The sequence below is a fragment of the Prosthecobacter sp. genome (assembly GCF_044226605.1).
Lineage (GTDB): Bacteria > Verrucomicrobiota > Verrucomicrobiia > Verrucomicrobiales > Verrucomicrobiaceae > Prosthecobacter.
In genome coordinates this window covers 461031-518701 of the sequence record NZ_JBGAGS010000002.1, presented here as the reverse complement: position 1 = coordinate 518701, position 57671 = coordinate 461031, and the positions used below count along the sequence as shown (strand labels likewise).

The window sequence follows — 57671 nt, the reverse complement described above, 5'->3', positions numbered from 1 at the left end:
TCGATGCCATTGAGTTCGGGCATCGTGACATCGAGCACCACCACATCCGGCTGCAGGTCGATGGCTTTGTCCACGGCTTCGCGTCCGTTCGCAGCCTCGCCCACGACTTCCATGTCCCATTGGGCGGCGAGGATCATGCGAAAGCCGTTGCGGACCACGGCGTGGTCATCGGCAAGGAGGATGCGGGTGGTTTTGGCGGCCATGGGAGGAGGAGACAATAGCCTGACTGCGCCAAAGCGCAAAAACTGCGGGCATTTTGTGGGCAGCAGGCCGGCAGGTCGTCCTAACAAAGCCAGCCACCTCCCCCGCCCCATGCCGCACTGCCGTCGTCTGCCAGTCTTCCTTTGCCTTGTGCTGACTCCATGGCTGAGCCATGCCCAGAGCACCGCTCAGACGCCGCAGGCCACGGGCTCGCTGGCGGAGGCGGAGGAGTTTGAGATGCCGGAGATCGTGATTGAAGGCAAGGCGGAGAGCCTCATCGGCATCGCCACCTCCGCCTCGAAGGGCCAGACCAGTGCCAAGGAGCTGCTGGCGCGCCCCTTTTCCCGCCGTGGGGAGCTGCTGGAGAGCATCCCCGGCTTCATCGCCACGCAGCACAGCGGCGATGGCAAGGCGAATCAATACTACCTGCGCGGGACGAATCTGGACCACGGCAACGACTTCGCCATCTACGTGGACGGCATGCTCGTCAATCTGCGCAACCATGCGCATGGGCAGGGCTATGCGGACACGAACTTCCTTATTCCCGAACTGGTGGGTCAGCTGGACTACTGGAAGGGTACCTACTTTGCCCAGCATGGAGACCTGAGCTCCACGGGTGCGGCGCGTTTCAAGCTGGTCGATTCCCTGCCGCAGGGCATTCTGAGCACCACGCTGGGCCAGTTTATGTATGAGCGCACGCTGATCGCAGACACCATCAAGGCGGGCTCCGGCTTGTTGACGGTGGCCTTCGAGCACCAGTATTACAACGGCCCCTGGCAGCTCCCCGCCAGTGCGGTGCGCCTCAACGGCTTTGCCCGCTATCACTGGGCCGATGCCACGGACAACGTCAACGTCACGCTCATGGGCTACCGCGGCAAATGGGACTCCACCGACCAGGTGCCCTCCCGCGTGGTGGGCAATCTCATCGACCGCTACGGCAGTCTCGATCCCACCGACGGTGGAAACTCGCAGCGCTACAGCCTCTCGCTGGACTGGGTGCATGAAGGCGACCACAGCACGACGCGCACGAACCTCTATGGAGGCTTCTACGACCTGGACCTGTTCTCCGACTTCACCTTCTTCATGGACAACCCGGTGCAGGGGGACCAGTTCGAGCAGAAGGACCACCGCTGGTTCGTCGGCGGCCAAGTAGCGAAGGACTGGCGCTGGGATGCCCTGGGGCAGGAGCAGCGCCTCACGCTGGGCGTGCAGATGCGCACGGACTTCATCAGCGGCCTGGGCCTCTATAACACCACCCAGCGCCAGCGCTGGAACACCATCAGCGTGAACGACATCATCCAGGACACCTGGGGAGTCTTTGCCGAGGCGGAGCTGAAGCCCACGAGGTGGCTGCGCATCATCCCCGGCCTGCGTGGCGACGTGATGCAGTTTGACGTGACCAGAAGCAACATCGCGGGAAACACCGGCTCCAAGGTCAGCGGCATCATCAGCCCCAAGCTGAACGTCGTCTTCGGTCCGTGGAAGAAAACGGAGTTCTATCTCAATGCGGGCACTGGCTTCCACAGCAATGACACGCGCGGCGTGGTCGGCGGCATCGATCCTGCAACGGGCTTGGCGACCTCGCGAGCAACTCCACTGGTGCGCACCTACGGGGCCGAGTTTGGCATCCGCAACGAATCCATCCCCAAGCTCGTAAACACGCTCTCCTTCTGGACCCTGCACAGCGGTTCCGAGCTGATCTATCAAGGCGACACCGGCTCCTCCAGCCCGGGGCCGTCCTCGCAGCGTTTCGGCATCGAGCTCTCCAGCTACTGGCGGCCCAATGACTGGACCATGCTGGATGTGGAGGCGACCTGCACGCGCGCCTACCTGCTGGCGCAGGATCCGTCCCACCAGAACGTGCCCAATTCGATCCCTTACACGCTAAATGCCGGCATCACCCTCGGGAAGGCGCAGGGGCTGTTTGGCTCCCTGCGCGTGCGCTACATGGCTCCGCGCCCGCTGGATCAGGTGCTCGATGTTTATTCACGCGAGTCCATTCAAGTGAACGGCCGCATCGGCTACCGGCACAAGAACCTCGAAGTCGCGCTGGATTGCCTGAACCTGCTCAACCGCAGCGACTACGACGTGGCCTACTACTATGCCTCCCAGCTTAAAACCGACGCCGCCCCCGTGAACGACGTCCACGTGCACCCCATCGAGCCCCGCATGTTCCGCCTCTCGGTGACCTACAGGTTTTAAGCGGGCATGCCCACCCCGCGGTATTATTCCTTGAACTCCTCGCGGTCCGGGATGCGGGTGAAGGCGATCTTGGTGCCGGAAAAGGTGCGCACGGTGTCCGGCGTGAAGCCGATCACCACGGAGTCGCGCCCGAACTTTTGATTAATTTTGTCGAGCACATGGCTCAGGTTTTCGCGCTGCTCCTTGGTGGCCGATTCTCCCGATGATGGGAAGAGTTCGAGCTGCTGGGGCGTGGCCTCGGCCACCAGGCCAAAGAGGGTCACGGAAACTTTTTTCACCCGCTGCCAACGCCCTTGGCGCATTACCCGCTGCCACAGTTCCGTCAGCAGTCGCGCCATCACGATGCTGTCCGCGCCTTCCTCAAACTTCCCCTGCGCCTCGCAGCGCGGGCCGTCCTCCAGCCGCACACTGAGGTGCAGGTGGCTGGCTCGGTACTTCATGCGGCGCAGGCGGCTGGCAGCCTTCAGCATCAGCCGGCGCGCCACGATGCCTGCAGCCGGTGGCGGGCGCAGTTCTGGCGCCAGCACATGGCTGTGGCCGATGGTGCGGGTGGCCGGGGGAACGTCGTCTTCCGTCGCGCCGCCGTGGAGTTCGTGCCAGAAGCGGTCGCCGCACACCCCGCCCCAGGCGCGGTGCAGGGTCTCACGCTCGGCCTCCCACAGCTCCTCCATGGTGCGGATGCCGCAGGCGCGCAGCCGTGGCTCCATGCGGCGGCCGATGCCGCACAGGTCGCTCAATTTCAGTTCTAACAGGCGTCCCGGCAGCTCCTCTGGCAGCAGCACCACGAGGCCGTCCGGCTTCTGCATGTCGCTGGCCACCTTGGCCAGAAAGCGGTTCGGGGCTAGGCCGATGGAGCAGGTGATGCACTCGCCCACACGCTCCCGCAGGCCGCGCTTGATGCGCCGTGCCAGATCCTGCGCCACCTCCAGCCGCCGACGTGGTGGGTCGAGCTTGCAGGCCATCTCATCGATGGAGCAGATCTTGTGCACAGGATAGTGGCGCTCCACCTCCTTGATGATCTCGTGGTGAAATTCCACGTATTTGTCGTGGCTGCCCATCACGGTGATCAAGTGCGGGCAGCGACGACGCGCCTCGCCGATGTTGGTGCCCGTTTTGATGCCGTATTTCTTGGCCTCATGGCTGGCGGCGATCGCGCAGGTGGCATCAGAATCCACCGGCACGACGGCCACAGGCTTGCCACGCAGCTCCGGGTGCAACTGCTGCTCCACGCTGGCGAAGTAGCTGTTCAGATCCAGGTACAGCCAGTCCACAGCAGGCGAAGGATCAGGTGTGGAGGCGGGCGGTGGCATGAGCGGGAGGCACATTCGCCGCAACCCGAAACTGTTCAAGCGAACATTCAATCCACTTGGTTTTCACCGCACCAACATTACTTCAGGGTTCTTTTCATTTTAGCATAATTGATTGAAAAAATCATACATGATTCTCTTTGCGGAGAACATTTTTAATTATAATATGTCGGGTATTAATGGCTTAGCGTCGCTAAATCTAGCTTTAATGTTAAATTTGCTAAAATTATCAACCATGAAAACCTTATCTGATAATCGTTCGCCGGGACGCCAGCCGCTGGCCAGTCTCGTGGCTGCCCTCCTGCTTGCCGCACCCGCGCTGAGTTCTGCCTCGACCATCGAGCTGAGTCAGCCCTACACCCCAGCTGGTCAGAACTACAGCATCACTGCCCTGCAAGGCATGAACCCTCTGACGTTGCAGGGTGCCATGGCGATGGGAGCCAACCCGAACGTGAACCTGGATTTTCAGGGTGGCTTTGGCGTCCGCTACACCAACTCCTCCGGCAGTCTCGTCGATTTCGGCGTTGGCCTCTATTATGACGCGGGCTGCAACTCCGGTCTGCAGCTTTCCAGCACCGGCCTGAACGTCCAGTTTAACCAGACCATCTCCAGCCAGGGACTTTCTCTCACGATTGGTCATCTGGGCATCTCGGATCTCTCCACCGATTTCAGCACCGGCACCGTGGCACCCACCATCGGCGTCTATGGACCCGGGGGCTTTACCGAGTTTTTCTCCGCACACGACATCCTCGCCAGTCACGCGCTCACCCTTCTGACCAGCAATGACCCGATCGCCCAAACCGACCTTTGGAAGCTCGACGTGCATGCCTTGGTGGGAGATACCCTGGTCAATAACGTCACTCTGGGGGCGGACATCCACAATGGCAGCGGCGCTACCATGACCGTTCCAAGCGATCCCTACTTCCTCGTTGCCGCCAACGGTGGAAACTGCGCCATGATCCCTGAGCCAGGTTCGGCGTTCCTGATTTTGAGTGCCGGTCTGGGATGCATGATCATCACCCGCCGTCGTAATCGCAGCCTGATTTCCGCCCGCTAAGCCGCGCCAGCCCAACCCCTCTCACGAAAAGCCGGACGAGACGCGAGTCTTCTCCGGCTTTTTCGTGCCCGCGTGAGGCCGGTCCACCCGGCCCTTGGCCACAGCTCCCGATAGCCGGGTGCGAACCTCCCGTTTTGCGCACTCTTTTTGAGGGTTCGGGAGACCTTTTTACAACCCAAATGCGGGTGCACTCCCCCCGCTCTTACACGGTTCTTACCAAACCCAAATTGCCCCGTTCCATAATTTCCATAACAGTATCGGTATGCAGTCCTCCCCTGCAACTACCCCACTTTCTCCGCCCGAAAAATCCCCCCATCCCAGCGCCCTTCTTACCTCCGCCGAAGCCCTCTTTTACGCTTGTCTCGACAACCTCACCGCCCAGCGCTGCCACATCCAGTGCAAGCCACGCCTCTCTGAAATCCTTCAGGATGAGAACGTGGCGGGGTTTCTCAAGATCTGCCAGCGTCACATCGACTTCGTCATTTCCCGCAAAGAAGACTGGCTGCCGATGGTGGCCATCGAATTTGAGGACGACAGCCCCGGCAAATCCGGCCGTAAGCCGCGTGACCGGCAGTTGGTGAACGACATCTTTTTGACCGTGGGCATCCCCCTGCTGCAGGTGCATTCCAAGGAGATCAACCAGATCGAGACCCTGCTTCACAAGCTGAGCGCCGCCTGGACGCAGCGGATGGCCACACTGGAAACCCAGCCTGCCCCGGCTCCGGAGCCACCACCACCGCCGCCCCCCACCACCGCCTTGAAGGGGGGAACCCCGTCTTCGACTCGTCCGATGCTCAGCACCTCCGGCCCCCGTCAGGAACCCACAACGACACCCACCAGCCGCCTGACCACGGCCGCCTGCACGTCCATTTCCTGAAGCGAACACGACGGCCCCTACCTGCCAATCTCAAAGGGCAGCGCCCGCAGCTCCACGGGCTCCACCGGCACCTCACGATCGACCTCAAATGGGCCGAGAAGATTGTTCCCGGCGAGATCTTCGAGCAATGGATCAATGATGATGTTCCCCTTCCCCACAACCCACGCTTCGGCGGGTATGAAATACCAGGAACGCGCATCCACAGCCAAGGCCACCGTTCCCGCGACATCCGTTTCTCCGCATCGCACTTTCAGAGCGGAAGCGAGCATGGCGGGGTCGAGCGGTTCATCAAAGGTGACTTTCAGAGGATCGCGCGTGCCCGCCTGAGGCGCCCGGATCTGCCATCGGGCGGGGTTGGGAGAGTCGTGATCCACGACCGCGGCGGTGATGGCAAACACGGCTTCTTTTCCCAGTTCCACGCCTTGGACGGAGCGCCAGCCGGGCGCGATCCTGAGCGTGTACTTCTGCTTTTCCTGCAGCACCGGCCCTTCGTCAGCATTCAGATTCACTCCGGTCTTCTGCCGTCCGGGGTGCAGCCACAACGTCAGGCGACGGCCATCAGGAGACCACAGCTCCGTCTCGCGAAAAGCTCCCTGCACGACACTACCGTCCTGCTGGTGCAGGGAGATGCGGTCCAGAAACACGCCCTGCTCCATCGGCTGGCTGAACTGCAGATAAAGCTTCAGCGCATTGGCCGGCAGTTCGGTGGGAACCGGCGAGATCCCCACGGTCGGCGCAGGGGCGGCGGGAAGCGAGAATTTCAGCCGCCGCTCGCTCCAGCTCCCGTCAGGCGATTTGACCTCTACACGATAGCTCTCCCCCGGCACCAGCGGCAGCGCAGCGGTGAAGACAACGCCGTCTCCTGCCTTCGCCACGCTGCCAAACAACGGCTCCGCAGCATCGGAACGGAACACGCGTACATCGACGCCGCGGGCCTCGATATGCGAGACATCCTTCAGCCGAATCTCCGCCGCGAATGCGGCGGAGCAGACGAGGCTCAAAGCCAGAAGCCGGCGCTTCACGGCAGCGCGGCCACTTCGAGGCTGAGGGTGCCGTCGGTATCGCGCAGCACCACGGCTTCGGCATCGCTCAGCTTGTCCACCTGCACGGCGCCGAAGAGCGCATCCACGATCTCGATGCCCTGGGGTCCAGCGTGTTCCTTTTCATCGCGGCGTGCGGCGTTTTCATTGGTCTTGTCGGGAGCTTTGGCGTCCAGATAGTCCATGCTGATGCGCGCGCCCCACATCTTGCTGGGGCCGAAGGCGTTCTGCTTGAAACGCTGGGTGTGCACGACGAGCCACTCCTTGCCGCTTTTGTCGGTGTAGCTGAAGAGATCGAGCGGGCGGTTGCCGCTGCCGAGTTCCACCATGCTGACGCCTTTGACCTGCGCGCCGCTCTGGATGTCATCCACCTTGAACTTCGCCACGGGCGTGCAGGCGAATGCGCCCACGACATAGGTTCCGTCCTTCGTGTCATAAGGCACAAAGCTCTGGATCGGGGCCTTCGTCTCCCATTTGCGGTGCGCCACGTGGTAGGTCTCGGCGCTGAACACGCTGGCTGTGGCGCCGTTTTTGATCGGCACGGGAATGGTGAAGATGCGGGAGGCGAATTCTTCATTGCAGGTGCCGGTGGCAAACACGCGGTCTTTGTCGAAGGCCACATCGGTGATGTTGGTCACTTTGCTGGCGGTGCCTCCGGGCAGCGCGACACGCACCCAGGACAGCGGCTCAAGATTCAGCGGCACCACCTTGCCATCCGACCCCACGCTGACAATCAGCACCGCATTGTCCGGACGGCGCTGCACGCCGAGATAGATGCGTCCGCTGGCGGGATTCACCGCGAGGTCCTTGACGGTGATGTCCTCCTTCTTGACACCGAGTCCGGCGGCGATCTGCGCGCCGATGTCGGCCACCGGTTTGTCGAGGTGCTCTTTCTTGCCGGTGTCTCCGGTCTGGATGGCCAGCACACTGGCGGAGGCGGGCTCCGCCACCAGCAGCAGGCCTTCCGGCCCAAAGCTGAGCGAACTGAGCGACTGGATCTGCAGGCCGCCTTTCTGCGGCGAGTCAAGCAGCGCGGCGGAGGCACCGAGCGCGGAGGCGAGGAGGAGGGAGAGGCAGAGTGCTTTCATGGTCGGGGTGGGCTGAAGTTGTGCGAGATGGTACGGGACCGGGTGGCGGAATGTCACGAACAAAGATCGCTGTTTGCCAACTGTCCCGAAAAACCCTACTTTGGTCGCGGCCCCACCCCTATCCCATGACCGCCATCCTACTCAGGCCGTTGTTGTCCGCCATGCTGCTTCTCATGATGACGCAGGCAGCGGCCGCCCTTGATCTTCCCATTCAATGTTTTCCAAATGGAAGTTGCCTCCTGGGCACGAATTGCAACATGCTGAACTACAACATCCAGATGATCGTGGATGAGGTGAAGATGAAGGATGCGACTCTGGACGAGGCCGTGGCCAGCATTAGAGCGGCGGCGACAAAAGCCGAAGGACCTGATAACCGCCCTGTCAACGTGGTCGTCCTGGGAACCTCGTCGGATCCGGCCAAGAAAGTCAGTCTGGATCTGAAACAAGTGCCGCTGAAACTGGCGGTGGAGGAAGTGGCCCGGGCATTCGGATTGCAGGTGCGGCCAGAATCTCACGCCGTGGTGCTTGCGCCCCCGTCATACCCCGAACCAATCCATACCCGCACTTACGTGGTGCCGTCCGATTTCATCTCGACGGGTTCGCCGACCCGATGAAATGAAATGTGAAATCGAAGTTCACACGGAGTTCATCGTCTGAGGCTTGATCTTTGGCCGAAAAAGCCGACCCGGTACCCGCCCCATGAAAAAAAAGTCCACTGAAGAGCGCAAGCAGACAAAACCCACCTTGTCGCGCTGGCAATCGTTCAAGCGCTTCAGCCTGATTTTGTTCATGGGCGGCTCGCTGATCTGCACGCTGGGTGCGGCGGTGGTCATCGGGGTTTACAGCCATCTGGCCAAGGCCTATGACCTGACGCAGCTCGGGAACATGCCGGAGCGCACCATCGTGATGGATTACAAAGGCGAGGTGCTCGGCAAGATGCACGGGGAGAACCGCATCATCGTGCCGCTCAACGAGGTTTCGCCGTGGTTTGTCAAAGCGCTGCTGGCACGCGAAGACTCGCGTTTTTACAATCACTCCGGCGTGGACTACAAGGGCATCCTGCGCGCCACGGTGCGCAACCTCAAGGAGATGCGCGTGGTGCAGGGCGCGAGCACGCTGACGATGCAGCTGGCGCGCAACAGCTTTCCGGATCTGGATGACCGCAGCCTGCACCGCAAGCTGGTGGAGATGATGCTGGCGCGCCGCATTGAGAAGGCGTGCTCAAAGGAGCAGATCATCGAGCATTATGTGAACCGCATTTTCTACGGCCCCGGCATCTACGGCGTGCAGCGCGCCAGCCAGGTGTACTTCGGCAAGCACGCCAGCCAGCTCAGCCTGAGCGAGGCGGCAATGATCGCAGGCATCATCCGCAGCCCGGCGCGGTTCTCGCCTTTCCGCAACTATGAGGGCGCGCTCAAGGAACGCGACACGGTGCTCAAACGCATGCTGGAGCTGAAGATGATCACCCCGGAGGAGGAGATCGCGGCGAAGTATGCGGACATCGCGCTGCATGCGCAGCCGGTCTTTCAGAGCCAGGGCGGCTACGCGCTGGACAGCGTGCGGCGTGATCTGGATTTGATCCTGGAGCAGCAGGAGATCGAAGACGGTGGCCTGCAAGTCTTCACCACGCTGAACAAGGATCTGCAGGATGCTGCGGACGCAGCCGTGGAGAAGCGCCTTGCAGCGGTGGAGAAGCAGCGCGGCTACGCGCACCCGAAGAAGGCGGATTTTGACAAGGCCTGGGACGGTGTGCAGGAGATCTCCTCGACTCCCTATCTGCAGGCGGCACTCATGGTGCAGGACAATCAGACCGGCGGCATCCTCACGCTGGTGGGCGGGCGTGACTACCGCCACAGCAAGTACAACCGCGCGACGCAGGGCGAACGGCAGATCGGCTCCACAGTGAAGCCGTTTGTCTATGCCGCTGGCATTGCCTCCGGCTTCATGCCCGGCACACTGATCAATGATGCGCCGATCCAGCCCGGTGAGATCGACGGTGCGGATCCGAACTGGAGTCCGCAGAACTCGGATGGCAAGTTTCTCGGCCCCACCACGCTGACCGATGGCATCGTGAAAAGCCGCAATACCATGACCCTGCGCCTGGGAAATTATGCGGGATTGGATCGTGTGATCGAGCTGCTCACCAACGCGGGCTTCAACAAGCCGGCCGAACGCACGCCGCAGATTTTCATTGGCAATCTGGGTGGCAATCCGCGCCAGCTTACGAGTGCGATCAGCATCTTTCCGAATCAAGGCCTGCGCCGCCGCCCTTACCTCATCGACCGCATCGTGGACAAGGCGGGGAACGTCATCTACCAGACACCCGTGCTGGAGTCCGAAGTTCTCACACCGAGCGTGGCGCACCTGATGCGGCACATTCTTTCCCAGGTGCTGGAGCGCGGAACGGCGGCTTCACTTCGCAGCGAGTACGGTTTCAAAGAACCCGGTGGCGGCAAGACTGGCACCACGAATGATTACAAGGATGCGTGGTTTGCCGGATACACGGACCGTGTGAGCTGCGGCGTGTGGGTGGGGCTGGACAAACCGGCCACGATTGTCGAAGGCGGTTACGGCGGCACACTCGCGCTGCCGATCTGGGCGGATGTGATGAAGAAAGCCGTGGCGCTCGGCTACAAAACAGAAGTGCCCAAGGTCACACTGCCGCTCTCACGGGTGACCCTCTGCCGCGTGAGCAGCCAGCTGGCCACCGATGGCTGCGGCCAGGCGGGCATGGCGTATGAAGACGCCCTGCCCTATGACTTGGTGCCGAAGGAATTTTGCAAGGAACACGCGGGCTATGTGGCACCGCGGCAGGTCCAGCATGAGCGTCACAGGCCGGGATTGTTTGACCGGATTCGGAGCTGGTTCAGGTAAGGGAGCGTGTGAGAACGGATGCCGCATGCTGCGCGCAACGATTCTTTGGAGCGCGGAATTTATTCCGCAGCAGGTGTGCGCGTCGAGCTTGCGATTGTTCACAAGGCGTTGCGCAAACTGGACGGCGCTGGAGGCTGCGGCTGTACGGATGATGCGGAGGTTTGAACGTTGGCGGCGTGCTGCGGAATAAATTCCGCGCTCCTTGGCGGGCATAGGCACTCGCTTGCGCAAGTGCATTACGACTCCTTTCCCTCTTTCTCAATAGCCCAGCCAGGGGCCGAGCCATTTCTCCGCAGCTTCGATGGTCATGCCCTTGCGCTCCGCGTAGTCTTCGACCTGATCTTTGCCCAGCACACTGATGCCAAAGTAGTGGGACTCAGGATGTGCGAAGTAGAGACCACTGACAGCGCTGCCGGGATGCATGGCCATGCTCTCGGTGAGCTCCACGCCGGTCTTGGCGGCGGCATCGAGGAGATCAAACAGGATGGGCTTTTCCGTGTGGTCCGGCTGCGCGGGATAACCCGGCGCGGGGCGGATGCCACGATACTTCTCCTTGATGAGCTCTTCGCGCGAAAGCTCGCCGGGCTTTTCATAGCCCCAGGCATAGCGTGCCTGCTGGTGCATGTACTCCGCAAAAGCCTCGGCAAGACGGTCGGCCACGGCCTTGGCAATGATGGCACTGAATGGGTCATGAGCGGCTTCGAACTCTTTGGCGAATTCATCGGCACCGTGAATGCCTACCGCAAAACCGCCGATGTAGTCGGCACGACCGCTGTCCTTCGGAGCGATGTAATCGCTCAGCGCATAGTTCGGCGTGTCCTTCTTGATCACCTGCTGGCGCAGAGTGTGGAAGGTGGTCTTCACTGTGCCGCGAGTTTCATCCGCATACACTTCGATGTCATCGCCCACGGCATTGGCCGGGAAGAAGCCCATGATGCCACGCGGCGTGAAACGCTTCTCCGCGATGATGCGGTCGAGCAGGTCATTGGCATCCTTGTAGAGTTTGAGCGCCTCCACCTCCGCTTTGCCCTTCATCTCCGCATCTTCCTGAGCGGAGGAGAAACGCTGATCAGCCGCGATCCAGCGACCGCGCAGTTCCCACGAATGGAAGAAGGGGGACCAGTCAATGAACTCGCGCAGAGTGGCGACAAGCTCGGGGCCTTCATAGACCTTCGTGCCGAGGAAGGTCGGCGTGGCGATCTCCTGTGTGGCCCAGTCGCACTTGAATCCTTTTTCGCGTGACTCGGCGATGCTGAGCAGCGCGCGATCTTTTTTCTTGCCGTACTCTTCACGCAGACGCGCATGGCGTTCTTCGTTCTGCTTCACGAAACCGGCGCTCTGCTCCTGGCTGAGCAACGCGGTGGTCACCGGCACGCTGCGGGAGGCATCCAGCACATGCACAATGCTGCCGCTGTATTTCGGCGCGATCTTGATGGCGGTGTGCGCCGGGCTGGTGGTGGCGCCGCCGATGAGCAGCGGCTGCTTGAAGCCACGCCGCTCCATCTCGCTGGCCACGTGGGCCATTTCATCGAGTGATGGCGTGATGAGGCCGCTGAGGCCGATGACATCCGCGCCGACTTCGAGAGCCTTTTCCAAAATCTTGTCGCACGGCACCATGACGCCCATGTCGGTGACTTCGAAGCCGTTGCAGGACAGCACGATGCCGACAATGTTTTTGCCGATGTCGTGCACATCCCCCTTCACGGTGGCGAGCACGATCTTGCCAGCGCTGCGCTGGTTGGGATTCGCAGCTTTTTCCGCCTCCATGTAGGGCTGCAGATACGCCACGCTCTGCTTCATGACGCGGGCGCTTTTCACCACCTGCGGCAGGAACATTTTGCCAGCGCCAAAGAGATCGCCCACCACGCTCATGCCATCCATGAGCGGGCCTTCGATGACGGAGAGAGGCTTGCCCAATTGCGCGAGCGCCTCGGCGGTGTCTTCGTTGATGAAGTCGGTGATGCCCTTGAGCAGAGCGTGCTCCAGGCGCTTGTTCACCGGCGCCTCGCGCCAGCTCATGTCGATCTCGACCTTCTTCGCGCCGCCGGCCTGGCCTTTGAACTGCTCGGCATAATCCACGAGGATCTCCGTGGCATCCGCGCGGCGGTTGAGGATGACGTCCTCCACCTTTTCCAGCATCTCCTTGGGGATCTCCTCGTAAACTTCCAGCATGCCGGCGTTCACGATGCCCATGTCCATTCCCGCCTTGATGGCGTGGTAGAGGAAGACGCTGTGCATGGCCTCGCGCACCTTGTTGTTGCCGCGGAAGCTGAAGCTCACATTGCTGACGCCGCCGCTGACCTTGGCGTAGGGCAGGTTCTCCTTGATCCAGCGCGTGGCATTGATGAAGTCGAGAGCGTAGTTGTTGTGCTCCTCGATGCCCGTGGCCACCGTGAGGATGTTCGGGTCGAAGATGATGTCTTCCGGCGGGAAGCCGACTTCATCGACCAGGATGCGGTAGGCGCGCTCGCAGATGCGAATCTTGTCCGCGTACGTGGCGGCCTGGCCCTGCTCATCGAAGGCCATGACCACGGTAGCGGCGCCGTATTGCTTGATCTTGCGGGCGTATTCCTTGAATTTCTCCTCGCCTTCCTTGAGCGAGATGGAGTTCACGATGCCCTTGCCTTGCAGGCACTTGAGGCCGGCCTCGATGATCTCCCACTTGGAGGAGTCCACCATGATGGGCACCTTGTTCACTTCCGGCTCGGTTTGCAGCAAGATGAGGAATTTGGTCATCGTCGGCACGCCGTCGATGAGGCCTTCGTCCATGCAGACGTCGATCACATTGGCACCGCTTTCCACCTGCTGGCGGGCGATGGCCACGCCTTCCTCCAGTTTGCCCTCCTTGATGAGCTTGGCGAACTTAGGCGATCCGGCCACGTTGGTACGTTCGCCGATCATGAGATACGGAGGGCGTTCTTCGGGGGTGCCCCCCTTCAGCACAAAAGGCTGCGAACCGCTGAGACGCATGGTGTGGGGATCCTGCGGCACCTGACGTGGTGGCAGTCCTTCGAGCGCCTTGGCAATGGCAGCGATGTGCTCCGGCGTGTTGCCGCAACAGCCGCCCATGATGTTCACAAAGCCGCTGCCGCCGAAGTCTTTGGCGAAGTTGGCCATGTCCGGCGGGAGCAGGTCGAAACCGGTCGGAGCCAGCGGGTTTGGCATGCCGGCGTTCGGATAGGCGGAGACGAAGCAGTCGGCCTTGGTGGCCAGCTCTTCCAGGAAGGGCCGCATCTTGTCCGGGCCGAGCGAGCAGTTCAGGCCGATGGACAGCGGCTTCACATGCCGCATGGCATTGAGGTAGGCCTCCGTGACCTGGCCGGAAATCATCGTTTCACCACCAGGACCCACGGCGGCGCTGATCTGCACGGGCAGCTCCACCTGATCCTCGGCAAACACTTCACGGATGGCCACCAGGGCGGTCTTGGCATTGAGGGAGTCGAAAATCGTCTCCACCAGCAGCGTGTCCACCCCGCCGGCGATGAGGGCGCGCACCTGGTGCTTGTACGCCTCCTTCACCTGATCGAAAGTGACGTAGCGGAAGCTTAGGTCGGAGAGGTCCGGGAACTGCGAGAGCGAGACGGTGAGCGGCCCGATGGCCCCTGCCACATAGCGCTTGCGACCGGTCTTTTCGCCCACGATGTCGGCCCACTTGCGGCACTGCTGGGCGGACTCAAAATTGATCTCCCAGGCGAGGTCATTGAGGAATTTGTCCTCCAGCACGGTCTGGAAAAACGCGGGATCCTTGCGCCCACCTTCCGGCACTTCCTTGAAGAATTCCGCCTGCGCGATGCTGGTGCCGCTGAAGGTGTTCGTCTCAATGATGTCCGCCCCGGCTTCCAGGAAGCGGCGGTGGATGTCCTCAATGATGTCTGGGCGGGTCAGGGAAAGAATGTCCCCGTTGTTGAGCAGGTCCTTCTCATTGGCCAGGAAGCGCTGACCCCGGGCATCGGCCTCTTTCAGCCCATATCCACGGATGGTCGTGCCCATGGCCCCGTCGATGACCAGGATTCGCTGGCGCATGGCGGCTTCGAGTTCAGGGCGGACGTTGGGGCGGGCAGGCATAGGGTGAAATTAGCGTTGTAGCTAGGGAGGTCAACAATCATATCAACGCATCATGATTTGAATATGTGACAATTTTTCTAATTTACAAGACGGTTATCCGTTATACCGGCACTCATGCCCCCCAAATCGAAAGACACCCCCATCCTTGAATCCAGCCCCGAGGCCATCAATGAGAATCTGGGCAAACGGGTGAAAAAACTGCGCGGCGACCGGGGGTGGTCTCTCGAAGAACTGGCCACCGCCAGCGGGGTGAGCCGTTCGATGCTGAGCGAAATCGAGCGCGAGAAGGCGAATCCCACCCTGACCGTGACCTTCCGCATCGCCCGCGCCTTTGGCCTGACTTTGCAGGAGCTGATCGAAAGTGCCGAGGCCAGCGCCTCCAAAATCCAGGTGATCCGCGCCAATGACCGCGCCCAGGTCTATCGCAGCGACAAGCAATGCGAGATCCGCACCCTCTCCCCCATCAATCTGGAAAAGGACGTGGAGTTTTACGAGCTGACCCTGCGCCCCGGCGGCACCCTGCGGAGCCAGCCGCATTTTGAAGGCACCCGCGAGTTCCTGACCGTGGAGGAGGGCACCGTGCGCATCGAGTCCGACCAGAACACCGAAGAACTCGCCAAAGGCGACTCCGGCACCTACCGCGCCGACGTGCCGCACGCCATCGTCAACACCGGCAAGGGTGATGCGCTGGTGTTTTTGGTGGTGATTTATCGCTGAACCAAAATCATGCATACCGGCTTTACCATCGCGGGCATCATCGTGGGGGCCTTCATAGGCTACATAGCACCCATGCGCAGCCGGCTGATCCCCGAAGGTGTCGGCATTTCCATCGAAGTTACGGCCGGTGTTTCCCTTCTCCTCACCTTGGCAGAAAATCCATCCCCATGGGTCGCTAGCATCGGCGGCGTGATCGTCGGCCATTCGCTGGGAGCGTTTGTTTGCATGTTCACGAAGCACTGAGTTTTTCTCTTTTTCCACCCCAACCATGAAATCAGCCACCCTCCTCGCTCTCCTTTGTCTGGGCAATGTCCTGCACGCTCAGATGCCCCCAGCGCTCGTCACGGCGGAGCGCGCCAAAATTCTCGAAGGCGTCAAATCGGTGCCCAAGGCAGGCTCACCGGGGCCGATCGGCATCTGGGGCAATATCGCGTTTCCGATTCTGTCCGCGCCGGACAAGGACGGCGTGGAGATCGCCGTGGCAGCGGCGGCGGGTTATGGCAAAGGGCGCATCATTCTTTTTGGCCACAACAGTTATCTCGCGGGCAATGAAGGCGGGGACCACGCCAAACTGATCGAGAACTGCGTGAAGTGGGCGGGCAACAAGGAGAAGCCGCGTGTGGGCGTCAAAGGAGTGAACAAGCTGAACGGCATCAAGGCGGAGAGCTTCGACACCGTCGATAAGAAGAGCCTCAAAGACTACGACGTGGTCATTGTGAACATGCAGGGCATCATCAGCGATGAAGAGGGCGCGGCGGTGGCGGAGTATGTCAAAGGTGGCGGAGGCTTCATCGGTGGCATGACGGGCTGGGCCTTCGGTCAAACGAGCGGCGGCAAGGACCTGGCCGTAGCGCACGGTTTGAATCAGGCGCTGATGCCCGCCGGAGTCGCCATCACGGACATGAGCGCCTTTGACCAGTTGCGCAGCTTTGAGGCGCGCAACGAACTGCCGCAGATGATGAATGCCTCCGAAGCGGTGGCTGCCATCAAAAAGCAGCGCGAAGGCGGACCGGCGCTCACGGCGGATCAGATGAAGCAGGGCACGAACGCCATCCAGATTGCCATGGCTGCGCAGCCACCGGATCGCAGCAACCTGAAAGCTGCGGTGCTCGCCGCGCTGGGCAGCGCGGGTGCCGATGCAGCAGTGCCCACTCCGCAAGCACCGCTCACCGCCGAGAAAAATGCCGCGCAGCGTCTGCGCCTCGGCATGGAAACGCGCGTGCTGCGCCTGGCCGCAGGTGAAGGCGTGGCCGCGCATCCTGCGCATGAGGCCTTCCCCGGCAAAGTGCCGGCGAGCGCACCGCGAGTCACCGGAGAGGTCAAAGTGACGCCGAGCATCCCCGGCTGGACCAGCACCGGGCTCTACGCCGCCGCAGGAGACACAATCACCGTCATCCTTCCGGAAAAACTCGCCGACAAAGGCTATGCCGTACGCATCGGCTGCCACAGCGACACCTTATACCATCTCGACAAATGGGAGCGCGCGCCGGATATCACACGCAGCGTGGGACTGGCCACCGCCACCACCAAGACCGCCAGCGCCTTTGGCGGCCTCATTTACATCGAAGTCCCCGGCCGCGCCAAGGATGACGAACCTTTCACCGCCACTGTCCAAAACGCGGTGCCCGCACCGCTGTTTGTCCTCGGTCAGGATGATGATGCCAAGTGGAGCGAAATCAAAAAACGCCCCGCTCCCTGGGCCGAGCTGGCCTGCGACAAGATGATCGTGAGCTGCCCGACCGAAGTCGCACGTGCGATCAACAATCCCACGCAGCTCATGGAGTTCTGGAAGAAGGTGGTCGAGGCGCAGGATGACATCACCAACCAGGCCACGGAGCGCAAACGTCCCGAGCGCATCGTGGCGGACGTGCAGATCAGCGCCGGCTACATGCACAGCGGCTACCCCATCATGATCCCCACCAGCGCCGCACCGGAGATGACCATCTTCGGCAAACTCAAATTTCCCGGCTGGGGCTTCTACCATGAGATCGGCCACAACCACCAGCGCGGAGACTTCACGTTTGATGGAACGGGAGAGGTGACCAACAACGTCATCGGTATGTACTGCTATGAGGCCGTGTTAAAAAAGGACTGGCTCATCGGCCACAGCGGCATCAGCGAGGAGGCACGCAAAGAGCACATCCAAAAGATCAAGAAGGCCTCCAACAAATGGCAGGTGTGGAAGAGCGAACCTTTCACCGCGCTGACGACCTACATCCAGCTCATCCAGGAGTTCGGCTGGGAGAGCTGGCGCAAGTATCTCTACAGCTTTGACGACTCCAAATTCGGCCCCGCCCCGAAGGGCGATGACGAGCGCCGCGATCAGTTTCTCATCCGCTACTCGAAGATCGCGAACAAGAATCTCGGGCCATTCTTTGATGCGTGGGGCATTCCTGTGAGTTCAGCCGCGAAGGCGGAGGTGAGCAAGCTGGAGACGTGGATGCCGAAGGGGATGTAAAATAATGACGAATGTCGAATGCGGAATGACGAATGGTCGGAATCACTTGGCCAGCGATGCACACACGATCTCCTCGTCATTGCGCATGAAGACGCATCTGTCGGCAAAGGCCGGATGGGACCACACCACTGCGCGGCGTGGGTCGGTGGTGGTGGGTTTGAGCAGCTTGGCGCGGCTGATCTCTTCGTAGCCTTTCGGTGAGAGTTTGGCGATGATGAGATCGCCAAGCTCATTCGCGAGGAAGAAGCGGTCGCCGTTTTTGACAATGAACGCTGTGGCCCAGCGCACGAGGGGGCCGCCGGTGGTTGCGGCCATGGTTTCCCATACGCGTTCGCCGGAGTCGAGCTTCAGACAGCGGAGCTGGCCGTAGCTGCACACGCCGTAGATGTGGCCGTTCTCAATGAAGGGCGTGCTGATGAGGCTGTGCAGCGTGTCGGTGTTCTTTTCACTAAAGCTTTTGCCCTCCCACAGCAGTGTCGCCTCGGGCTTGGAGGCGTCCAGTTGGAAGCATTTGGAACTCGTGTAGAAAGAGCTGAGCAAGAGCTTGTCCCCCGCCAGCCTCGGCGTGGCCACGGTGAGTCCGGCGCGCACTTCCCATGGATAGGACCAGAACACTTTGCCCGTGGCTGGATCGAGCGAATTCACGGACTGCGGATGCCAGAGGATGAGGTGCTTCGTGCCGCCTGCCTCGATCATTGTCGGCGGGCAGTAGCCGGGTTCGCGAGCATCCAGCGCGCGCCAAATTTCCTTGCCGCTGTCCTTGTCAAAGGCGACCGCCACGCTGCCCTGGCCGCCGCAGAGACAGATGAGACGTTGGCCATCAAGCAAGGGATGCCCCGCAAAGCCCCACATGGGCGTCTGCACACCGTACTCCTTTTTGAAATCGTGCGACCATAGCACCGTGCCCTTTGAGGCATCGAGGCAGAACAGATTTCCCTCCGCGCCAAGCGTCCACAGCTTGCCCTCGCTGACGACGGGCGTGCAGCGCGGACCGGTGGAGTAGCTCATGGTGTAGGTGCAGTCGTAGCGGTGCTCCCAGATGAGAACGCCTGTCTTTTCATCCAGACACAGCACGCGTTCGCTGCCGGGGATGACGCCGCGAGCGAAGGCATTTCCGGGCACGCTGCTCTTCTCCGCCACCTGCCGGTCCATCAGATACACGCGACCGTTTGCCACCGCCGGTCCGGTGTACCCACCGCCGATCTTCATGCGCCAGAGCACCTTCGGTCCGCCTGGTGGAAAAGCATCCACGATGCCGGTTTCACGCCAGACGCCATCACGCTGAGGCCCCAGCCATTGCGGCCAGTCGTCAGCATGCAGGAGGGAGGAAAGCAGGCCAAAGCATAAAAACAGAGTGCGCATGGACAAACAAACTCACCATCAGGAATCATGTTGCAGGGAATCTCGCCTCCCGCACGTTGCCCCATCATGCTGAACCTGCCCGACTCCCAACGTCTCCACAGCCTCGTCACCGCCACACACACACCTTTTCATGCGGATGGCTCGCTCAACCTGAAGATGGTGGACAAGCAGACTGAGTTCCTCCTTTCCAAAGGCGTGAACACGGTGTTCATCGGCGGCAGCACCGGTGAGAGCCACTCCCTGACCTATGACGAACGCCACCTGCTGGCCAAAGGCTGGACGGCGGTGACCAAGGGCACCGCAATGCGCGTGGTGGTGCATGTGGGGGCCAACTGCGTGGCCGATGCCAAGGCGCTGGCGGAGCAGGCCGAGGACCTGGGCGCTTCAGCCATCGCCGCGCTCTCCCCCATGTATTTCAAGCCGAAGAATGTGGAGGTGCTGGTGGAAACGATGGCTCAAATCGCGGCCGCGGCACCGGAAACGCCTTTCTATTACTACGACATTCCGTCGATGACTGGCGTGAACCTTTCCGTGCCGGATTTCCTGCGGCAGGCGGGCAAGCGCATTCCGAACCTTGCCGGTGTGAAATTTACCAATCCCGATCTCATGGCCTACCAGTACTGCCTGCGCGCCGACGACGGCGCGTGGGACCTGCCCTTTGGCTGCGATGAGCACATGCTGGGTGCTCTGGCGATGGGTGCCAAAGGCGCTGTGGGCAGCGGCTTCAACTTTGCCGCCCCCATTTACACACGTCTGCTGGCAGCCTTTGCCCGGAATGATCTGGAGGCCGCACGCGAAGAGCAGTTTCGTGGAGTGCAGATCATCAGCACCTTTGTCCGCTACGGCTACATGGGGGCGGCGAAGGCGGCGATGAGCATGCTTGGAGTCGATGTCGGCCCCGCCCGCCTGCCAAACACCACGCTCTCTGCGGAGCAAAAAGACAGGCTGCGGGGAGAACTCGAAGCCATGGGCTTCTTTGAGTGGGTGAAGTGAGCGCCGGTTATCGGGTCACTTTCAGCAAAGGAGTCGGCAGGTGCTCGCTGGTCATCCAGAGAGTGCGGCTGTCGCTGTCATAGCAGACGCCTTCCATCTGCCGCAGCAGGTCGGGCTCGATGCGCACCGGCGGCTGCTTGAGGGCATCCTCCAGCGTTTTCCCTTTTGGCAGGGCCCACTCATAGAGGCTGCTGTAAGTGGCCACGACCATGCGGGAGCCGTCCGGGGCAAAGCAGGCGCCGGTGGTCATGCAGTTGTCATGCGGGCGTTTGCCAGCACGAATCAACTGGGGGAAGACCAGATCGGCCACTTTTTCCAGCACCATGCTCACCTTGGGCTGCAGCGGCTGGGGGAAGGCATAGAGCGCGCTTTTGCCGTCATCGCTCTTGGTCAGGATGTACAGGCGGCGGGTCTGCGGATGCACCATGAGGCATTCGGCGTTGTGCTTGCCATCCGGATAATTTGCGCGCCAGATCTGCGGCGCAGCGGTTTCGACTTCCTCGACGGGCTTGCCCGGAGCATTGATTTCCGGCTCGGGGATCTGATACACCTGGATGGTGACACGGATGAAAAGATTGTCCCCGATGTCGCCGATGAACAGCGACGGCACGCCCTGCTCATCCTTGCCCGCAGCCATGTCCTCCCAGTCGAAGTTCGCCGCATCGCGCACACGCACCTTGGCCCGCGTTTTGCCCGTGCGGTCGATGGCAAACACGCAGGGCTCGCCGCCGGAGTCATTCATCGTCCAGAAGATGGAGGGATCGCGCACGCCCTGCGCTAGGCCGGAGCTTTCTGCGATGCGTTTGTCCTCAAGAACCGCGACCTGCTTGCTGGTGCTGGGCACCGGCTTTTCCGGCCAGGCCACGGCATTCTGCCCGCAGCAGGCCGAGACGGCGGCGAAAGCCAAAGCAAGCTGAAGCAGGGACGCATTCATGGATCACCCCAATGGTGTGGCCGGCCCCTGCAGCATGCGGTTGTAGTGGAACTGCACGCGCCCCTGAAACCAGCGCCAGGTCTGGCCCGGGCGGCCATGCTCCAGCAGGAAATGCGGGCAGTCCTTGTGCAGCGGGCTGACGCCCACACGCGACCAGTGGTAATGCGGCACCACGTGATCCAGCGGGATATTGTAGGCACGCATGAGGTATGCGGCCAGACGGGCGGTGCGGTCAATGGTCTGGCCGATGTCATTGCCATTGTGCTCGCACATCTCGATGCCGATGCTGTAGTTGTTGCCGGGGCCGTCAAAGTCGGCGTGCTCCCCCTGCTCGCGGCAGGGAAGATGCTGGATGGCCACGTCGTCCTGAACGGTGAAGTGCCAGGTGAGGAAGCCGATGCGGTTCCCTCCGCGGCGCTTGGTGGCCCTCAATGCCCCGCGCTTCAGCGCCAGCGCATGCTGGTAGGCATTGCCGGTGTAGTTCTGAGTGCTGTGAATGGTGATGTAGCGCGGAGTCATCGGCCGGTAGTAGCGCCGGCCCACCGTGCCGGCGGGGATGATGTCCAGCTTGACGTGAGTCTCCGCGAGCAGCTGGTCTGGCGTCATGGCTCCGGCCGGCACAGGCGCAAAGCGCGACTCCCAGCGCGCCACACGAGAGCCGTCATAGGTGGTGCATGCCACGACGATGCAGGCGATCGCCAGAGGCAGGAGAAGAGCGACGTTTCTACGCATACAATTGTTTAAAGGCCAACGGTCAAAATTCAACGGCTTGTTCAAGCATCTTCATGCACAACGTACCTGCCGCGCGGACCGGCCTCATCAAACTTCTCACGCCAAAGCCGACATAGGTGAAAGAACCGGCCCCGATGCTGCGGCATGATTCGTGTGAATTCGGGATTGTCATCCCCCCGCAAGTCATTCAACATCCGCGCCTCATGAGCACCGCCTCCACCTACAACCCGGACCTCCCTTGGTACAAGCAACTTTCCAGCTACCATTGGTTTGTATTCTTCGTGGCCTCTGCGGCCTGGTGCTTTGACTGTCTGGATCAGCAGCTCTTCATCCTGGCCCGCGACAATGCCGTGAAGGCGCTCTCTCCGGGGATGGACGCCCTCAACCAGGGCAAGATGAGCGGCTGGGCCATGAGTGTGTTCGTCGCAGGCTGGGCTACGGGAGGCTTGTTCTTCGGAGCCATTGGGGACCGCATCGGCCGTGCGAAGACACTGGCGCTGACGGTTCTCATTTACTCGCTCTTCACCGGCCTCTCCTCCTTTGCTGCCGACATGACTCAGTTCATGATTTATCGCGCGCTTACCGGCCTGGGTGTTGGCGGTGTGTTTGGCCTGGCTGTCGCACTTGTGGCGGATGCTCTGCCGGAATTTGCCCGTCCCAAAGCCCTTGGCCTCCTGCAGGCGCTTTCCGCCGTGGGCAATGTGACCGCCGGCCTTTGCGCCATGGCACTGTCCGGCACTGACCCGATGGTGTCCTGGAAATACCTTTTCTGGATCGGCTCCGTGCCCGCCTTTCTCTGCATCTTCATCATGCTGCGCCTGAAGGAGCCTGAAAAGTGGGTGGCTGCCAAAGCTGCCAGCAAGGAAGCAGGCGGCAAGGCCATGGGCTCTTACATGAGCCTGTTTGGCGAGAAGCGCTGGCGGGCCTCGGCGCTGCTGGGAATGCTGCTGTGCGTGGCAGCCGTGGTGGGCCTGTGGGGCGTCGGATTCTTCAGCAACAAGCTTGTGGCACCGGCCATCGCGAATGCACTGACAGCGGAAAACCTCAGCCCGGAGGAAATCGCCAAGGGCAAGCAGTGGTGGGCGGCGGCCAACCTGATTGTGATGAATCTCGGAGCCTTCTGCGGCATGACCGCCTTCAGCAAAGGAGCACACCGTTTCGGCCGCAAACCCGTCTTTGCCACGGCGTTCGTCGCCGCCTTTGTCTCCACCATCTTTTTCTACCAGAACTTCAGCACCCGCAGCGACATCTGGATGAGCTTTGTCATGGGCTTCTGCCAGCTCGCGCTGTTCGCAGGCTTTGCCATTTACCTCCCAGAGCTCTTCCCCACCCGCCTGCGCAGCACCGGGGTGAGCTTCTGCTACAATGTCGGCCGGTTCATTGCCGCCAGCGGTCCGCTGACGCTTGGACAATTGCAGGCGAATCTGGGTGCCAAGGCAGTGGCAGCGTTGCCCGCCACAGCGGACGCCGCAGCGAAGGCCGCCGCAGAACTCATCGCCTTCCGCAATGCCGCATGCTACCTCAGCGGTGTGTTTCTCCTGGGGCTGATTGCGCTGATGTTCCTTCCCGAAACCAAGGGCCGTCCAATGCCGGAAGATTGACCGTGCCATGACCCCCGCTGAACTCAAAACCGCCACGCAGGCCGCGGCGGAAGCCATTTCTCCCGAAGCGCTTGCCCTCTGGCATGCCAAGCAGGGCCACTGGGATGCTGCTCATAACATCGCGCAGGACATTCACACGAAGTTGGGTTCGTGGATTCACGCCCTGCTGCATGTGATCGAAGGCGACCAGTGGAATGCGGACTACTGGTTTTCCAAAGCCGGCAGGCCCTCGCACGGCCCGAAGGAGATCGACAAACTTTGGGACGAAATCGCCGGGGTTGTGCTATCTTGATGGCCCCAACTGTGAACAACGATTCCTCCAAACCCCAGCAACGCTTTGAAGATCTGCGCGGCATCCTGCGCTACGTGCCGCAGTTCCGGCAGCGCGTCTTCGTGATCGCCTTTGACGGCGCGCTGATGACGCAGCCGGGTTTTGCCAGCCTGCTGCAGGATGTGGCGGTGCTGCAGTCCCTGAACATCGAGGTGGTGCTCGTCTTTGGCGCGCGCGCGCAGGTGCGGGCGCTGGCGGAGAAGCGCGGCGTCTCCCTCTACAATGACGACGGCATGGGCCGTACGGATGCCGCGGGCATCGAGATCGCCGCAGATGCGATCATGCGCCAGTGCAGCGACCTGATGGCCGACCTGACGGCGCTGGAAATGCCGGTGGCCATTTCCAATGCCCTGGCGGTGCATCCCGCCGGGGTGATCGATGGCGTGGATCTCGAATTCACCGGCCGCATCGAGCGTGTGGATGAAGAATCGCTCCGTGCGCTGCTCAAGGCTGACATCATTCCGATCCTGCCGCCGCTGGGTTACGACGGAAAAGGGGCTACTCTGCGGCTGAACTCGGATGCCGTGGCCGTGGAAGTGGCGATCGCGCTGCAGGCGGCCAAGGTCATTTTTGTGGCTGAGTCCGGCATCACTGCGGCAGACGGTTCGCGCCTGGAGCAGATGTCCGTGGCGGAGGCCAAGGAAATGCACAAGCGCAAGGACCCCAAGCACGACGTGAGCATGCTCTCGAAGCTGCGCTACGCGGCGCTGGCCTGCCAGGAAGGTGTGCCACGCGTGCACATCGTCGATGGCACGCAGGATGAAGCTCTGCTGGCGGAGCTGTTTTCCAATGAAGGCGTGGGCACCATGATCCATGCCGATGACTACCAGCAGATCCGCAAGGCCCGCTCTTCTGACGTCCCTGCCCTGCTTTCCATGATGCAGCAAAGCGTGGACGATGCCGCGCTGGTGCCGCGTACACGCGACCAGATTCAATCCAGGATCAAAGACTTCTTCGTGCTCGAACTCGACGGCAATCCGATCGGCTCCGTGGCCGTGCACACCTACGAGGAGGATGGCAGGAAGATCGCCGAGCTCGCCTGCCTGTTTGTACGGCGTTCGCACAAAAACAAGAACCATGGGCGCAAGCTGGTGGCCTTTGCCGAAGAGCAGGCGCGCCAGAGAAACTGCGAAGTCCTCTTTGCGCTCAGCACGCAGGCGTTTCGTTTTTTCGAGGAAAAAATGGGCTACACTGTGTCCGGCCCGGACTCGCTGCCGCTGAGCCGCCGTGAAAAATATGACAAAAGCGGACGGAACTCCAAGGTGCTGGTGAAGGCGCTGAAATAACGCAGCGCCGCTATTTCATGCGCTCGATTTTGGAATAGGCCAGCGCCTCGTCAGTAATGGCGATCGCCTTGTCCTGCAGCTTTTCGCCGATGTAGCGCTGCTGGAAATCCACGCGGCATTTTCGACCGCCCTTGGCAAACTCCACCCAGAACTCCGTGGATTTGATGCGCTCTGAGGCGCTTGTGGCATCGGCCCATGCGTAGAGGTAGGAATCGCCGCGAGTGACTTCGTGCAAGCCCTCACGGGTGAGCGTCACCGAATAGCCCAGTCCCTGCCAGCCCAGCCAGGTGGCAGCAAGCCCGAGCAGAAAAAGGAGGCCGCCCGCAAGAACAGACGGCGCGATGGCTCCGACCCGGCCAAAGAAGCTCCCATTGCCATATTCCAAGGCGAAAAACTTTACCCGTGAATACATGATCCGGACGAGCACCAGAGCTCCCAGGATCATCAGCGGACCGCTGCCGAGCAGAAGGTAGACGTACTGGCTGCCGACCTGGAGCGTCACTCCATTGCCAGCGTCCACTCCTTTGACCAGGTAGGGAGAAACATCCGGAAGGGCCGGAAGGCTGAAGGAGAGGAGCGGGGAGTTCATGAGATGTCTGGTGGAGATTAAACCCGCCCGCCGGCGCAGCCGTCAAGCCTTCGTTCCGTGACTTGTTTGTTGCCGGATGAAATCCTTCACCACCTGCACATCAGCCATCATCGGCCAGGTTTGCAGCGGCTTGGATTTCAAAGCTTCGAGGGTGGGATGGGTCGGCTCGGTGCCGGTCGCGTGCTTCACCACGTCGGGAAACTTCGCTGGACTGGCGGTGGCCAGCACGACGCTCACGCGGTCGGGCGCCATGTCGGTAAACGCGCAGGCGGTGTGCGGATCCAGCACATACTGCCAGTCCTTCCACATCTGAGCGATTACCTTTACGATGGTCTCGTCATCCATGCGGGTGGAGCGCATGGAGGTCTCTGGCAGCTCGATCTGGAACGCAGCGCCGGATTTGATCTGCGCCATCACCTCGCGCACGCGATCGGAGCTTTGTCCGAGGATGTAGTAAAGGAAGCGCTCGAAGTTCGAAGCAGCCTGAATGTCCATGCTGGGCGCATGGCTGGGGTGCACCTCGGCCTGGCTGTATTCACCGCTGGTGAAGAAGCGATGCAGGATGTCATTTTGGTTGGTCGCCACGCGGAAACCACCCGCCGGCATGCCCATCTGCTGCGCCATCCAGCCAGCCATCACATTGCCAAAATTTCCGGTGGGCACCACGTATTCCGCCGTGGCACGCGCGCTCTCCGGCAGCCGCAGGCAGGCCCAGATGTAGTACACGCACTGTGCCAGCACGCGGGCGATGTTGATCGAATTCACGGCGGAGAGATTCACCGAACTGGCAAATGCGGTGTCGCCAAAGGTGTCCTTCACCACCCGCTGTGCGTCGTCAAACGTGCCGGGCACGGGAATGGCAAAGACATTGTCCGCACCGGTGCAGGCCATCTGGCGCTCCTGCAAAGGGGCCACGCGGCCGTTGGGGTAAAGGATGAAGATGGTGATGCCGTCGCGGCCCAGGCAGCCGTGGATGGCGGCCGAGCCGGTGTCTCCCGAAGTCGCGCCGAGCACGGAAAGGCGCTTGCCCGTTTTTTCGACCTGGCGTTTGTAAAGCAGGCCCAAAAGTTGCAGCGCGAAGTCCTTGAAGGCGAGAGTGGGGCCGTGAAACAACTCCAGAATGTAGGTCTTCTCAGTGATCTTTTTCAGCGGGGCCACGTCCGGTGAATCGAAGCGCCGGTAGGCCTCGGCCGTGAGCTGATGCCACTCGGCATTCGGAATCTCCGGTGCGAACAGTGTGAAGAACTCGGCCGCGAGCTGAGGATACGTGAGCTTTGACCACTCCGGGAGCTTGTCGGAAATGTTCGGAAGCTTTTCCGGCAAAAACAAACCGCCATCCGGCGCCAGCCCGGCTTCAACGGCTTCAGAAAAGGAGTGAGGCCTGGTCTGGCCACGGGTGGAAAGGTATTGCATGCGAATCGTGGAGGGGAGATGCAATCTTGCGTGGGATTTCGGGAGACTCAACGAGTCTCTGCGGGTATGAGCGCTCACTTCTTCCGCGCAATGAACACATCCACCTGCTGCCCCACGTAGAGGGGCTGGTCCTTGGGCTTTTCCAGCTTGTAAATCACCTGCAGCACGCGGGTGTCCACGCGTTCGCTGCTGGCGCCCGTGAGGGAAACCTTGGGTATGACATAGGGCTCAATGCGGACGAACTGCGCCTTGAACTTTTTCGAAGAGTCGCTCTTCAGGGAAAACGTGGCGTCGAGGCCGGAGGCCACATCCATGGCGTTTTGCTCGTCCACGTCCGCGCGCACATGAAGGGTGGAAACATCCCCCAGCACAAGGGCAGGCTGCTTGTTGGAGGGGGAGGCGTATTCTCCTGCGCGGATGTTTACCTGAAGGATTGTGCCCGGCTTTGGTGCCTTGACGGTGAAGCGGTCAATGAGCAGTTCCGTCTGCTGCACGTCTGCCTTGGCTGAAATGAGCTGGGCGTCCGCCGCCTGCATCTGCGCCTTGGCCACCAGCACGTCGTTGGTACGGTTCCGCAGATCGTCCTGGCTGATGGCGCGCTGATCTGGAATGGCCTTCAAACGGTCCAGCATGTCCTGCATCTTCGCAAGCTGGGCACGGGTGACGGTCAGATTGGCCTCCGCGACGCCGATGGCGGCCTGCTGCTTGAGCAGGGATGCTCGCAGCTCGCGATCATCCAGAATGAGGAGCGGATCGCCCTCCTTGACCACCTGATTGACGGTGACTTTGACGCTCTCGACAAGGCCCGGCACGGGCACGCCGATGGCGACGTTTTCGTCTTTCGCTTCGAGAATGCCGGTGGCGGCGATGTCATCGGGGGCGTTTTTCCGTGGCGGCGAGACGGGCGGCGGTGGCATGGCCCTTTCCTGACTGCGAATCGTCTGCAGCACGACGCCCATGGCGATCACGCCTGCAATGGCAAACAGGTAGGTGGAATAGCGGATGGCGTTGGAGACGAGGTTCATGGGCAGCGCAGAGTTAAAGACGAATGCCGAATTTGGAAAGGTCGAAAGTGATTCTACGCTCGACAGAATGCACCGGGCCGTTTCAAATCGTGAGCATGAGCAAGCAGCCCGGCATCGCAGCGCAGATCATCCGTCAAGGAGGAGAGGTGGTTGTCATCGCCCTGATGGCGTTTGGTTTGCAGTCGCTGTGGAAAACCCACTGGCTGGATGCCCGAGCCTTCTGCCTGGTGGTGGTGGCGGCGGCGTTAGCGAAGACGGTGTTCTTTTTTGTGGAGAACCTCCAGCACATCCTCATGGCCACGCAGGACGACATGCCCTACCACCGCGTGCTGGGCCTCATGGGAGTGAACATGGCGCAGATCACCCTGGCATTTGCACTGGACTTCTGGTGCCTGGAACTGGCGGAGCCGGCCAGCTTCAGCGAGATCGATGCGGCCTGGAGCCAGGGGGAGCAGCTGTTTGAATTCTTCTTTTACAGCGTGCTGAATTTCTCGTTTTTCGGCTTCGGCGATGTGACGCCGCGGACGATCCCGGCCAAGTTGATCACGATGATGGAGGTGCTGCTGGCGTTTTTCACCGTCATATTCCTGCTTTCTGACTTCGTCAGCCTCAAGGACTCGCTGCGGGTGCGGAAACCGGAGGGGAAATGATCCGCGTCTTGCGCAGGCGTGCGTGCGCTCTACGCTGGCTCCATGGAACGCCCTGCCGCCATCGCCCAAATCCGCGAAGCCTGCAAAAACATCGCGCTGCAATTCATGAAGATCCACCCTGCCGTTCCCGGACTGGCGGACGAGGAAACGCAGAAGGAATGCCTGCGCAGCGTGCATGAAATGACGGTGCTGCTGGAGACGATTAAAAAGAAGATCGGTCGCCTGGAGCGGTCCGATGACAGCACTCTGCTCTGACATTTGGCTTACTTGCCCCACTACGCCCTCCGCACGAAAATCCGCCATGAAACATTCCGCCTTCCTCCTTCTCCTGCTCGCCTCCAGCCTGCATGCCGAGGTCAAACTGCCCGCCCTCTTTTCCGAAGGCATGGTGCTGCAGCAGACGCAGCTGGTGCGCGTCTGGGGAACCGCGGATGCGGGAGAGCCGGTGAAGGTGACCTTCGGCGAGCAAACGCACAGCACCGTCACCGACCCGGACGGCAAGTGGTCGCTCACCCTGAACCCGATGAATGCGAACGCTGAGCCGGCTGATTTCGTGGTGGCAGGAAAAAACACGATCACGCTTAAAAACGTCCTCGTCGGCGAGGTCTGGATCTGCTCCGGACAGTCCAACATGCAATGGACGGTGAAGCAGGCCGGCAAAGCCCCGGAGGAAATCGCTGCCGCGAATCATCCCCAGATCCGCATGTTCAATGTGGAGCGCATTCCGAATATGACACCGCAAGCCGACTGCAAAGGCGCCTGGAAAGAGGCCACCAGCGCCAGCGTGGGAGACTTTTCCGCCGTGGGCTATTTCTTCGGCCGCCACCTGCACCGCGTGCTGAAAGTGCCGGTAGGACTGATCAACACCTCCTGGGGCGGCACACGTGTCGAGGCATGGACAAGCCGTGAATCCTTGGAAGAACGCCCCTGCGCAAAGGAGATGCTGGCAGACTGGAAAGACTATGTCTCCAAGTATGACGGCCCCAAGGCCCAGGCTGACTATGACAAGCAGAAAGCGGACTGGCAGGCCCAGGTCAAAAAGGTTGAGGAAGAGAACGCCAGGCTGCCTGCAGACCAGAAGAAACCCAAGCCCCCTGCCCCGCGCCCTGCAGAAGATCCGGCGAAGACCCCGCACCACCCCAGCGTGCTGTACAACGGCATGGTGGCCCCGCTGGTGCCCTACGCAGTGAAGGGTGCCATCTGGTACCAGGGTGAATCCAACCAGCGTCGTGCCTTTCAGTACCAGGAGCTGCTGCCCACCATGATCAATGACTGGCGCAAGCAGTGGGCTGACCCCTTCTCGTTTTACATCGTGCAGCTGGCAAATTTTGGCAACAACCACCCCGTGGCCACCGAGCCCGGAGTACCTGACACCTGGGCCGAGCTGCAGGAGGCGCAGACGCTGACAGCGCAGACACTCGACAAGTGCGGCATCGCCATCATCAACGACATCGGCGAGCAAAATGACATCCATCCAAAGAATAAGCAGGAGGTCGGGCGCCGCCTCGCGCTGTGGGCGCTGGCAAATGATTACGGCAAGTCCGGCACCGAATACTGCGGCCCGCTTTACCTTTCTTCCGTGGTGCAGAAGGACAAGATTCGAGTTCAGTTCACGCACACGGGCTCCGGTTTGAAGACACGCGATGGCGGCGAGCCGAAGTGCTTCCAAATCACCGGCGCTGATCAGAAGTGGGTGTGGGCCAAGGCAAAAATCGAAGGCAGCGAAGTCATTGTGTGGAGCGAAGCCGTGCCGGAACCGGTGGGCGTGCGCTATGCATGGGCCAGCTGGCCGGTCGATGCAAACCTGATCAACGCCGAAGGCCTGCCAGCCTCCTGCTTCCGCACGGATGATTTTGTGCCCTCCACACTGGGTGTGGTGTCGCCGTTCAAGGAAAACGTTCCGGCCAAGCCGGCGCAGGTCAAACCGTGATCGCCCGAGCCACGCGTGCATCTCTTCCTTGCTGATTCTGAAACGACGCCGTTCCTCGCAGATGAACTCGGGCGTGCCGCGCCGGGGACAGAGCAGCGGGTGCTCGAAGGTCTTGGCATCGCAGCGGATGTCCCCATAGGCGGGCTGCTGCTCGCCTTCGCACGGCAGACTCTGCCCGGTGCAATGGAGGTCCATGCGGCATCCATCAATGCCTGGGCCGACCGCATCATCGATGCCATCGCCGGAGTTTTTCCGGATGACCAGCCCTGGCGTCTGCATCTCTGGCCGCAGTATGGAGAAGGAAAAGCCGGGCAGTACCGCTGCGAGCTGATCCGTTCCAGCCTCCTTGAGCGCCTGAAGAAACGCCGCAGAAAATTGCTGCGCTCCCTGGTGGATTCGGACGCTGTTTTTGATGCTCAGACCTCCCTGGTTCAGTGCCTGCTGACCTCCCTCGAAACGGGCTGGCTCTCGGCCAGCGCCGCCCCGCAGCCCTATGCACAGCGTACTTTGATTTCGTCCTTCCCACGTGGCGAAGTGCCGCTGGCGGATGACAAAAGCGCTCCCTCCCGCGCTTTCACCAAGCTGGTCGAGTCCGAGCAGCGCCTCGGCCGCCGGATCGAGCGCGGCCAGACTTGCGTGGACCTTGGCGCATCCCCGGGAAGCTGGAGCTATGTGCCCATCCAGCGCGGCGCAAGCGTCATTGCCATCGACCGCTCAGAGCTGCGCGAAGACCTGATGCGCAATCCGCGCCTGCATTTTGAAGTGGCTGATGCCTTCAAATACAAGCCCCCGCACACCGTGGACTGGCTGGTGTGTGATGTCATCGCCGCTCCCCAGCGCAGCATTGATCTTCTGCTCGAATGGCTGCGGGAAAAACGGATGTGCAACTTCATCGTGACCATCAAATTCAAAGGCCACGAAGAATACCCGCTGCTGGACATCCTCAAACGCGAAGCCCCGCCGCTGTGCGCCGAATTTCACCTCGTACGTCTTTGTGCGAACAAGAATGAAGTGTGCGCGTTTGGAGTGGTGTGAATAATTCGAATAGCCAGATCTAGGTCTGCGTCTGACTCCCGCCTGCTGTTTTTTGCCTGCCACAAAATCCATCACTCCCCCCTCTTATCACCGGTAACATGAAGAACATCATCATCTTCGTCCTTGGCGCAATCACCGGCGCTTTCCTGCTGTGGTTTGGATTCAGCAAGCAAGTCGTGACACTCAACAACAGGCTGGTGGAGGTGGATCGATTCTCCGGCAAGGCGAACCGGATTTTTGTCTCCGATTTTGAAGCGGACCAGCTGGAGCGGGCCGAGGCCGGACGGATCGATGCCACGAATGTAAATGTGACCACGAGCACGCGGGTGGAAGCGGCACCGGCAGCACAGGCGCAGGAATGGCGTGAGCTGAGCGAGGCGGAAATGAAGCAGCTGGAGTTCGAATGGAACATCAACCCTCACGTCAATCCCAGCTCCATCCAGTTCAGCTGTCACAATCCATTCGAGCGCCAGGTCAGACTCGAGAAGGTGCGAGTCCACATTCCTGCCAAGGAGGGAAGTGAGGCGGTGACCCGTGACTATTCCATGCAGAGCATGTGCCCGGCTTTGACGGATCTGGAAGGAAGGATTTCATCGATCAACATGCCTTCAGAGCAGTTCTATCAAGTGGTGTCAGGTCCTGCGCCGCAGAGTACATCGTCGGAGGATCCGTTCGGCACGGGAGGCAGCCCGGCGCAGGCGAAAACGCGGAAGCTGACAGGCACGATCACCCTGGTTCGCGCCATGATTCAGAATTGATCCCGCACAGTCGGCTGCAACAAACAGCCTGCACCTACTACAGCAACGCCTCGTGCGCGCGGCCATCCTTGGCCTCGCAATACAGAATGAACGACTGGTTCACCACGGAAAAACCGCCCGGCGTCGGGTAGTCGCCACTGAAATACCAGTCTCCATATTCGGCGCCGAGGGCGGTGTGCAGGTCCGGAATGGTCTGGTAGATGACTTCCACTGTGCCATGCCATGGCGTGTCCTCAGGACTGATCATCTGAGCGACGCGCTCGGAGATTTCCTCGTCAGTAAAGGGGGCGTAGATGGCCTTCACCGCATTGCGCATCTCCTCCTTGGGCTTCTTCATCTCCGCTTTGCAGGCGTGGTACGTCTCCTCCACCACATGCGACATGCCACGGGAGCGCAGCAGGGATATGGCGGCCTGGAAGGCGATAAACTTGCCCAGTTCAGCCATGTCGATGCCGTAGCAGTCCGGGTAGCGGATCTGCGGCGCGGTGGAGCAGACGATGATGCGCTTCGGATTGGTGCGAGCTAGAATCTTCAGCAGGCTCTTCTTCAGCGTGGTGCCACGGACGATGGAGTCGTCGATGACCACGAGGTTGTCCTTCGAGGTCACCACCCCGTAGGTGATGTCATAGCTGCCGGACACCAGTGCATCGCGACCGTTTTCCTGGGCGATGAAGGTGCGCATCTTGATGTCCTTGAGCGCGATTTTCTCCGCGCGCGGCCAGTTGCGCAGCACGAGGTCGTCGAGCTTGGATTCATCAAACTCTCCGCGCTCGAACATGTCCTTGAGGGCATCCTTGACCACGACACGGCGGCTTTTGCGCAGACCGTCCAGGAAGCCGAAGTAGGCGGTCTCGGCTGTATTCGGGATGAAGCTGAGAACGGTGTGCTCGAAGTCGTTGTTGATGGCCTTCACCACCTGCGGCACGAGCTGCTCCCCCAGGGCCTTGCGCTGGTGGTAGATGTGGGCGTCGTTTCCGCGCGAGAAATAGATGCACTCAAAGGAGCAGGGCTTGAATTCACGCGGCTCGGTGAATGGCTTGATCGTCATGCCACCGTCCGCCTTGATCACGGCCACATGCGCCGGCGGAAGTTCGTGAATTTCCTCTTCGGAAACTCCAAAGACGGACATCAAGGCAACACGTTCGGAGGCGATGGTGAAGATCTCATCGTTCTCGTAGTAGTGGCAGGGGCGGATGCCGCTGGGATCGCGCATGGCGAAGAGATCGCCGTTGCCGATGACGCCGACGATGCTGTACCCGCCGTCCCAGCGTTTGGCGGATTCTTTGATCACGGTGGTCACATCCAGCTGCTCGCTGATGTGCTGTGGAATGGCCTCGCCGGACATGCCGGAGTCACGCAGCACGTGGTAAAGCTTGGTGTGTGCTTCATCGAGCTGAAAGCCGATTTCTTCGAGCACGCTCTGGGTGTCTGTGCCGAAAACGGGATGCTGCCCGCGCTTCATCATGACCTCGTTGAGCTCGCGGGTGTTGGTGAGGTTGAAATTCCCCATCACCATCAGGGTGCGCGTGGGCCAGGTGGTGCGGCGCATGTAGGGATGCAGGCAGCCTTTGCCGAAGTCTCCGCTGGTGCCGTAGCGAAGGTGGCCGATGTAAATCTCCCCTGCCATCTCGAACTCCCGCTTGATGGCGTCCGGATCGTCCTCAAAGGAGACGAATTCCTTGCCTTCCTGGTCACGCTCGTCCTTGCGCTGCTTGTCGATGCGGCGGGCGATGCGTTTGAACTCCTTGCGCTCGTCATCGAAGACCTGGGCGATGCGCTCCACGCTCTCCGTGCTGCGCATGCGGAACATGTAGGGCAGGCCGGCGGGCATGCCGAGCTTGCTGCAGCCGATGCCCATGCCATCCTGCCCGCGGTTGCGCTGCTTGGTCATGATGGCCTGCAAAGCATCAAATCCGTAGAGGGCGTTGCCGTATTTTTGATAAAAATATCCCAGCGGCTTTTTCAGCCGCACCACCGCTATGCCGCACTCGTGACTGATTGGGTCGCTCATCGTGAAGAGCACCCATCTTTGCCATGCCGTGGGAGGAGTGCAAGACGTGGAAAAAGTTTCTCATAGGGGTGTCCGCTGGCACCCGCCAAGCGTAAGCCCTACCCCTGCCCCAAAACCAAGCTGTGGAAGAATCCCCAGCAAAGCTTGGCTGCAGGCCTTCCTTCCTCAATGGTCCTGCACTCAACACATTGAGCGCCAGGCTTGTATCAAAGAAGGCAGTCTCGCGTCCTATCGGGCGTGGACCTCACGCAGCCATGCGCCGACACGCATTCAACACTTCTGTTTCGAATGAAACAGGAATCCACGCTGCTCCTCTGGCATGCTCCCTGCAGTCTTCCTTTCATATCCCCATGAATCCTCTTTCTTTTTCCCGTTCCTGCCTGCAAACCATGACCCTGGCGGTCTTGATAGCCGGAAGCGCCGCACACCCCGCCATCCCCGAGATTGGTACGGCACTGCCCACCCCCGCGCCGACGGAGATCCCTCCGCCAACGATTCCCGAGGAACCGATGCCGGGCCTTGTGCTGCGCAAACTGGCCTTTGACCGCGAGTTTGACTCACCCGTCATGCTGGCCTCCCTGCCCGATGCCAGTGGCGAGCAGGTGATCGCCATGCAGCGCGGTGAATTCTGCGCGATACGGCTGGATGGCAGCGGCCAGTGGCGACCATTTCTAGACTTTCGCGCCAAGATGAAAGGTCTTGTGCTTTTCGAAGAGGGCGTGCACGGCATCGCCTTTCATCCGCGCTTTGCGGAGAACCGGCTGTTCTACCTCAGCTACTCGCAGAATGATCCGCGCCGAACCGTGATCAGCGAGATGCGCGCCACCAGTGCCAAAGACTCCACACCCGATGCGCTGCCAGAAACGGAGCGTGTACTCCTGGAGATCCTGCAGCCGCTGGCGGACCACTGGGGCGGCCACATGGCCTTTGGCCCCGATGGCTGCCTCTACATTGCATTGGGTGATGGAGGGCTGCGTGACGACCCCTACCGTCTGGCGCAGAATCCGTGGGTGCTGCATGGCAAAATCCTGCGCATCGATGTGAACGGCCGCAGCGGCTCGCTGCCCTACGCCATCCCGGCGGACAATCCCTTTGCCAAGCAGCAGATGGTACGGCCTGAAATTTTCGCCCTGGGTTTCCGCAATCCATGGGGGCTTTCCTTTGACTCACGTTCCGGCCAGCTCTGGTGCGCGGACGTGGGGCAGGACCTGTGGGAGGAGATCAACCGAGTAGAGAGCGGTGCCAACTACGGATGGAGCGACCGGGACGGCCCGGTCAAAAGCGCCTTTCATGCGCAGTCCTTTTTGCCAAACATGGCCACCACCGATCCTGTGCATGCCTACACCCGCATGCGTGGCGAGGGCATCTGCATTGTCGGCGGCCTGCTCTACCGCGGTCAAAAACTTCCACATCTAGACGGTGCCTTTGTTTTTGCCGACTGGGGCTACGGCACCGTTTGGGCGCTGGGCATCGATCCCGCCAGCGGTCAGCCGGTTCGGCGCAGTGTGCTGTATCGGAAAGATCCGGAGCACAAATTCAACCCCACGCTGGTGACGGCGGACGTGGATGGCGAACCGGTGCTGCTATCACAAGATGGGGCGTTGTATCGTCTGGAGAAGGACGCGGATTAAGCGCAAGACGATGATCATAGCCGCGTTCAAGGCGCACCATGATTCGTCTCCTTGCCCTGCTCCTGCTGCTCGCTCCTGCTGTGCTCGCCCAACAAAAGCCAGATGTGCTTTTCATCGCGGTCGATGATCTGAACGACTGGACGAGCTATCTTGGCGGTCATCCGCAGGCGAAGACGCCCAACATCGACCGCCTGGTGGCCAGGGGCACGGCATTTACCAATTCCCATTGTGCTGCGCCGGCCTGCAATCCTTCGCGCGCGGCGCTGATGAGCGGCCTGCGCCCATGGCAGACGGGGATTTATACCAACAACGATCCGGCCCAGGGTGTGATGAAAGACACGCTGACGCTCAACCGCCACTTCCTCGCCAATGGCTACAATACCCAGGGCGGCGGCAAAATCTACCACGGCTACGGCAGCGAGGGACGCACCGACTCGTGGACGAAATGGGAGGGGCTGTTTCCATCCATCCCAGAGCATGAGGAAAACATGACCGGCCTCAACCGCGGTCACTTTGACTGGGGCCCGGTGAATGCCAAGCCTTCCGACATGGGTGACTATAAAGCCACCGACTGGGCCATTCATCAGCTCAAGACGGCACCAGCGGACAAGCCTCTCTTCCTCGCGCTAGGTTACATCAAGCCTCACCTGCCCTGGTATGTACCGCAGGAATACTACGACCGTTTTCCTCTGGCCGAAATCAAGCTGCCTGTGACGAAGGAGCATGACCTCGACGACATTCCCAAAGCAGGTGTGCGAATGGCCGGCCCTGAAGGCGATCACGCAGCGGTGGTGAAAGCAGATCAGTGGAAAAAGGCGGTTCAGGCCTACCTTGCCACGATTTCATTTCTCGACGACCAGGTCGGCCGCCTGCTTGATGGACTCGATCAAAGCCCGCGCAAGGACAAGACCATCATCGTGTGGTGGACTGACCACGGCTGGAACCTGGGAGAGAAGGAGCACTGGCGGAAATTTGCCCTGTGGGAGGAAACCACGCGTACCTCGATGGCGATCATCGCACCCGGTGTGACGAAGCCAGGAACCACCTGCGCAGCGCCAGTCGATTATGTGAACATGTACCCCACAGTCTGCGAACTCACCGGCCTGCCCGTGCCGGAACATGTGAAAGGAGCGAGCCTCATGCCCCTGCTCAAAGACCCGGCCGCGAAGTGGGATGGCGTGGCCGTCTGCACCCATGGGAAAGGCAACCACGCAGTGCGAGATTCCGACTGGCGCTACATCCGCTACGCCGACGGCAGCGAGGAACTCTACGACCACAGCAAAGATCCCTATGAGTGGACCAATCTCGCCAAAGAGGTGGGCATGAGCGAGATCAAAGCAAGACTCGGCGCGGTCCTGCCCAAAGAAGAAGCCAAGGCCACCAGCGCAGAGAAAAAGAAAGGCGAGGGCAAAGGGAAGAAGAAAAAATCGGAATGATTTTTTAACGCCCCTCTTCCGCCATTTTGAACTGCACACCGTGCTTCCGCGCGGCAGCCGTCCATTGAGCGAGGCTCCAGCCCTGCGGGCCCTGCCTCTTTTGATCCACCTCCAGTGGCAAAAAATGCACGACGAGAACGCCCTTGGCCTTGTCCACGACCTCCAGGTTCAGGTGTTGCTTCCACTCAGAAAAGAGCCCCTCCACCTTGGCCGCGTTTTCGGCGTAATTCATCACCGTTAGCTTTAGCGTCGCGAGGTAGGGCATGCCATGCAGCGGGTAGGCCTCACGCACGGCCTGGGCAATCTGCTGTTCGCTCAGCGCCGAGGGATCAAAGGTCACGTTGGCGTAGTTGTCGAGGACCTGGACCACCGTGGCATCCACCACTCCTTTTGTCTCCGTGATGGAATGCTGCACCATGTACACACAGCTTCCGCACTCGACACCAGAAATGTAAAAGGTCCGTGTGACCGGCTCCGCAGCCGCCAAAGAAGAAAGAAAAGAAAACAGGGCTAAGAACCGGATACGCATGGATATTTTCAAACGAGGCCGCGGATCGGCTCGCCACGTGTCAGGACGTTGAGCAATCCCGGTGGAAGACCATCGGTGATGCGGGCTTCTCCCACATCCACCAGCGTGTGCATGATGGTTGAGATCAAATCAGGAATGGTTATGGGTTCGGAGGCAGGCTCACCACCATTGCGAGCCGACTGCCCGATCACCTGGCCCATCTTCAAACCGCCGCCGTAAATCATGAGCGGCGCCAGACCACCCCAGTGATCCCGGCCGCCTTTCACGTTAACCTTGGGGGAACGGCCCATCTCTCCACAGCAGACGAGCAAAATTTTATCCCGCAGTCCCCGTGACTCGATGTCTTCAATCAAGGCGGAAACCGCATGGTCAAATGGACGCCCCACATACTCCATGCCGGTGCGGCAGGGGGCGTTGTTGTTGTCTGCATGCATGTCCCACACGAAGCTCGTTGTGACGGTGACAAAGCCGCACCCGCGCTCGCATAGACGCCGCGCCATGAGGAGCAGTTTGCCAAGGGTTGCGGCATTGTCGGCGTAATGCTCGTGGTTGTTCCACTGCTTGCTGATGCGGTCTTTCGGCAGCAGTGGAGCGGTATCGTACCGGGCAATGAGGCGAGGGTCTTCCTTGGAAAGATCAAAGGCGTCCGACACACCGCGCCGCAGCACGTCAAAGGCAAGCGTTTGAAATTCCGAGGTTCCGGCGATGGACAGGCTGCTGTCCATGGTCCGCTGCCAATGATCCAGTGAAGAGAGCAGGGACCGACGATCATCCAGCCGCGCCTGTGGCATGCTCAGGGTCATGTCCGCCTGCGCGCCGTTGCCTGCTCCAGGGACAAACGGCTTGTAGGTTGCTCCAAATTCCCCGCTGGAAGTGAAGTCGCCGAATTGCTTGATCACAGGGCCTGCCGTGGCAGCCACCGCCTGCGGAAAGAGCGCCACGTTCGTCGGCATGGCGCTGCTTTTGCGCAGAGGACCGGCGATGCGTGAATACAGCGAGCCAAGATTCGCCTTCATCGTGTCCTTGCCGACGATGGTCTTGATGTCGTGCACCGCGTCTCCCGTCACAAAGGAGCGTACGATGCTGAACTTGTCCGCCAGCCCCGCCAGCCTCTCGAAGGTGCTGCCAAAGGTGACGCCGGGCAGTTTGGTTTTGATCTCACCTGTGACACTGCGGATCTCCGACGGCGCGTCCATCTTCGGGTCGAAGGTTTCGAACTGCGACGGCCCGCCATGCATGAAGAGGAAGATAACCGACTTGTCTTTGAGCAGCGACTTTTTCGACGCCCCGAGAGCCTTGAGCGCCATCAAATCGCTCAGCCCCAGCCCCCCCAGACCCAGTCCGCCAATGCGCAGGAAATCACGCCGCTGCAGGCGGGAGGATCCGTGGCTCTGGTCGGAAAATGTGAGCATGGTGCTGCTAAATACGTCAGCCGGGCGAATCTCCTTCCTGATTGTGCTTGCCACCCCGCACGGGGTTCGGGATGCTCGCGGCCATCATGCGCCTCTCCCCTTTCCTTCTTGCCGCCGCATTGCTGACGCTCAACGCCGCAGCCGACTCCACGGAGTGCCTGCACTGCAACAAGCACTTGCTGCCACAGCCGCTGAAGCTCATTCCCGGACGGAAATATGCGCGCGACAGGCGCGCCGACATCCTGCATGTGAAGCTGAATGTAACGCCGGATTTTGCCAGGCGCACCGTCTCCGGCACGGCGGCGCTGCGTTTCAAGCCCATCGCACTGCCTTTGGAAAAACTCGAGCTGGACGCGGTGGATTTGAAAATAGCGTCCATCACGGCTGAAGGCGCCACCGTGGCGGAACACCAGGTCACGGACGACAAGCTCATCATCACCTTTGCCAAAGCCATCGCAGCCGATACGGAAGCGGCGGTGACGATCACGTATTCCGCGCAGCCCGAGCACGGGCTGTATTTCCGCACGCCGGAAATGGGTTACAAAGCCGGCGACACCCAGGTGTGGAGCCAGGGCGAGGCGGAAGAGCACCGCTTCTGGTTTCCCAGCTACGACTACCCCAATGAGCGCTTCACCAGCGAGGTCATCTGCCATGTGCCCAAGGGCATGCAGGTCGTTTCCAATGGCACGCTGCAAAGCGAAAAGCCCGAGGGGGAAAAGGCCACGGCTTTTCACTGGCTGCAGGACAAGCCGCATGTGAACTACCTCATCGCCATGGCGGCAGGCTATTTTCACAAGCTGGAGGACAAGGCGGGCAGTCTGCCACTCGCCATGCTGGTCCCACCCTCGCATGCCGAACGGGCCGCGAATGCTTTTGCCGACACCCGCAAGATCATCGAGTTTTACCAGAAGGAAATCGGAGTGCCCTTTGCCTGGGACAAGTACTACCAGGTCTACTGCCTCGACTTCATCGCAGGTGGCATGGAGAACACGAGCTGCACGTTTGAAGCAGTGGACATGCTATACAACTCCGACACGGAGCAGCTCCGCTCGCTGCACGAACTCGATGCTCATGAAACCGCGCATCAGTGGTTTGGCGATCTCGTCACCTGCCGTGACTGGTCGCACCTCTGGCTGAACGAGGGTTTCGCCAGCTACTACACGGTTCTCTATGAAGGGGAAAAGCTCGGTGCCGATGCAATGAAGTATGCGATGTGGAAAGAGGCGCAGCAGGTCTTCATGGCAAACGACACCCGCCCCATCGTCTGGAAAGACTACGGCGACCCCATGCAGCAGTTTGACTCACGTGCCTACCCAAAAGGCGCCTGGGTGCTGCACATGCTGCGCAGCCAGCTGGGCGCGGACCTCTATCGCAAGTGCATCAAAACCTATCTGGAGCGGCACCGCAGCAGCATCGTGCGCACGGAAGATCTGCAGGACATCATTGAAGAAGTCAGCGGTCTGTCGTTTGACCAGTTTTTTGACCAGTGGCTCTTTCATGGCGGCGTGCCGGAACTGAAAATCGATTATGCCTGGGACGCCGCTTCGAAGCAGGCCAGGATCAGCGTAAGGCAGACACAAAAACTCAGCGAGCAAGTGCGCCTCTTCCGCCTGCCTCTGCCACTAGGCTTTACCGTCCCGGGACAAAAGGAGCCGCTGCGCTTCACCGCAGACGTCCGCAAGGAAGCCGAGGACTTTTACTTTCACCTGCCCGCACAGCCAGAGCTGGTGCGCGTTGATCCTGATTACACTGTATTGGCAAAGATCGCGTTCAATCCACCGGGTCCGATGCTCGAAAAGCAGCTGCAGTCCGATGTGATTGGACGCCTGCTGGCCATCAGCACACTCGATGACAAGCACATCGACCAGCTGGGCAAAGCCCTGCGTGAAGACAACTTTTATGCCGTGCGTGCCGAAGCGGCAAAAGCACTCGCAAAGATCCCCGAACCCAAGGCACGTGCGGCGCTGATCGCCGGCAGCAGCAACCAGCCAGATGCCCGCACGCGCAGAACGATCGTGCAGTCTCTCGCCGCGCTGAACACGCCTGAATCAAAGGAAACCTTGTGGAAAATGGCCCAGAGCGAGAAAAACCCCGACATCCTGGCCAGCATCATCGAAACCTGGGGCGCACGGCCCGGCGAGCCTGAAGTCTCCAAAGCGCTGCGCAACTATCTGGCGGGCACCAGTTTCAACCACAGCATCCAGCTTGCCGCCATCCGGGCGCTGCGCGCGCAGGATGACGAGTCCGCCATTCCCGAAGTGCTTGCCCGTTTGCCAGCCCTTAACGATCTGCGTGGTCGGGACGCCGGTGCCGCCTTTGATGCCGTGGCTTTCCTCGCCCGTCGTCCCACAAATGGGCAACGCGATGGAGTGCGTGAATTTCTCAGCTCCAAGCTCAGCGATCCGCGCCATGACTGGCGCCTCGCCAGCACCAAGGCGCTCGGTACACTGCGAGATCCCAAGGCGCTCGCCGTGCTGGAGCCGATGCTCCGCAGCAGCAATGACCGCATTGATCCCGTCCGCGAGGCAGCCGCAAAGTCTGTGCAGGACATCCGTGCGGACCTGGAAAGCCCCGCTGATTTGAAGAAACTCTGGGACCGCGTGCAGCAGCTGCAAAAGCAGTCTGAGGATCAGCAACGGGAGCTGGACACGCTCAAGAAGAAGTCACAGGCGGCGGCCGCCCCAGAGAAGAAGGCAGGCAAGTAACCGATCCAACATGCGTTTTCCCCGCCTTCAAACCATCGCCACCAGCGTCGTCAAAGACACGATGCTGGCCCTGCCAGCCGACATTCGCAATGAAGCCGCCGACTGCCGCATCGAGTTCGCCGAAATGGACGCTCTGATCGACATCGATGAAGACCTCGATCCCGACCTGCTGGGACTGTTTGAGGGCAATGCGCGCTGCGATCCGCTGCCGGAAACCCCCGACGAAATGCCGCGAATCCGCCTGTTTCTGGACAACTTGTGGGATGACTGCGCCGGCGATCTGGCCACCTATCGGCACGAGGTCCGCATCACGTTTCTCCATGAACTAGGCCACTACCTCGGACTGGATGAGGACGAAGTCGCGGCGCTAGGACTGGCGTAGGCTCAATCAGGCAGGGGGGTTGCCTTCGATGACGTGCGTTCCAGCGATCAAATCATGGATGCAGCGGCGATCGGCTTGGAAGATGAAGCAGATGTCCACCAGCCCATAAATGGGACCCAGGCAAGGAACGGCGCCGATAAGGGCATTGACCAGCCCCCGCAGCAGGAAAGCCTTCACGAAGCCCGGCTTTTCAGCGCCTGGAAAGGTGGCGATGCGAATGCCGAGCGCTCGTTTGCCAGGAGTCTGGCCTCGGGTGGTGAGCATGATGATGTTGATGACAAGCAGAGCGAGAAGGCCGAGCAGCATGCAGCCCCCGGCGATCATGGCGGTGGTGTTTAGTTCGGGCTGCCGTCCGTTATCAGGCGACACCGACATCAAGAAAACCACATAGGGAACACCGAAAAGGACGGCGCCAAGAAGGCCGTCCAACAACGCTGCACCGAGTCGTTTTCCCAAGTCGGCAACCTGCACGTTTGCCGCGAGAGCGGGATTTTGCAGATTCGCGCTGGGGGCCGCATAGGGATTGAACACGCCGGAGTTGTAGGCTGACGTGGTGGCAACCGCCGAAACTGCGAAACGAGTATTGAGCGCCTGCCAGTCTCCCATGCCCTCCGTCCAAAATAAATCATCGGGCATGAACTGTCCGGTGGTGAGACCCGATTGAATGGCTTGCTCGGAGAAAACGCCGAGCTGCTGACCGTTGCGTGCGATATGATAGGAGGACATAAATCGTTTAAAAGCTAAACCTTGATGACATGCGTACCGCCAATTTTGTCATGGATGCAACGCCGGTCTTGATTGAAGATAAACAAAGCATCTACAAGGCCATAAAACGGAACAATACCGAGCAGCCCCCGGCCAATCAGACTCCGCAGAAATACGATCCGCATAAATCCCGCCTTCACGGAGTCGTCCATTTCAGCAATGCGAATGCCCAGGATCTTTTTACCGATCGTCTGCCCTTCGGTGGCGATCAGTATCAAATTGGCGATGCAGAGAATGACGAACAGGCCACCTGAGACAATAACCTGGAGGTCGTCACCGCCCATTTTCATTTCGTCCATCACAACGGCAGGCACGAAGCACACTACCAACGCCACGTAATCCAAAATCATCGCAACAAACCGTGTCCCAGGAGAAGCTAATTCCACCAAAGGACGGAGAGCAGCCTGACGCGGGCCGCCAGCAAGACTGCTGGGCGGTGCGGCATAGGGATTGAACACTGGTTCCGCCGAGGGCTGGGGCAGTGGCTGCATGGCAGTCTTGACCGGTTGTTGAAACAGGGACGCCAGCCCCTGCCACTCGCCCATTCCTTCCCGCCAGCACCAGTCACCAGCCTGGAAGTAGCCAGTTTGCAACCCCTCGTGAATTTGAGATTCAGTGAATTCTCCCAATGTCTGGCCGTCGCGTGCAACTTGATAAAGATTCATAGAGACATTCACATCCTTCTCACGATTTTCCCTCAAATTGTCTAGCAAAGAATAAAACCCGTCCATTCTTTTTTACTAACCCATCTTCCGCCGCCCGTGCAGGGCTTGGTAGAGCGTCAGCTCGTCCACGTGGTCGAGTCCACCGCCCGCCGGCATGCCTTGGGCCAGTCTGGTCACCGCCACTCCGGCCGGACGCAGCAGATCAGCAATGTAACTGGCAGTGGCCTCCCCTTCGACATCCGAGCCAAGAGCGATGATGACTTCTTCAGTGCGCAGATCGCGCACACGCTCGACCAGCGACTCCATGCGCAGGTCTTCCGGGGTCACATTATCGAGGGGTGAGAGGCGGCCGCCGAGGACGTGGTACAATCCCTGAAACGCACCGGAGCGCTCCATGCGGAGCACATCCGCAGCCTGCTCCACCACGCACAGCAGCTGCTGCTGGCGGCGCGGGTCATGGCAGAGCAGACAGTCACTGCCGCTTTCAATGAAGAAGCCGCAATCGGCACAGGGCAGGATGCGTTCTTTGGCCTCAAGAAGCGTGTTGGACAGCGCCGAGATCCGCTCGTCCCGCATCTGCAGCAGCCAGATCATGAGACGCTCCGCGCTGCGCGGCCCCAGGCCGGGCAGCGATTTAAGCTGCGCGATGAGGCGCTGGATGGCAGGTGGGTAGTCGATGCGCACAGTAAAGAGAACTCAGGTGGCGGCGAGTTTGCGCGAATGCTTGGGTGTGTCTTTGCCAGCGGCTGACGGTCCTTTAAGCGCCTGCTCGACTCGTCCGATGAAATATTTCAGGGGGGCATCCTCACGCTCCACGATGACCGCGTTCCTAAAGCTTTCCAGCGCCTGCTTGAGCTCCCCCTTGCGATACTGGACGACGCCCTGCCAGAAGGCATCACGTGCACGGATCTCCGCTTCAGGAAGAGAGCCTTTTTCAGCAAGGAGTTCGTAAACCTCACTCATCTGGCTGGAACCGGCGGCGCTGACCATCTCCATTGGCCGCACCTCGGCATTGTCTTTCACCAGCGAATAGGTCCTGGCGCCCAGCAGCACCTTGCTGCCATATTCGGAGTTCAAAACACATAGCTGAGAAGCAAAATCGATCACGTCTCCCACGGCGCTGAAGCTTTCGAAGTGGCTGATGCCGAACAATCCGCAGACTGCGGAGCCCGTGCTGAGCGCCACTCCCATCTGCGGCTTTTTGCCAAAGCGCTGCTCGATCTCACGTGCCAGAGTGGCAAGGTGGGTGCGCAGAACGGCGGCCACCTGAACCGCGTGCAAGGCGTGATTCTCGTCTGTGAGCGGGAACCCGAAAAACACACGCACCTGGCGGGCATTGCAGTCATCGAGATACGCGCCGCGGCTGATGAGAAACTCCGTCATGCTGCGCTGAAAATGCGTGGCAAGCTCTTCGAACTGGCGCGCCTCAATGCCACTGGAAACTTCCACATGGTTGAGGAGCCGGCAGGTCAGCACCGTGATCTCGCGGCGTTCGGTCATCTTTGCCGGATCGTTTTGATCGGCGAGATCTTCAAACTGGCGGGAGGAGAGCCTGCCGACAAAGTAGTCGCGCATGACATGACAGCGATAGGAATTGACCGAGCCGCCCACCGCCATGCCGGCGATGCCGGCAAACCACATCGCCAGCACGCCGGAGATCGGCTCAAACAAAATGCCGTTCATGGCCATGATGCAGGCAAAGGAAGTGGTGAGGAAGGTGCCGCCGAGCAGGAAGGCGATACGCCGCCACTGGGAGGTCATCTCGATGCATATCCAGGCGCTGATGAATGCCATGACTGTGTAATAGGCATACTGCAGAAGGATGACCTGCTTCAGGCCTCCCGCAGGCAGAATGAATCCGCGCGAAAACAGCACCGCGAACCATTCAGCGGTGCTTTTAAACCAGCCAAAATGGTACATGGCCAGCATGGGTATGCAGACGAGCACGCCAATAAACATGGCGGCGGCGTGATTACGATTCATGGGAAGGAGTATCGGGTGTGAGGTCGATGATTGGGGAGGCAGGCGCCGCCGGGTGGCTGCGGCACGCATTCACCACGAGTTCGCTGACGAACCTGTCGGGATGGGCGACTGCGTCGGCGGTGATGGTAAAGCGCGTCTCTCCGGTGCTCCGGGTCACGAGCTTGAGACCAAAGGGATAGTCTTTGAAGAGCTTTGCGCAGAGGGCTTCCACATGCATGCCCTCCCGCTGCGCCCTGGCGGCCACTGCTGCTATGGCATCGCTGTCGAACTCCAGCGTAAAGCCGTTCTCCCGCTGAAAACGCTCAGCAAAGGCACGCACTTCGCCTGCATGGGCGGCACCGCGTTCTCTAAACTGGCTGGCCGCTTCGGCACGGCAGCGGACGAGCGTCAGCTCGGGATTTGTGACGAGTGCGGCGTCGATCAGCAGTTCGGGAAGCTCCAGGCTGGGCATTTCAAATTTGAAATCGCGCAACACCCGTTCCCAGGCCGTGACCAGGCCGCGTGCGCCAGTCTTTTCTTCTTCCGCACGATGGGCGATCTCACGCAGGGCATCGTCTTGAAAGACGGCCTTGACCCCATAGGCGGCGAACTCGCGCTCATACTGGCGGATGAGGCTGCCCTCGGAGTTTTTCATGATCTGAAACATGTCATCCGCACTCAGCGGATCACACACCACACGCACCGGCAGGCGGCCGATAAACTCCGCTTCGAAACCGTAGTCGATGAAATCCTTGGTGCGCGCCTCGCGGAAGAGGTATTCGGCAGGGCTTTCTTTCGTGTCTGCGGAAACAAAGCCGATGGATTTCCGATTGGTGCGCTTTTCGATGATCTTTTCCAATCCGCCAAAGGCGCCGCTGACAATGAAGAGGATGTTGCGCGTGTTCACCACCTCGCGGCCGGTGCGTCCCTTGCGGGTGTCAAACATCATCTGCATCTGGCTGCGGATGTCATTCGGCGCATAAAGGGCCACTTCGGTTTCCTCCATCAGCTTGAGCAGGGTGGTCTGCACCCCGCGACCGCTGACATCACGCCCAATTCGCTCAGGTCCGCTGCTGAGCTTGTCGATTTCATCCAGATAGATGATGCCATGCTCGGCCAGCTCGATGTCGCCGTTGGCCTTCGCCACGAGATCGCGCACCAGATCATCCACATCCGCGCCGACATACCCGGTTTCGCTGAACTTGGTCGCGTCGGCCTTCACAAACGGCACGCCAATCAAATCGGCGATGTGTTTGACGAGGTAGGTTTTTCCGACGCCGGTGGGGCCGATGATGATGACATTCTGCTTGGAAAATTCGAGCCGGGGACCGCCGGAGTCGGAGGCACGGTCATCACGCAGCATCCTGGCGTGGTGGTAGTGATCGCACACAGCGGTGGCGAGCACTTTTTTGGCCTCGTCCTGGCGGATCACGAAACGGTCCAGGTGAGCCTTGATGTCCGCAGGGCGGTAGTTGAACTCAAAGACGCGGCCGTTGTCAGGCCTCGCGTCCTGAACGGGTTTTTCCTCCCCGTCTGGAATGGGTCGGCCGCCCGGGCCTTCGACTCGGGTGAAGAGAACCTGGCCACCCAGGGTGTTTTTGATGAAGTCCTCCAGTTTGCGCGTGATTTCTTCCGGACTTCCGGGCGCTTTGGTTTTCTCGTGCTCTGGGGATTCAGGCGTGGGGTCGCTCATGGGGGAGCACCGAATGTGCGCCAGCCGAAGCCCGCTGACAAGCGGCACGATGGATGCTGTGATGCGACAAGAAATGCTTTTTTTCCGGGTTGCACGCCCCCCATGACATCCCATACTCCGCCCCCCGCAATTATGTCAGCACCCGTCAAAGTCGCCGTCGTTGGAGCCAGTGGATATTCTGGAGCTGAACTGCTGCGCCTGCTGCTCAGGCACCCCAATGTGGAACTGGTGGCGGTGACCTCGCGGTCGCTGGCGGGCAAGGCCCTGTCTAAAGAATTCCCGCGGTTCCGCGGAGTGGGCGTGGCGGACCAGCTGAGCTTCACCGTGCCTGACGCCGCCGCCTTGAAAGCCGCCGGCGCCGAGATCGCCTTTCTGGCCGTGCCGCATGGAGTCGCTGCTGAATATGCCAGGCCGCTGCTGGAACTAGGCCTCAAGGTAATCGACCTCAGCGCCGACTTCCGCCTGCGCAGCCCTGCACTTTATGAGGAGTTTTACGGCCATGCGCACCCGGCGCCTGAGCTGCTGGATGAAGCCGTCTACGCCCTGCCGGAAATACGCGCAGAGCAGATCAAGGGCGCACGCCTCATCGCCTGCCCTGGCTGCTACCCCACGAGCATTTTGCTTCCCCTCATCCCCTTGCTGAAGGCAGGGCTGCTGGCGGAGGCGCCTCTCGCCGTGGCCAGCATGAGCGGCGCCAGCGGTGCCGGCCGGAAAGAGAGCATTCCCCTGCTCTTCTGCGAGGTGCAGAACAGCGTGCGCAGCTACAGCGTTCCCCTGCACCGGCACCTCAGCGAGATCGGCCAGGAACTCGCCCTTGCCGCTGGCCGCGAGGTGAAGCTTTCGTTCGTCCCGCACCTGATGCCGACCCATTCGGGCATCTGCACCACGACTTTCGCGCAGCTTCAGCCGGGGGTGAAGATCGAACAAATCACCGCCGCTTTGCATTCGGCCTACGATTTCGCCCCCTTCGTTCGTTTGCTGGGGGTGAACCAGTCTCCCGACACCAAAAACGTCACCGGCACCAATTTCGTGGACATCGGCTGGTCCTATGATGCCCGGGCCGGACAGCTCATCCTGATGAGCACCGAAGACAATATCGGCAAAGGCGCCTCTGGCCAGGCGGTGCAAAACATGAACCTCATCTGCGGTTTCGAGGCCACCGCAGGCCTGCTGTACGTCTAATTTTATGGCGACCAAAGCACACGACGAACGCGAATGCCGCGTCTCTTTCAAAGTCATCGACGGCGGCGTGACTGCCGCAAAGGGGTTCCGCGCCAGCGCCGTGACCTGCGGCATCAAGAATCCTGAAGCCACCCGCCTCGACCTCGCGCTCATCGTTTCAGACGGCCCGACCACCACGGATGCGGTCTTCACGACCAACAAGGTCCGCGCCGCCTGCGTGCGCGTGAGCCAGCAGCATATCAAGGAGAGCGACACCCGCGCCATCATCGCCAACAGCGGCAATGCCAACGCCTGCACTGGCGTGCAGGGCATTCAAGATGCGAAGGCGATGACAAAAGCCGTGGCTGAACAACTTGGCGTAAAAATGCGCCAGGTGCTCGTCTGCTCCACCGGCATTATCGGCATGCCGATGCCCATTGAGCGCGTGATCGTGAAAGTGCCTGATGCCGTGGCCAAGCTGAAATCCGACGGCTCCGAGGATGCCATGCGTGCGATCATGACGAGCGACACGCAGCCCAAGTCGTTCGCAGTCGATGTGCCTTGTGGCAAAGGCAGCTTCCGCATCGGCGGCATCGCCAAAGGCGCGGGCATGATCTGCCCGAACATGGCCACCATGCTCTGCTTCATCACGACTGATGCAAAGATCGGCAAAGACGAACTGCACCGCTCCATGCGCTACGCCGTGGAGAAGAGCTTCAACTGCATCACCATCGACGGTGACACCAGCACGAACGACACCGTCATCGTGATGAGCAACGGCCAGTCGGACGCGCCGACCATCAAGAAAGGATCCCCCGAAGCTGAGCTTTTCCGCTGTGCCTTGCACAAGGTGATGCTGGAACTGGCCAAGATGATCGTCTGCGACGGAGAGCGCGTGACCAAATTTGTCGAAATCCGAGTGCGCAACGCCCGCACTCTGGGAGATGCCCGCAAGGTGGCCGAAACCGTGGCAAAATCGCTTCTGGTGAAGTGTTCCTTCCACGGCTGCGACCCAAACTGGGGCCGCATCATCCACGCGGTGGGTTATTCCGGCGCACGCATTCGTGAGGAGCTTATCGACATCTACTTCGGCGGTCTGCAGGCCTGCAAAGGTGGTCTGGCCACCAAGACCCCCGTGGGTGAGATGGAGAAAGTCGTCAAAGAGCCGAAATTCACCGTCACGATCGACCTCAATCTCGGCACCAGCGGCTACACAGTTTACACCAGCGACCTGTCCGAAGAATACGTGGACTTTAACAGCGCGGAATATTCCGCCGCCGTGCATGCGAAACGCCAGAAGGGCTTTGCCTGAGCCACGGGCGTATTCTCATTTTTCCTGCGATGAATCCCCTCGACGCTCAAATCACCAAATCCGCCGTACTCCTTGAAGCCCTGCCTTACATGCAGAGCTTCCGCGGCTGCACGTTTTTGATCAAGGTCGGCGGCAGCGCCATGGAGGACCCTGTGCAGGTGGACAGCTTCCTGCGCGATGTGGTGTTCCTCGAAGCCGTGGGCATCAATCCCGTCATTGTGCATGGTGGCGGCAAAGCGATCTCCAAGGCCATGACCGAGTCAGGTCTGCAGGCCAAGTTCATCAATGGCATGCGCGTCACGGACGACGAGACCATCAAGATCGTTGAAGAGACTCTGGCCCGCGTGATCAACCCTGAGATCGTCAACAAGATCAACGCCTTTGGTGGCAAGGCTGTGGGCATTCCCGGCACAGAGGTCTTTCTCGGCGAAAAGATGAAAGGCGACCTGGGCTGGGTCGGCGAAGTGAATGACTGCAAGCTGGGCCTCATTCAGGCCGCCGTCGCGGGCGAATTTGTCCCCGTGGTCTCCCCCGTTGCACGCGAGCTTGCCTCCGGCAAAACGCTCAACGTAAACGCCGATCTCGCCGCCTGCGGCCTGGCCAAACGCCTCAAGGCCACCAAGCTCATTTTCCTCAGCGACGTGCGCGGGGTCATGCGCGATCCCAAAGATGACAACACACTGATCCCAAGCCTCGACGAGGCTTCGATCACGAAGTTAAAAGCGGAAGGCATCATCAGTGGGGGCATGATTCCGAAGGTGGACTCATCGCTCGACTCTCTGCGCGGCGGCGTGGGCAAGGTGCATCTCATCGACGGCCGCCTGCCGCATGCCCTCATTCTCGAAATCTTCACCGACGGCGGGATCGGTACTGAAATCCATTTGTAATCCTGAGATGAGAACCAGTGATCAACTGATGCAGGAGTATCTCCTGCCAAACTACGGTCGTTACAACGTCTGGCCCGTGCGTGGCGAAGGCCCGTATGTATGGGACCGCGATGAGAAAAAGTATCTCGACTTCGCCGGTGGCGTGGCCGTGTGTCCGCTGGGTCATTGCCCGCCCCCGGTTGTGAAAGCGCTCACGGAGCAGGCAAACACGCTGATCCACGTTTCAAACTGGTACTGCATCGACAAGCAGGCGGAACTGGCGCGTATCCTTGTGGAGGAATGCGTCGGCATTCCCGGCAAGTGCTTCTTCTGCAACAGCGGCGCAGAGGCCAATGAAGGCCTCCTCAAACTGGCGCGGAAATACGGACAGCAGACCGGCGGACGCTACGAGATCATCACCTTCACCGGTTCCTTCCATGGCCGCACCTTCGGCGCCATGACGGCCACGGCGCAGGAGAAAATCCACGGCGGCTTTGGACCGCTGCCACCGGGCTTCGTCTATGCGCCCTTCAATGACATCGCCGCACTGGAAGCTGCGATCACCGACAGGACGGTGGCCATTTTGCTTGAGCCGATTCAGGGCGAGAGCGGTGTGAACGCCGTGACCCCCGAGTTTCTGCGTGCTGCGCAGCGCCTCTGCCGCGAGAACAATCTGCTTCTGCTGCTGGATGAAGTGCAGTGCGGCTTTGGCCGTGCAGGAGAGATGTCCGGGTGGCGCAGCATCATTCCGGGCGACGAGATCCAGCCTGATGGCATCAGCTGGGCCAAGGCCATTGGCAGCGGTTTCCCCCTGGGTTCCTTCTGGGTCAATGATCGCCGCGATCTGAGCAAGACACTCGGTCCCGGCACGCATGGCACCACCTACGGCGGCTCACCCCTGGCCTGCGCCGTGGGCATCGCCACGCTGCGCACCATTCTGGATGAAAAGCTCTGCGACAATGCCAAAGCACGGGGTGCGGCCATCGCAGCCGCAGCTTGCGGCTGGAATCATTCGCTGATCAAAGAGGTGCGTCAGCTCGGTCTGTTCATCGGCTTTGAACTCAATGCCGACGCCATCTCTTCAAAATCCGGCGGCAAGCTGCCTTCCATCTTCCTCGCGCAGCAACTGCTCGATGCCGGCATGATGGTCACTCCTGCCGGTCCCAATGTGGTGCGCTGGCTATCGCCGCTGAACATCACCGCAGCCCACGCCGAGGAAGGGCTGTCCATCTTCAAGAGCGTGCTCGATCAGCTCGCGTAACCCAGCCAAGACATGAACCATCTGCTTTCCATCGAAGAACTGACCAAGGGACAGATCGAAAAGATCGTCGATCTGGCCTGTGTGCTGAAAAAAGACCGCAAGGCCTCCCCGCAGGTGCTCACCGGCCAGCAGTGGGCCCTCATTTTCAGCAAATCCTCCACCCGCACCCGGGTGAGCTTTGAAGTGGGCATTCGTGAGCTGGGCGGCGCGGTGATGTTCCTCTCCAGCGCCGACATCCAGCTGGGCCGTGGCGAGCCGATCAAGGACACCGCCCGCGTGATGGGCCGCATGATTCATGGCGCGGTCATCCGCACCTTTGCGCAGCAGGATGTGGTGGACTTCGCCCAGTACAGCGGCATTCCCACCATCAATGCGCTGACCGACGACGAGCACCCCTGCCAGGTGCTGGCCGATCTGCAGACCATCCAGGAACGCCTTGGCGGCTGGCAGGGCAAACGCATCTGCTTCCTCGGCGATGGCGACTGCAACATGGCCCGCTCCTGGATCTGGGCCTCCGTGCATCTGGGCTTTGAACTCGTCATCGGCGCACCCAAGGCCTTTCAGCCGCAGGAAAGCTTCATGCAGCGCGTCCCTGCCAAAACGATCCGCGTCGTGGATGATCCCGCCGAAGCCGTGAAGGGCTGTGACGTGGTTTACACCGATGTATGGGTGAGCATGGGCAAAGAAGCCGAAAGCGCCGACCGCATCGAAACTCTCAAGCCCTGGCAGATCAACAGCGACCTCCTGAAGCACGCCAATCCGGGTGCCCTCGTCATGCACTGCCTGCCCGCCTACCGCGGCAAGGAGATCACCGACGAAGTCATGGAAGCCCATGCGGACGTCATCTTCGAACAGGCTGAAAACCGCCTGCATGCGCAAAAGGCGATCATTGTGGAGATCACGCGAAAGAGTTGATTTGCCATGAGCACCCCCGTCACAGCCAGCAGCCCTCTCGGCGTTTTCGACTCCGGCGTTGGCGGGCTGACCGTAGTGCGGGCGCTGCGGGATCTGCTGCCGAATGAGTCCATCGTTTACCTTGGCGATACGGCGCGTGTGCCCTACGGCTCCAAGTCTCCCGATACCATCCGGCGCTTCTCGGTGGAGGACACTCAGTTCCTCGTCTCCCATGGGGTGAAGGCGGTCGTGGTGGCGTGCAACACGGCCACGGCCCATGCGCTGCCGGTGCTGCAGGCCACGTTTCGTGTGCCGGTCATCGGTGTGCTCGGCCCGGGCGTGGAGGCAACGCTGGCCGACCCCGCGTGTGAACGCGTGGGCATCATCGGCACTGCAGGGACGATTCGCAGCCATGCCTACCAGCATGAGATCGCCATGCGGCGGCCGGACGTCATGATCGAGGCCAGGGCCACGCCGTTGCTGGTGCCGTTCGTAGAGGAGGGCTGGACCGACCACCCGGCGCTCAAGTCCGTATTGCGGGAGTATCTGAAACCGATGCTGGACAAGGGTATCGACACCTTGGTGCTGGGCTGCACCCACTACCCGCTGCTGGTGCCTGTGCTGAAGCGCATGCTGGGCCAGAAGGTGCGGCTGGTGGACTCTGCCCTCACCTGTGCCGCGCACGTCAAGGCCAGCCTGGAGCAGGGCGGCCTGCTGCGAGCAACGAAAACCAAGCCCACGCTGGACATCTACCTCACGGACCATTCTGAGCAGGCTGAAAACCTGGCCAGACGCTTCCTGGGCACGGATTTTGGCAAGGTGAAGAAGGCCGTGGTTTGAAGCAGGCTATGGCAATCTCAAATTGCCCGATGGGGAAGACTCGCTAGCCTGAAGCTCCCACATGTTTCCACGCATCTTTGACCGCTACCTTGGCCGCCAGGTCGCATCCGCCACGCTGATCGGCGTGGCGCTGCTCAGCGGCGTGATGGTGCTGGGCAATGTGTACAAGAAACTGGACCAGCTGCTGGGCAACACCGAGCTGCCTATCTCGGTGATTGCGGAGTTTGTGATGCTGGTCATCCCCTTTTCTCTCATTTTCACCATCCCTTGGGCCTTCCTGACGGGCATCTTGCTCGTGTTTGGCCGGCTTTCTGCCGACAATGAGCTGGTATCCCTCCGGATGACGGGCATGTCCATGCCGCGCATCTGCGCCCCAGTCTTTGTTTTGGCCTTCATCCTGAGCGGCGTCTGCCTGTGGGTGAATGTGAGTCTGGCCCCTGCGGCGAAGGACCGCATGAAGCGTCTCTTTTACCAGGTGGCGGTAAAAAACCCTGAAACCCTCTTCCAGGAAGGCCAGGTGCTGGAGCGTGTGCCGGGCTACCGCATTTACACCAGCAAGCGCACCGACAAGACGCTGACTGACATGCACATCATCATGGTGAAGGACACCCAGGCCAGCACCTACATCCATGCCGATAAAGCCACTCTGCACACCACTCCCGGCTCGATCGACTTGCAGATGGAGCTGGATGGCTACACCGAAGAGACCATCCCCACTGAGGGTCAGCGCCAGGTGGCTCCCTATTCGATGAAAAAGCAGTGGCTGACGCTCCCGCTCTCTGAGATGCAAAAGGATGCTGTGCGTGTGAATGCGAGCATGAAAACCACCAGCGCGCTGGCCGAAGAAGTGCGCACATGGAAGGACACCGTCACCGGAGATGCCTTGACTCCAGTCACCCGCTCCCTTTCCCTCACCGAGTTGAGCAAGCGTTATAGCTTCTCTTTGGCCTGCATCACCTTTGCCCTGGTGGGCATTCCGCTGGGCGTCACGGCACAAAGGCGTGAGACCTCCTCCGGCTTTGCCCTGAGCCTCATCACGGCCACGGTGTACATCGTCTTCATCATTCTGGCGGACACCCTCAATGACAAGCCTGCGGCCATGCCTCACATCATCATGTGGCTGCCCAATGTGATCTTTCTCGGCATGGGTGGCTGGCTCTTCTTCAAGCTCAGCCGGAAGTAAGGCCGCCTTACTTTTTCAGCAGGCCAAGGACTGCCGAAGTCATCGCCGTCACGCCGGTTTCAATGGTGGGCTCCGGCACAGGTTTGAACAGCGGCGAATGCAGGGACGGCAGCGAGGTGCCCTTGGCCTTGGCAGCCGCCACGACTGCCGGAGGCTGCGTGCCGAGCCAGAACATGCACAGCGGCACCTTGTCCTTCGTCATGCCGTATTCGGAAAAGTCCTCAGCTCCCATCACAGGCTCACGCGTGATGACATTGTCCGCGCCAATGGCTGCGCCGATGAACTTGCGTACTTCCTGGCAGAGTTCGGGCTGATTGTAGAGCGCGGTGGCGCTGTCATCGGAAATGAGCACCTCGGGCATCTTGTCAGCGGGCATGCTGGCGGACTCGGCCTGGGCTTTGACGATGCGTTTGATGGAGTCGATGAGGTGCTGCCGGGTTTCCTTCTTGTAGCTGCGCAGCGTTAGCTGCAGGCGCACTTCCTCGGAGATGATGTTGCTCTTGGTGCCGCCATGGATGCTGCCCACGGTGACCACCGCCGGGTCACCCGGCCGCACCTCGCGGCTGACGATGGTCTGCAAAGCCAGCACGATCTGCGAGGCCAGCACGATGGGGTCTTTGCACAAATGCGGCATGGAGCCATGCCCGCCCACGCCTTTCACCACGATCTCCATGGAGTCCACATTCGCCAGCGCGAAGCCTTCGACGAGGCCGATCGTGCCATGCGCCATGTCAGATGAGCAATGCAGAGCGACGGCCTTGTCCGGCTTGGGAAACTTCGAGAAAAGACCATCGCGCAGCATGAACCGCGCCCCGAGCACCCGTTCCTCCGCAGGCTGACCAATCATGACCACCGTGCCCTTCCACTGATCTTTGAGTTTTGCCAGGGCCCTCGCTGTACCGATGAAGCTGGTCATGTGCATGTCGTGACCGCAGGCATGCATCACGCCTACCTCGCGCCCGAGTTCATCCTTCACCATCTTGGTGCTCGCATACGGCAGTCCGGTGATCTCTTTGACCGGGAGGGCATCGAGATCGGTGCGGACGAGGATCACAGGGCCTTCACCATTTTTCAAAACACCGACAACCCCGTTCCCACCCACCTTCTCCGTGACCTCCAGCCCAATCTCGCGCAGTTCTTTGGCGACGCGCGCTGCCGTTTCAGTCTCGTGCAGGGAGAGCTCCGGATTCGCATGCAGCTCTTTGTATAAAGAGACGAGCGACGGCAGCTCCTGTTTCACCACCGAAGAAAGATCAGCAGCCGCGAGGGATGATCCGACCAGCAAAGAGAGCAAAAACGGTTTCATGCCCACCACTAAGCCGACAATCCCGCCGTCTTGCAAGACTCAAGGTGATTTAGGCAGCCACCCCACAGACCCCATCCATTCCGCACACCGCTGCGGCCAGGCATTGATTGGCTGCTTGTTGTCGCGCATGCCAAAGCCGTGGCCGCCCTTGGTGAAAAGATGAATTTCGCAGGGAATGCCGAGCTTTTTGTACTCGAGGTAGAGCACCGTGGCGGCGGTCGGATTTTGGCCGTCATCGTGCGCGCAGGCGAGAAACATGGGCGGTGCATCCTTCGGCACTGTAAAGCCTTCCTTTAACTTTGTGGGATCTTTGAAGTCCACGAAGCCACCGCCGTAGATCATGATGCCAAAGTTCGGAAGCTCGGTCTGGGTGACACGATCACAGGCGATGTGAGCGAGGAGGTTTCCGCCGGCGCTGAACCCAAGCAGACCGACACGTTTCGGATCCAGATTCCACTCCTTGGCATGCTCACGCACCAGCGTGATCGCTCTCGCAGCATCGGCCACCGGCTTTTCATGCGGCGCGGCTTCATCACGGGTGGGCGTGCGGTATTTGAGCAGAACACCGGTAACTCCGAGGCTGTTGAGCCATTCACACACCTGCGAGCCCTCGTGAACAGCCGAGAGGAAAACGTAGCCGCCGCCGGGAGCCACGATGACGCTGGCGCCGTTGGGCTTTTCGGGACGATACACGGTGATCGTGGGTTCGTGAATGTCGGTGATCGTGCTTTTGCCAGCCTTGGTGCGAATAAAGTCCTCGGTAGCCTTGGAATGTGGCAGCATCTGGCCGGGGGCGCCGTCGGGCCAGAGTTTGAGTTCAACGGGCTCAGCAGCGCCGAGAGTGAGGGCGCTGAGAAGAAGGGCAGGCAGTGCTTTCATGGCAGGAAGTGTGAATGATGGAGGAAAGGCGCGACTTTGTCACTCGTAGAGATAAGCGTTCATGCATCCTCTTGAAGCCAACCGCCTTCACCTGACCCGCCGCTCCCTGTTTGGGAAGACGGCGCTGGGCATCGGTGGCGCTGCGCTGGGAGGATTGCTGACGCGTGATGGCTTTGCCGCACAGGCACCGGATGCGACGGCCCCGGCGCTGCCTCATTTCGCGCCAAAGGCCAAACGCGTGATCTACCTGCTG

The 57671-nt window shown here is 60.5% G+C and carries 50 protein-coding genes (2 of these 50 cut by a window edge); 29 read left to right on the top strand and 21 right to left on the bottom strand.

What is annotated here, in order from left to right; all coding sequences use genetic code 11:
* Positions 1–203, bottom strand: the 5' portion of a protein-coding gene (locus ACILSO_RS04160; protein ID WP_395736107.1) for a response regulator. 439 nt of this gene lie to the left of the window's left edge; the window shows 203 of its 642 coding nt (coding positions 1–203); its start codon is at positions 201–203; its stop codon lies beyond the left edge, outside the window.
* A 109-nt stretch (positions 204–312) separates the two neighbouring features.
* Here ACILSO_RS04160 and ACILSO_RS04155 point away from each other — a divergent pair, with 109 nt between their 5' ends.
* Complete coding sequence (locus tag ACILSO_RS04155; RefSeq protein ID WP_395736106.1) at positions 313–2403, top strand: TonB-dependent receptor; 2091 nt, start codon at positions 313–315, stop codon at positions 2401–2403.
* A 23-nt stretch (positions 2404–2426) separates the two neighbouring features.
* Here the strand turns inward: ACILSO_RS04155 and ACILSO_RS04150 are convergent, their stop codons facing one another.
* Positions 2427–3713 carry a Y-family DNA polymerase gene (locus ACILSO_RS04150; RefSeq protein WP_395736105.1) on the bottom strand — a complete coding sequence of 429 codons (1287 nt, stop codon included), beginning with the start codon at positions 3711–3713 and terminating at the stop codon, positions 2427–2429.
* Positions 3714–3945: 232 nt separating this feature from the next.
* Here ACILSO_RS04150 and ACILSO_RS04145 point away from each other — a divergent pair, with 232 nt between their 5' ends.
* Positions 3946–4767: a PEP-CTERM sorting domain-containing protein gene (locus ACILSO_RS04145; protein ID WP_395736104.1), complete on the top strand. Its 822-nt coding sequence runs from the start codon at positions 3946–3948 to the stop codon at positions 4765–4767.
* A 262-nt stretch (positions 4768–5029) separates the two neighbouring features.
* Positions 5030–5644 (top strand): DUF2726 domain-containing protein, encoded by a 615-nt coding sequence (locus ACILSO_RS04140; RefSeq protein ID WP_395736103.1) that lies wholly within the window; start codon positions 5030–5032, stop codon positions 5642–5644.
* Positions 5645–5661: 17 nt separating this feature from the next.
* Here ACILSO_RS04140 and ACILSO_RS04135 read toward each other — a convergent pair whose 3' ends face one another.
* Positions 5662–6666, bottom strand: a complete 1005-nt coding sequence (locus ACILSO_RS04135) for an Ig-like domain-containing protein (protein WP_395736102.1) — start codon at positions 6664–6666, stop codon at positions 5662–5664.
* Positions 6663–7772, bottom strand: a complete 1110-nt coding sequence (locus ACILSO_RS04130; RefSeq protein ID WP_395736101.1) for a hypothetical protein — start codon at positions 7770–7772, stop codon at positions 6663–6665. The genes ACILSO_RS04135 and ACILSO_RS04130 overlap by 4 nt, the downstream gene beginning before the upstream one ends.
* Before the next feature lie 125 nt (positions 7773–7897).
* On the opposite strand from ACILSO_RS04130, the gene ACILSO_RS04125 reads away from it, so the two are divergent.
* Together ACILSO_RS04125 and ACILSO_RS04120 are read left to right on the top strand one after the other, a co-directional pair.
* A complete protein-coding gene (locus tag ACILSO_RS04125; protein ID WP_395736100.1) occupies positions 7898–8386 on the top strand; it encodes a hypothetical protein in 489 nt (162 codons plus the stop codon).
* Positions 8387–8471: 85 nt separating this feature from the next.
* Positions 8472–10646 (top strand): transglycosylase domain-containing protein, encoded by a 2175-nt coding sequence (locus ACILSO_RS04120; protein WP_395736099.1) that lies wholly within the window; start codon positions 8472–8474, stop codon positions 10644–10646.
* A 258-nt stretch (positions 10647–10904) separates the two neighbouring features.
* Here ACILSO_RS04120 and metH read toward each other — a convergent pair whose 3' ends face one another.
* Positions 10905–14711: a methionine synthase gene (metH, locus tag ACILSO_RS04115; RefSeq protein WP_395736098.1), complete on the bottom strand. Its 3807-nt coding sequence runs from the start codon at positions 14709–14711 to the stop codon at positions 10905–10907.
* 114 nt (positions 14712–14825) lie between these two features.
* On the opposite strand from metH, the gene ACILSO_RS04110 reads away from it, so the two are divergent.
* From ACILSO_RS04110 to ACILSO_RS04100, 3 genes are read left to right on the top strand one after another with little or no spacing between them, the layout of a single operon-like run.
* The gene (locus ACILSO_RS04110) at positions 14826–15428 is read left to right on the top strand and encodes a helix-turn-helix domain-containing protein (RefSeq protein ID WP_395736097.1); all 603 of its coding nucleotides are present in this window, start codon (positions 14826–14828) and stop codon (positions 15426–15428) included.
* Between the two features lie 9 nt (positions 15429–15437).
* Positions 15438–15671: a hypothetical protein gene (locus ACILSO_RS04105; RefSeq protein ID WP_395736096.1), complete on the top strand. Its 234-nt coding sequence runs from the start codon at positions 15438–15440 to the stop codon at positions 15669–15671.
* Between the two features lie 25 nt (positions 15672–15696).
* Positions 15697–17886: a M60 family metallopeptidase gene (locus ACILSO_RS04100; protein WP_395736095.1), complete on the top strand. Its 2190-nt coding sequence runs from the start codon at positions 15697–15699 to the stop codon at positions 17884–17886.
* A gap of 42 nt (positions 17887–17928) precedes the next feature.
* Here ACILSO_RS04100 and ACILSO_RS04095 read toward each other — a convergent pair whose 3' ends face one another.
* Positions 17929–19248, bottom strand: coding sequence for a PQQ-binding-like beta-propeller repeat protein (locus ACILSO_RS04095; protein ID WP_395736094.1), 1320 nt, complete (start codon positions 19246–19248; stop codon positions 17929–17931).
* 66 nt (positions 19249–19314) lie between these two features.
* Here ACILSO_RS04095 and ACILSO_RS04090 point away from each other — a divergent pair, with 66 nt between their 5' ends.
* Positions 19315–20241, top strand: coding sequence for a dihydrodipicolinate synthase family protein (locus tag ACILSO_RS04090; protein ID WP_395736093.1), 927 nt, complete (start codon positions 19315–19317; stop codon positions 20239–20241).
* A gap of 7 nt (positions 20242–20248) precedes the next feature.
* On the opposite strand, the gene ACILSO_RS04085 is transcribed toward ACILSO_RS04090, so the two are convergent.
* Positions 20249–21175 (bottom strand): hypothetical protein, encoded by a 927-nt coding sequence (locus ACILSO_RS04085; RefSeq protein WP_395736092.1) that lies wholly within the window; start codon positions 21173–21175, stop codon positions 20249–20251.
* A 3-nt stretch (positions 21176–21178) separates the two neighbouring features.
* Positions 21179–21907: an N-acetylmuramoyl-L-alanine amidase family protein gene (locus tag ACILSO_RS04080; RefSeq protein ID WP_395736091.1), complete on the bottom strand. Its 729-nt coding sequence runs from the start codon at positions 21905–21907 to the stop codon at positions 21179–21181.
* Positions 21908–22110: 203 nt separating this feature from the next.
* On the opposite strand from ACILSO_RS04080, the gene ACILSO_RS04075 reads away from it, so the two are divergent.
* From ACILSO_RS04075 to argA, 3 genes are read left to right on the top strand one after another with little or no spacing between them, the layout of a single operon-like run.
* Positions 22111–23508, top strand: a complete 1398-nt coding sequence (locus ACILSO_RS04075) for an MFS transporter (RefSeq protein ID WP_395736090.1) — start codon at positions 22111–22113, stop codon at positions 23506–23508.
* A 7-nt stretch (positions 23509–23515) separates the two neighbouring features.
* On the top strand, positions 23516–23800 hold the full coding sequence (locus ACILSO_RS04070; protein WP_395736089.1) for a hypothetical protein: 285 nt from the start codon (positions 23516–23518) through the stop codon (positions 23798–23800).
* 11 nt (positions 23801–23811) lie between these two features.
* Positions 23812–25125: an amino-acid N-acetyltransferase gene (gene argA / locus ACILSO_RS04065; RefSeq protein WP_395736088.1), complete on the top strand. Its 1314-nt coding sequence runs from the start codon at positions 23812–23814 to the stop codon at positions 25123–25125.
* A gap of 10 nt (positions 25126–25135) precedes the next feature.
* Here the strand turns inward: argA and ACILSO_RS04060 are convergent, their stop codons facing one another.
* The 3 genes from ACILSO_RS04060 to ACILSO_RS04050 all read right to left on the bottom strand — a co-directional run bounded on the left by ACILSO_RS04060 (position 25136) and on the right by ACILSO_RS04050 (position 28152).
* Positions 25136–25714: a hypothetical protein gene (locus tag ACILSO_RS04060; RefSeq protein WP_395736087.1), complete on the bottom strand. Its 579-nt coding sequence runs from the start codon at positions 25712–25714 to the stop codon at positions 25136–25138.
* A gap of 42 nt (positions 25715–25756) precedes the next feature.
* Positions 25757–27127 (bottom strand): threonine synthase, encoded by a 1371-nt coding sequence (thrC, locus tag ACILSO_RS04055; RefSeq protein WP_395736086.1) that lies wholly within the window; start codon positions 27125–27127, stop codon positions 25757–25759.
* A 74-nt stretch (positions 27128–27201) separates the two neighbouring features.
* Positions 27202–28152 carry an efflux RND transporter periplasmic adaptor subunit gene (locus tag ACILSO_RS04050; protein WP_395736085.1) on the bottom strand — a complete coding sequence of 317 codons (951 nt, stop codon included), beginning with the start codon at positions 28150–28152 and terminating at the stop codon, positions 27202–27204.
* Between the two features lie 95 nt (positions 28153–28247).
* Here ACILSO_RS04050 and ACILSO_RS04045 point away from each other — a divergent pair, with 95 nt between their 5' ends.
* The 5 genes from ACILSO_RS04045 (at position 28248) to ACILSO_RS04025 (ending at position 32525) form a co-directional block, all read left to right on the top strand.
* Positions 28248–28802, top strand: coding sequence for an ion channel (locus tag ACILSO_RS04045; RefSeq protein ID WP_395736084.1), 555 nt, complete (start codon positions 28248–28250; stop codon positions 28800–28802).
* A 42-nt stretch (positions 28803–28844) separates the two neighbouring features.
* Positions 28845–29057 (top strand): hypothetical protein, encoded by a 213-nt coding sequence (locus tag ACILSO_RS04040; protein WP_395736083.1) that lies wholly within the window; start codon positions 28845–28847, stop codon positions 29055–29057.
* 46 nt (positions 29058–29103) lie between these two features.
* On the top strand, positions 29104–30732 hold the full coding sequence (locus tag ACILSO_RS04035; protein ID WP_395736082.1) for a sialate O-acetylesterase: 1629 nt from the start codon (positions 29104–29106) through the stop codon (positions 30730–30732).
* 15 nt (positions 30733–30747) lie between these two features.
* Positions 30748–31767, top strand: coding sequence for an SAM-dependent methyltransferase (locus ACILSO_RS04030; RefSeq protein ID WP_395736081.1), 1020 nt, complete (start codon positions 30748–30750; stop codon positions 31765–31767).
* Positions 31768–31865: 98 nt separating this feature from the next.
* Entirely contained in the window at positions 31866–32525 is a 660-nt protein-coding gene (locus ACILSO_RS04025; protein WP_395736080.1) for a hypothetical protein, read from the top strand.
* 37 nt (positions 32526–32562) lie between these two features.
* Here ACILSO_RS04025 and ACILSO_RS04020 read toward each other — a convergent pair whose 3' ends face one another.
* A complete protein-coding gene (locus tag ACILSO_RS04020) occupies positions 32563–34536 on the bottom strand; it encodes an amidophosphoribosyltransferase (protein ID WP_395736079.1) in 1974 nt (657 codons plus the stop codon).
* A gap of 350 nt (positions 34537–34886) precedes the next feature.
* On the opposite strand from ACILSO_RS04020, the gene ACILSO_RS04015 reads away from it, so the two are divergent.
* Together ACILSO_RS04015 and ACILSO_RS04010 are read left to right on the top strand one after the other, a co-directional pair.
* Positions 34887–36167: a PQQ-dependent sugar dehydrogenase gene (locus ACILSO_RS04015; protein WP_395736078.1), complete on the top strand. Its 1281-nt coding sequence runs from the start codon at positions 34887–34889 to the stop codon at positions 36165–36167.
* A gap of 38 nt (positions 36168–36205) precedes the next feature.
* The gene (locus ACILSO_RS04010) at positions 36206–37603 is read left to right on the top strand and encodes a sulfatase (RefSeq protein ID WP_395736077.1); all 1398 of its coding nucleotides are present in this window, start codon (positions 36206–36208) and stop codon (positions 37601–37603) included.
* A gap of 4 nt (positions 37604–37607) precedes the next feature.
* Here ACILSO_RS04010 and ACILSO_RS04005 read toward each other — a convergent pair whose 3' ends face one another.
* Both ACILSO_RS04005 and ACILSO_RS04000 read right to left on the bottom strand, forming a co-directional pair.
* Positions 37608–38132, bottom strand: coding sequence for a heavy-metal-associated domain-containing protein (locus tag ACILSO_RS04005; protein WP_395736076.1), 525 nt, complete (start codon positions 38130–38132; stop codon positions 37608–37610).
* 8 nt (positions 38133–38140) lie between these two features.
* A complete protein-coding gene (locus tag ACILSO_RS04000) occupies positions 38141–39544 on the bottom strand; it encodes a DUF1501 domain-containing protein (RefSeq protein WP_395736075.1) in 1404 nt (467 codons plus the stop codon).
* 86 nt (positions 39545–39630) lie between these two features.
* On the opposite strand from ACILSO_RS04000, the gene ACILSO_RS03995 reads away from it, so the two are divergent.
* Positions 39631–42249 (top strand): M1 family aminopeptidase, encoded by a 2619-nt coding sequence (locus tag ACILSO_RS03995; RefSeq protein WP_395736074.1) that lies wholly within the window; start codon positions 39631–39633, stop codon positions 42247–42249.
* Between the two features lie 10 nt (positions 42250–42259).
* Positions 42260–42631 carry a metallopeptidase family protein gene (locus tag ACILSO_RS03990; protein ID WP_395736073.1) on the top strand — a complete coding sequence of 124 codons (372 nt, stop codon included), beginning with the start codon at positions 42260–42262 and terminating at the stop codon, positions 42629–42631.
* Between the two features lie 6 nt (positions 42632–42637).
* Here the strand turns inward: ACILSO_RS03990 and ACILSO_RS03985 are convergent, their stop codons facing one another.
* The 5 genes from ACILSO_RS03985 to ACILSO_RS03965 form a co-directional block, all read right to left on the bottom strand.
* Entirely contained in the window at positions 42638–43357 is a 720-nt protein-coding gene (locus ACILSO_RS03985) for an RDD family protein (protein WP_395736072.1), read from the bottom strand.
* Between the two features lie 14 nt (positions 43358–43371).
* Complete coding sequence (locus ACILSO_RS03980; RefSeq protein WP_395736071.1) at positions 43372–44061, bottom strand: RDD family protein; 690 nt, start codon at positions 44059–44061, stop codon at positions 43372–43374.
* Positions 44062–44136: 75 nt separating this feature from the next.
* Positions 44137–44745: a recombination mediator RecR gene (recR, locus tag ACILSO_RS03975; RefSeq protein WP_395736070.1), complete on the bottom strand. Its 609-nt coding sequence runs from the start codon at positions 44743–44745 to the stop codon at positions 44137–44139.
* A 12-nt stretch (positions 44746–44757) separates the two neighbouring features.
* Positions 44758–46044 carry an adenylate/guanylate cyclase domain-containing protein gene (locus ACILSO_RS03970; protein ID WP_395736069.1) on the bottom strand — a complete coding sequence of 429 codons (1287 nt, stop codon included), beginning with the start codon at positions 46042–46044 and terminating at the stop codon, positions 44758–44760.
* The gene (locus ACILSO_RS03965; protein ID WP_395736068.1) at positions 46034–47716 is read right to left on the bottom strand and encodes an AAA family ATPase; all 1683 of its coding nucleotides are present in this window, start codon (positions 47714–47716) and stop codon (positions 46034–46036) included. Before ACILSO_RS03965 ends, ACILSO_RS03970 begins: the two co-directional genes overlap by 11 nt.
* A 132-nt stretch (positions 47717–47848) precedes the next feature.
* Here ACILSO_RS03965 and argC point away from each other — a divergent pair, with 132 nt between their 5' ends.
* The 7 genes from argC (at position 47849) to ACILSO_RS03930 (ending at position 55233) form a co-directional block, all read left to right on the top strand.
* Positions 47849–48898 carry an N-acetyl-gamma-glutamyl-phosphate reductase gene (gene argC / locus ACILSO_RS03960; protein ID WP_395736067.1) on the top strand — a complete coding sequence of 350 codons (1050 nt, stop codon included), beginning with the start codon at positions 47849–47851 and terminating at the stop codon, positions 48896–48898.
* Between the two features lie 4 nt (positions 48899–48902).
* Positions 48903–50189 carry a bifunctional glutamate N-acetyltransferase/amino-acid acetyltransferase ArgJ gene (gene argJ / locus ACILSO_RS03955; RefSeq protein WP_395736066.1) on the top strand — a complete coding sequence of 429 codons (1287 nt, stop codon included), beginning with the start codon at positions 48903–48905 and terminating at the stop codon, positions 50187–50189.
* A 29-nt stretch (positions 50190–50218) separates the two neighbouring features.
* Complete coding sequence (gene argB, locus ACILSO_RS03950; RefSeq protein WP_395736065.1) at positions 50219–51076, top strand: acetylglutamate kinase; 858 nt, start codon at positions 50219–50221, stop codon at positions 51074–51076.
* A gap of 7 nt (positions 51077–51083) precedes the next feature.
* Positions 51084–52316: an aspartate aminotransferase family protein gene (locus ACILSO_RS03945; protein WP_395736064.1), complete on the top strand. Its 1233-nt coding sequence runs from the start codon at positions 51084–51086 to the stop codon at positions 52314–52316.
* Positions 52317–52328: 12 nt separating this feature from the next.
* Positions 52329–53231, top strand: a complete 903-nt coding sequence (argF, locus tag ACILSO_RS03940) for an ornithine carbamoyltransferase (RefSeq protein ID WP_395736063.1) — start codon at positions 52329–52331, stop codon at positions 53229–53231.
* A 6-nt stretch (positions 53232–53237) separates the two neighbouring features.
* On the top strand, positions 53238–54050 hold the full coding sequence (gene murI, locus ACILSO_RS03935; protein ID WP_395736062.1) for a glutamate racemase: 813 nt from the start codon (positions 53238–53240) through the stop codon (positions 54048–54050).
* Between the two features lie 61 nt (positions 54051–54111).
* The gene (locus ACILSO_RS03930) at positions 54112–55233 is read left to right on the top strand and encodes an LptF/LptG family permease (RefSeq protein ID WP_395736061.1); all 1122 of its coding nucleotides are present in this window, start codon (positions 54112–54114) and stop codon (positions 55231–55233) included.
* 7 nt (positions 55234–55240) lie between these two features.
* Here ACILSO_RS03930 and ACILSO_RS03925 read toward each other — a convergent pair whose 3' ends face one another.
* On the bottom strand, positions 55241–56539 hold the full coding sequence (locus ACILSO_RS03925; protein WP_395736060.1) for an amidohydrolase: 1299 nt from the start codon (positions 56537–56539) through the stop codon (positions 55241–55243).
* Positions 56540–56578: 39 nt separating this feature from the next.
* Positions 56579–57418, bottom strand: a complete 840-nt coding sequence (locus ACILSO_RS03920) for an alpha/beta hydrolase (protein WP_395736059.1) — start codon at positions 57416–57418, stop codon at positions 56579–56581.
* A gap of 61 nt (positions 57419–57479) precedes the next feature.
* Between ACILSO_RS03920 and ACILSO_RS03915 the strand changes: the two genes are divergently transcribed.
* On the top strand, positions 57480–57671 hold the beginning of the coding sequence (locus ACILSO_RS03915) for a DUF1501 domain-containing protein (protein ID WP_395736058.1). 1263 nt of this gene lie beyond the right edge of the window; the window shows 192 of its 1455 coding nt (coding positions 1–192); it begins with the start codon at positions 57480–57482; its stop codon lies off the right edge, out of view.

Bases quoted from the DNA above. Each gene is read 5' to 3' on its own strand.
- argC (WP_395736067.1), top strand. From the start codon at position 47,849: ATGTCAGCACCCGTCAAAGTCGCCGTCGTTGGAGCCAGTGGATATTCT.
- ACILSO_RS04130 (WP_395736101.1), bottom strand. From the start codon at position 7,772: ATGAAAGCACTCTGCCTCTCCCTCCTCCTCGCCTCCGCGCTCGGTGCC.
- ACILSO_RS04045 (WP_395736084.1), top strand. From the start codon at position 28,248: ATGAGCAAGCAGCCCGGCATCGCAGCGCAGATCATCCGTCAAGGAGGA.
- ACILSO_RS04005 (WP_395736076.1), bottom strand. From the start codon at position 38,132: ATGCGTATCCGGTTCTTAGCCCTGTTTTCTTTTCTTTCTTCTTTGGCG.
- ACILSO_RS04150 (WP_395736105.1), bottom strand. From the start codon at position 3,713: ATGCCACCGCCCGCCTCCACACCTGATCCTTCGCCTGCTGTGGACTGG.
- murI (WP_395736062.1), top strand. From the start codon at position 53,238: ATGAGCACCCCCGTCACAGCCAGCAGCCCTCTCGGCGTTTTCGACTCC.
- ACILSO_RS04145 (WP_395736104.1), top strand. From the start codon at position 3,946: ATGAAAACCTTATCTGATAATCGTTCGCCGGGACGCCAGCCGCTGGCC.
- ACILSO_RS04110 (WP_395736097.1), top strand. From the start codon at position 14,826: ATGCCCCCCAAATCGAAAGACACCCCCATCCTTGAATCCAGCCCCGAG.
- argJ (WP_395736066.1), top strand. From the start codon at position 48,903: ATGGCGACCAAAGCACACGACGAACGCGAATGCCGCGTCTCTTTCAAA.
- ACILSO_RS04155 (WP_395736106.1), top strand. From the start codon at position 313: ATGCCGCACTGCCGTCGTCTGCCAGTCTTCCTTTGCCTTGTGCTGACT.
- ACILSO_RS04085 (WP_395736092.1), bottom strand. From the start codon at position 21,175: ATGAATGCGTCCCTGCTTCAGCTTGCTTTGGCTTTCGCCGCCGTCTCG.
- argB (WP_395736065.1), top strand. From the start codon at position 50,219: ATGAATCCCCTCGACGCTCAAATCACCAAATCCGCCGTACTCCTTGAA.
- ACILSO_RS04040 (WP_395736083.1), top strand. From the start codon at position 28,845: ATGGAACGCCCTGCCGCCATCGCCCAAATCCGCGAAGCCTGCAAAAAC.
- ACILSO_RS04010 (WP_395736077.1), top strand. From the start codon at position 36,206: ATGATTCGTCTCCTTGCCCTGCTCCTGCTGCTCGCTCCTGCTGTGCTC.
- ACILSO_RS03925 (WP_395736060.1), bottom strand. From the start codon at position 56,539: ATGAAACCGTTTTTGCTCTCTTTGCTGGTCGGATCATCCCTCGCGGCT.
- ACILSO_RS03930 (WP_395736061.1), top strand. From the start codon at position 54,112: ATGTTTCCACGCATCTTTGACCGCTACCTTGGCCGCCAGGTCGCATCC.
- ACILSO_RS04050 (WP_395736085.1), bottom strand. From the start codon at position 28,152: ATGAACCTCGTCTCCAACGCCATCCGCTATTCCACCTACCTGTTTGCC.
- ACILSO_RS04095 (WP_395736094.1), bottom strand. From the start codon at position 19,248: ATGCGCACTCTGTTTTTATGCTTTGGCCTGCTTTCCTCCCTCCTGCAT.
- ACILSO_RS04100 (WP_395736095.1), top strand. From the start codon at position 15,697: ATGAAATCAGCCACCCTCCTCGCTCTCCTTTGTCTGGGCAATGTCCTG.
- ACILSO_RS03945 (WP_395736064.1), top strand. From the start codon at position 51,084: ATGAGAACCAGTGATCAACTGATGCAGGAGTATCTCCTGCCAAACTAC.
- ACILSO_RS03980 (WP_395736071.1), bottom strand. From the start codon at position 44,061: ATGAATCTTTATCAAGTTGCACGCGACGGCCAGACATTGGGAGAATTC.
- ACILSO_RS04000 (WP_395736075.1), bottom strand. From the start codon at position 39,544: ATGCTCACATTTTCCGACCAGAGCCACGGATCCTCCCGCCTGCAGCGG.
- ACILSO_RS04060 (WP_395736087.1), bottom strand. From the start codon at position 25,714: ATGAACTCCCCGCTCCTCTCCTTCAGCCTTCCGGCCCTTCCGGATGTT.
- ACILSO_RS04105 (WP_395736096.1), top strand. From the start codon at position 15,438: ATGCATACCGGCTTTACCATCGCGGGCATCATCGTGGGGGCCTTCATA.
- ACILSO_RS04025 (WP_395736080.1), top strand. From the start codon at position 31,866: ATGAAGAACATCATCATCTTCGTCCTTGGCGCAATCACCGGCGCTTTC.
- ACILSO_RS04140 (WP_395736103.1), top strand. From the start codon at position 5,030: ATGCAGTCCTCCCCTGCAACTACCCCACTTTCTCCGCCCGAAAAATCC.
- ACILSO_RS04075 (WP_395736090.1), top strand. From the start codon at position 22,111: ATGAGCACCGCCTCCACCTACAACCCGGACCTCCCTTGGTACAAGCAA.
- ACILSO_RS03995 (WP_395736074.1), top strand. From the start codon at position 39,631: ATGCGCCTCTCCCCTTTCCTTCTTGCCGCCGCATTGCTGACGCTCAAC.
- ACILSO_RS03985 (WP_395736072.1), bottom strand. From the start codon at position 43,357: ATGTCCTCCTATCATATCGCACGCAACGGTCAGCAGCTCGGCGTTTTC.
- ACILSO_RS04070 (WP_395736089.1), top strand. From the start codon at position 23,516: ATGACCCCCGCTGAACTCAAAACCGCCACGCAGGCCGCGGCGGAAGCC.
- ACILSO_RS04020 (WP_395736079.1), bottom strand. From the start codon at position 34,536: ATGAGCGACCCAATCAGTCACGAGTGCGGCATAGCGGTGGTGCGGCTG.
- ACILSO_RS04125 (WP_395736100.1), top strand. From the start codon at position 7,898: ATGACCGCCATCCTACTCAGGCCGTTGTTGTCCGCCATGCTGCTTCTC.
- ACILSO_RS03965 (WP_395736068.1), bottom strand. From the start codon at position 47,716: ATGAGCGACCCCACGCCTGAATCCCCAGAGCACGAGAAAACCAAAGCG.
- metH (WP_395736098.1), bottom strand. From the start codon at position 14,711: ATGCCTGCCCGCCCCAACGTCCGCCCTGAACTCGAAGCCGCCATGCGC.
- ACILSO_RS03990 (WP_395736073.1), top strand. From the start codon at position 42,260: ATGCGTTTTCCCCGCCTTCAAACCATCGCCACCAGCGTCGTCAAAGAC.
- ACILSO_RS03920 (WP_395736059.1), bottom strand. From the start codon at position 57,418: ATGAAAGCACTGCCTGCCCTTCTTCTCAGCGCCCTCACTCTCGGCGCT.
- ACILSO_RS04120 (WP_395736099.1), top strand. From the start codon at position 8,472: ATGAAAAAAAAGTCCACTGAAGAGCGCAAGCAGACAAAACCCACCTTG.
- ACILSO_RS04015 (WP_395736078.1), top strand. From the start codon at position 34,887: ATGAATCCTCTTTCTTTTTCCCGTTCCTGCCTGCAAACCATGACCCTG.
- ACILSO_RS04090 (WP_395736093.1), top strand. From the start codon at position 19,315: ATGCTGAACCTGCCCGACTCCCAACGTCTCCACAGCCTCGTCACCGCC.
- ACILSO_RS04035 (WP_395736082.1), top strand. From the start codon at position 29,104: ATGAAACATTCCGCCTTCCTCCTTCTCCTGCTCGCCTCCAGCCTGCAT.
- ACILSO_RS04080 (WP_395736091.1), bottom strand. From the start codon at position 21,907: ATGCGTAGAAACGTCGCTCTTCTCCTGCCTCTGGCGATCGCCTGCATC.
- argF (WP_395736063.1), top strand. From the start codon at position 52,329: ATGAACCATCTGCTTTCCATCGAAGAACTGACCAAGGGACAGATCGAA.
- ACILSO_RS03970 (WP_395736069.1), bottom strand. From the start codon at position 46,044: ATGAATCGTAATCACGCCGCCGCCATGTTTATTGGCGTGCTCGTCTGC.
- thrC (WP_395736086.1), bottom strand. From the start codon at position 27,127: ATGCAATACCTTTCCACCCGTGGCCAGACCAGGCCTCACTCCTTTTCT.